Here is a 52,524-nt window from a genome sequence, read left to right as displayed (position 1 = left end):
GCGACGCAGCAACCCGTCAAAGCCTGATGACCATAGCGAGTCGGTCCCACCCCTTCCCATCCCGAACAGGACCGTGAAACGACTCCACGCCGATGATAGTGCGGATTACCCGTGTGAAAGTAGGTCATCGTCAGGCTCCCCCTGCAGTATCAGAAACCCCACCCCCAAAAGGTGGGGTTTCTGCGTTTACGGCGTAGAAAAACTCACTATATAAGTGAGAGCTTTGGGTTTGGAACGGTCAAGCAAGTCTTGACAACAAGCGGTTGTTCCCCCATAATCATCAGTTCTCTGCGGAGGGGTGCCCGAGTGGCTAAAGGGGGCAGACTGTAAATCTGTTGGCTTACGCCTACGTTGGTTCGAATCCAACCTCCTCCACCAGAATGCAAGTTGTAGCAGTTGTTGGGAATCCATGGGTCCTTGCGGGTGTAGCTCAATGGTAGAGCAGAAGCCTTCCAAGCTTACGACGAGGGTTCGATTCCCTTCACCCGCTCCAGCGACATAGAAGTAGCGCCCATGTGGCTCAGTGGTAGAGCACTCCCTTGGTAAGGGAGAGGTCGGCAGTTCGATCCTGCCCATGGGCACCAGAAGTACTCGGTGATTGTTTGCGCCCGGCGCAACGTACGGAAAAATCCTCTTAGGAGTCGAAAATGGCCAAGGGTAAGTTTGAGCGGACCAAGCCGCACGTGAACGTCGGCACGATCGGTCACGTTGACCACGGCAAGACCACGCTGACGGCAGCGATCACGACGGTTCTGACGCAGAAGTTTGGCGGCGAAGCGAAGGCATACGACCAGATCGACGCGGCGCCGGAAGAGAAGGCACGTGGCATTACGATCAACACGGCACACGTCGAGTACGAAACGGCTAACCGCCACTACGCACACGTTGACTGCCCGGGCCACGCTGACTATGTGAAGAACATGATCACGGGCGCAGCGCAGATGGACGGCGCAATCCTGGTGTGCTCGGCCGCCGACGGCCCGATGCCGCAAACGCGTGAGCACATCCTGCTGGCGCGCCAGGTTGGCGTTCCGTACATCATCGTGTTCCTGAACAAGTGCGACATGGTGGACGACGCTGAGCTGCTGGAGCTGGTCGAGATGGAAGTTCGCGAACTTCTGTCGAAGTACGACTTCCCGGGCGACGACACGCCGATCATCAAGGGCTCGGCCAAACTGGCGCTGGAAGGCGACAAGGGCGAGCTGGGCGAAGTGGCGATCATGAACCTGGCCGACGCGCTGGACACGTACATCCCGACGCCGGAGCGCGCAGTTGACGGCGCATTCCTGATGCCGGTGGAAGACGTGTTCTCGATCTCGGGTCGCGGCACGGTGGTGACGGGTCGCGTTGAGCGCGGCGTCGTGAAGGTCGGCGAGGAAATCGAAATCGTCGGTATCAAGCCGACGGTGAAGACGACCTGCACGGGCGTGGAAATGTTCCGCAAGCTGCTCGACCAGGGTCAGGCAGGCGACAACGTGGGTATCCTGCTGCGCGGCACGAAGCGTGAAGACGTGGAGCGTGGCCAGGTTCTGGCGAAGCCGGGTTCGATCAACCCGCACACGCACTTCACGGCTGAAGTGTACGTGCTGAGCAAGGACGAAGGTGGCCGTCACACGCCGTTCTTCAACAACTACCGTCCGCAGTTCTACTTCCGTACGACGGACGTGACGGGCTCGATCGAGTTGCCGAAGGACAAGGAAATGGTCATGCCGGGCGACAACGTGTCGATCACGGTGAAGCTGATCAACCCGATCGCGATGGAAGAAGGTCTGCGCTTCGCAATCCGCGAAGGAGGCCGTACGGTCGGCGCAGGTGTGGTTGCCAAGATCCTCGAGTAACGCCAGATAGTTCTCGTTGATCGGTAGTTTCGGGGTTGGCGGTGTCGTCAACCCCAAATGGTTTAGGGGTATAGCTCAACTGGCAGAGCGTCGGTCTCCAAAACCGAAGGTTGGGGGTTCGATTCCCTCTGCCCCTGCCAACTCTCGCGCCAAATGTGGCGCTTCGTTAAGGTGTTATGGCGAATCCTTCCGTCGAAACTGTAAATACATCCGGCGACAAGCTGATGCTCGTCGCGGGCGTATTGTTGGTCTTGGCCGGGTTCGTGGGGTTCTTCTGGCTCGGTGGCCAGGAATGGTACGTCCGCGGAGCCGCCTTGGCTGTTGGTGCGATCGCGGGTGTTGCAGTCGGTCTTCTCTCCGCGCCTGGCAAGAGTTTCATCGCTTTCGCCAAAGATTCGTACAAGGAAGTCCGTAAGGTTGTCTGGCCCACTCGCAAAGAGGCGACCCAGACAACGCTCGTAGTGTTCGGCTTCGTGTTCGTCATGGCGATCTTTCTCTGGGTTAGTGATAAATCCATCGAATGGGCGATTTTCTCGGTGATTCTGGGTTGGAAATGATATGAGCGATACTCCGGCATCCCCGAGTGGAAAACGTTGGTACGTGGTGCACGCCTACTCCGGTATGGAGAAGAGCGTGCAACGTGCGCTTCAGGAGCGCATCGAACGTGCCGGCATGCAAGATCAGTTTGGTCAAATCCTCGTGCCGACCGAAGAAGTCGTCGAGGTGAAAGGCGGTCACAAATCGGTGACCGAACGTCGTTTCTTCCCGGGCTATGTGCTCGTGGAAATGGAAATGACTGACGAAACGTGGCACCTCGTGAAAAACACGGCAAAGGTGACTGGTTTCGTCGGCGGTGCACGTAATCGTCCGAGCCCGATTTCCCCTCGGGAAGTCGAGAAAATCATGTCGCAGATGCAGGAAGGCGTGGAAAAGCCGCGTCCGAAGACCCTGTTCGAAGTGGGCGAGATGGTGCGGGTGAAGGACGGCCCGTTCACGGATTTCAACGGCAGCGTCGAAGAAGTGAACTACGAAAAGTCGCGTGTCCGAGTTTCCGTTACGATTTTCGGCCGCGCAACGCCGGTCGAACTGGAATTCGGCCAGGTCGAAAAGCTGTAATCCAGAATTCTACGGAGCGCACCAACTGGTGCGTTTCGTATTTCGCGCTTACGGTCCGCGTAATGGCTGTTGAGGAGCGCAAGTAGCCCATTTCGGTGAACGCGCGCTACTACTCACTGAACCCCGCATGTTTTCATGTGGTGTTCCAAAGAGGTTCCAACATGGCAAAGAAAATCATCGGCTTTATCAAGCTGCAGATTCCTGCAGGCAAAGCCAATCCGTCGCCGCCGGTCGGTCCGGCACTGGGTCAGCGCGGCCTGAACATCATGGAGTTCTGCAAGGCGTTTAACGCGCAGACTCAAGCGCTGGAGCCGGGTCTGCCGACTCCGGTCGTGATCACCGCGTTCGCGGACAAGAGCTTCACGTTCGTTCTGAAGACGCCGCCGGCTACGGTTCTGATCAAGAAGGCAGCGAAGATCGATAAGGGTTCGAGCAAGCCGCATACCGACAAGGTTGGCAAGATCACCCGCGCTCAAGCTGAAGACATCGCCAAGACCAAGATGCCCGATCTGACGGCAGCTGATCTGGACGCAGCGGTTCGTACGATCGCTGGTAGCGCCCGCTCGATGGGCATCACCGTGGAGGGCGTGTAAATGGCTAAGCTTTCGAAGCGTCTGCAAGCATTTGCAGCCAAGGTTGATCGTCAGAAGCTGTACGCGATCGACGAAGCTCTGTCGCTCGTGAAGGAATGCGCAAGCGCGAAGTTCGACGAATCGATCGACGTCGCAGTGCAACTCGGCATTGACGCGAAGAAGTCGGATCAAGTGGTCCGTGGCTCGGTCGTTCTGCCGGCTGGTACCGGTAAGTCGGTCCGCGTCGCGGTGTTCGCACAAGGCGAAAAGGCTGAGCAAGCTCGTGCAGCAGGCGCTGAAGTCGTCGGTATGGAAGATCTGGCTGAACAAGTCAAGGCCGGCAAGCTGGACTTTGACATCGTGATCGCTTCGCCGGACACCATGCGCGTTGTCGGTACGCTCGGTCAGATCCTCGGCCCGCGCGGCCTGATGCCGAACCCGAAGGTCGGTACGGTTACGCCGGACGTCGCAACGGCAGTGAAGAACGCCAAGGCTGGTCAGGTGCAATTCCGTGTCGACAAGGCCGGTATCATCCACGCTACTATCGGCCGCGCTTCGTTCGAACCGACGGCACTGCGCACCAACCTGAACGCTCTCGTCGACGCGCTGCAAAAAGCGAAGCCGGCAACGAGCAAGGGTGTTTACCTGCGTAAGGTTGCACTGTCGAGCACGATGGGCGTTGGCGTTCGCGTCGACCAGGCATCGCTGGCAGCACAGTAAGAAAATTCATCGCCTCGACGAAAGTTGGGGCGGTTTTAAGGGCTTTGGGCGGTTGCGGAATGGCAGTTTGCATTGCGCAACCGGTTGTCAAAGACCGTTGGCGGGCACGCAGCAGGTAGGCGAGTCCTTAATGCAAAGCCAACGCAGATGGCGAACCCGAAAAGGTTTTGTAGTGATGAAACCGTCGGATGTCCGCAGCAATGCGGATGTCGGGCGGTCGAAATACTCCTGACTGGTCGGACGCCGTTATTGAACGCGGTACACAAGGCGCACGCTGCGTGTATCGAATCTGGAGGTTAACCGTGCCACTTAACAAAGAAAGCAAGCAGGCCGTGGTCGCTGAGGTTGCCGCGCAAGTCGCGAAAGCCCAGACCGTGGTTCTGGCTGAGTATCGTGGAATCGCGGTTGGCGATCTGACCAAGCTGCGCGCGAAAGCGCGTGAGCAACAGGTTTACCTTCGCGTGTTGAAAAACACGCTGGCGCGTCGCGCTGTCGAAGGTACCCCGTTTGCTCCGCTGGCAGAGCAGATGACTGGTCCCCTGATCTACGGCATCTCGGAAGATGCAATTGCAGCTGCTAAGGTCGTCAACGACTTCGGCAAAACCAATGACAAGTTGATCATCAAGGCCGGTTCCTACGAAGGCAAGGTGATGGACAAGGCTGGCGTGCAAGCGCTGGCAAACATCCCGAGCCGCGAAGAACTGCTCTCCAAGCTGTTGTACGTTATGCAGGCACCTGTTTCCGGCTTTGCGCGCGCTCTGGCCGCGCTGGCAGAAAAGAAACAAGGCGAAGAAACCGCTGCGTAATGCACTTCAGTCGAGCGTGATTGATCGCTGGCTGTATCCGAATTCAATTTAGGAGTATTTCAAATGGCAATCGCAAAAGAAGACATCCTCGAGGCAGTAAGCTCGATGTCGGTTCTGGAACTGAACGAGCTGGTCAAGGCGTTCGAAGAAAAGTTTGGCGTGTCGGCAGCTGCTGTTGCAGTGGCAGGCCCGGCAGGCGGCGGCGCTGCTGCTGCAGCTGAAGAGCAAACCGAGTTCACGGTCAACCTGACGGAAGTCGGCGCGAACAAGGTTTCGGTCATTAAGGCCGTTCGTGAACTGACGGGTCTCGGCCTGAAGGAAGCGAAGGATCTGGTTGACGGTGCACCGAAGCCTGTTAAGGAAGCGGTACCGAAGGCTGCTGCTGAAGAAGCCAAGAAGAAGTTGGAAGAAGCCGGCGCGAAGGCTGAAATCAAGTAAGTTTCAGCGCGTTGTGCGAAGGCTGGCGGTTTTTCACCGCCGGCCTTTTTGTGCTTTGTGGGGGACGCGTTTTCGCACGTTGTTTCGGCAAAAACGTAGCTCCCAGAAGCCAAAGAAAACCGCCATTCGGCAACATTGACCGGCGATTCTCTTTGTCTTCTGAAGCGACTGCAGAAGGCAAGTTTGGTCGGGTAGCGGGCAACATAGGCATCCGCTGCCGTCAGCCAGCGGTTGGTAGCGGCCAACCACCAAGCTTCTAGGCTCGTTCAAGCCATCGGACGGCCATCGGGTCTCAGTCGGTGAACACTCGGGTTGTCTCATCAAGGTATCCTGCCTCGACAACAATGCCCGCCGTGATTCGGAGATCGTATGCAATATTCCTTCACCGAGAAGAAGCGCATTCGCAAGAGTTTTGCGAAGCGCCCCATCGTTCACCAAGTACCTTTCCTGCTGGCTACCCAGCTTGAATCATTCAGCACGTTTCTGCAAGCAGACACGTCGTCCACGCAACGCAAGCCGGAAGGCCTGCAAGCTGCGTTTACCTCTGTTTTCCCGATCGTTTCGCATAACGGGTTCGCTCGTCTGGAGTTCGTCAGCTACATGCTGTCGCCGCCGGCATTCAACATCAAGGAATGTCAGCAGCGCGGTTTGACGTACTGCTCGGCCCTGCGCGCGAAAGTGCGTCTGGTGTTGCTCGACAAGGAATCGCCGAGCAAGCCGGTCGTGAAGGAAGTGAAGGAACAGGAAGTGTACATGGGCGAAATTCCGCTCATGACGCCGACCGGTTCGTTCGTCATCAACGGCACGGAACGTGTGATCGTTTCGCAGCTGCACCGTTCGCCTGGCGTGTTCTTCGAACACGACAAGGGCAAGACGCACAGCTCGGGCAAGCTCCTGTTCTCCGCACGTATCATTCCTTACCGCGGCTCGTGGCTCGACTTCGAGTTCGACCCGAAGGACGTGCTGTACTTCCGCGTCGACCGTCGCCGCAAGATGCCGGTTACGATCCTGCTGAAGGCAATCGGCCTCACGCCGGAACAGATCCTCGCAAACTTCTTCGTGTTCGACAATTTCACGCTGATGCCGGAAGGCGCGCAGATGGAATTCGTGCCGGAGCGCCTGCGTGGTGAAGTCGCACGTTTCGACATCACGGACCGTGATGGCAACGTGATTGTCCAGAAGGACAAGCGGATCAACGCGAAGCATATTCGCGATCTCGACAACGCGAAGACCAAGTTCATCTCGGTCCCGGAAGACTATCTGCTCGGCCGCGTGCTGGCGAAGAACGTTGTCGACGGTGACACCGGTGAAGTTATCGCGAACGCGAACGACGAAATCACGGAAACCGTCCTCGAAAAGCTTCGCGAAGCGAAGATCAAAGACATCCAGACGCTCTACACGAACGATCTGGATCAAGGTCCGTACATCTCGTCGACGCTGCGTATCGACGAAACCGCGGACAAGATGGCCGCTCGCATCGCCATCTACCGCATGATGCGTCCGGGCGAACCGCCGACCGAAGAAGCGGTCGAGGCGCTGTTCAACCGTCTGTTCTACAGCGAAGACGCATACGACCTGTCCAAGGTGGGTCGTATGAAGTTCAATCGTCGCGTGGGTCGCGACGAGATCGTCGGACCGATGACGCTGCAAGACGACGACATCCTCGCAACGATCAAGATCCTGGTCGAGCTGCGTAACGGCAAGGGCGAAGTGGACGACATCGACCACTTGGGCAACCGTCGTGTGCGTTGCGTCGGCGAACTGGCCGAAAACCAGTTCCGCGCAGGTCTCGTGCGTGTCGAACGTGCTGTGAAGGAACGCCTCGGCCAGGCTGAAAGCGAAAACCTGATGCCGCACGACCTGATCAACTCGAAGCCGATTTCGTCGGCGATTCGCGAGTTCTTCGGTTCGTCGCAGCTGTCGCAGTTCATGGACCAAACGAACCCGCTGTCGGAAATCACCCACAAGCGCCGTGTCTCGGCACTTGGCCCGGGCGGTTTGACGCGTGAGCGCGCTGGCTTTGAAGTCCGCGACGTGCACCCGACTCACTACGGTCGCGTGTGCCCGATTGAAACGCCGGAAGGTCCGAACATCGGCCTGATCAACTCGCTCGCTCTGTACGCGCACCTGAACGAATACGGCTTCCTCGAAACGCCGTACCGTAAGGTCGTGGACAGCAAGGTGACCGATCAGATCGACTACCTGTCGGCGATCGAAGAAGGCCGTTACGTGATCGCTCAGGCGAACGCGGCGGTTGCTGCCGACGGCTCGCTGACCGACGAACTGGTATCGTCGCGTGAAGCCGGCGAAACGCTGATGGTCACGCCGGACCGCATCCAGTACATGGACGTGGCGCCGTCGCAGATCGTGTCGGTGGCAGCATCGCTGATTCCGTTCCTCGAGCACGACGACGCGAACCGCGCGTTGATGGGTTCGAACATGCAGCGTCAGGCTGTGCCGTGTCTGCGCCCTGAAAAGGCCGTGGTCGGTACGGGTATTGAACGCACGGTGGCAGTCGACTCGGGTACGACGGTTCAGGCGTTCCGCGGCGGTGTGGTCGATTACGTCGACGCAGGCCGTATCGTGATTCGCGTGAACGACGACGAAGCCGTTGCCGGCGAAGTCGGCGTGGACATCTACAACCTGATCAAGTACACGCGTTCGAACCAGAACACGAACATCAACCAGCGCCCGATCGTAAAGATGGGCGACAAGGTTGCACGCGGCGACGTGCTGGCTGACGGCGCATCGACCGATCTGGGCGAGCTCGCGCTCGGCCAGAACATGCTGATCGCGTTCATGCCGTGGAACGGCTACAACTTCGAAGACTCGATTTTGATCTCGGAGAAGGTGGTTGCCGACGACCGCTACACGTCGATCCACATCGAAGAACTGAATGTCGTCGCTCGCGACACGAAGCTCGGACCGGAAGAAATCACGCGCGACATCTCGAACCTGGCTGAAGTGCAACTCGGCCGTCTCGACGAGTCGGGCATCGTGTACATCGGCGCGGAAGTCGAAGCAGGCGACGTGCTGGTCGGTAAGGTCACCCCGAAGGGCGAAACCCAGCTGACGCCGGAAGAAAAGCTGCTGCGCGCGATCTTCGGTGAAAAGGCTTCGGACGTGAAGGACACGTCGCTGCGCGTGCCGTCGGGCATGAGCGGTACGGTGATCGACGTCCAGGTGTTCACGCGTGAAGGCATTCAGCGCGACAAGCGTGCGCAACAGATCATTGACGATGAACTGAAGCGCTATCGCCTCGACCTGAACGACCAGCTGCGCATCGTGGAAGGCGACGCGTTCCAGCGTCTCGCACGTATGCTCGACGGCAAGGTCGCGAACGGCGGTCCGAAGAAGCTGGCGAAGGGCACGAAGATCGAACAGGCTTACCTGGAAGATCTGGACCACTACCACTGGTTCGACATCCGCCTCGCGGACGAAGAAGCAGCGGCACAGCTCGAAGCGATCAAGAATTCGATCGAAGAAAAGCGCCACCAGTTCGACCTCGCGTTCGAAGAAAAGCGCAAGAAGCTCACGCAAGGCGACGAACTGCCGCCGGGCGTGTTGAAGATGGTCAAGGTGTACCTGGCAGTCAAGCGCCGTCTGCAGCCTGGCGACAAGATGGCAGGCCGTCACGGTAACAAAGGTGTCGTGTCGAAGATCGTCCCGATCGAAGACATGCCGTACATGGCCGACGGCCGTCCGGCTGACGTCGTTCTGAACCCGCTCGGCGTGCCGTCGCGGATGAACGTGGGTCAGGTTCTCGAAGTGCATCTGGGTTGGGCCGCGAAGGGTCTGGGCTGGCGTATTGGCGAAATGCTGCAGCGTCAGGCGAAGATCACTGAACTGCGCGAATTCCTGACCAAGATCTACAACGAGTCGGGCCGTGCCGAAGAGCTGGACAGCTTCACCGACGACGAAATCGTCGAACTGGCGAAGAATCTGCGCGAAGGCGTGCCGTTTGCAACGCCGGTGTTCGACGGTGCGACGGAAGAAGAAATGTCGCGCGCGCTGGATCTGGCGTTCCCGGACGACATCGCGAAGAACCTCGGCATGACGCCGTCGAAGAATCAGGTTCGTCTGTACGACGGTCGCACGGGCGAAATGTTCGAACGTACGGTGACGGTCGGCTACATGCACTACCTGAAACTGCACCACTTGGTCGACGACAAGATGCACGCGCGTTCCACGGGCCCGTACTCGCTCGTGACGCAGCAGCCGTTGGGCGGTAAAGCGCAGTTCGGTGGCCAGCGTTTCGGTGAAATGGAAGTGTGGGCGCTCGAAGCGTACGGCGCATCGTACGTGCTGCAAGAAATGCTGACGGTGAAGTCGGACGACGTGACAGGCCGGACCAAGGTTTATGAAAACCTGGTCAAGGGCGATCACGTGATCGATGCAGGCATGCCGGAATCCTTCAACGTGTTGGTGAAGGAAATCCGCTCGCTCGGTATCGACATCGACCTCGACCGCAACTAATCGGACTACGGAGAGAAAGCAATGAAAGCTCTGCTCGATCTATTCAAGCAAGTCCAACAGCCTGAAGTTTTTGACGCGATCAAGATCGGTCTGGCCTCGCCGGACAAGATCCGTTCGTGGTCGTTCGGTGAAGTGAAGAAGCCGGAAACCATCAACTACCGGACGTTCAAGCCGGAACGCGATGGTCTGTTCTGCGCGAAGATTTTCGGGCCGATCAAGGACTACGAATGCCTTTGCGGCAAGTACAAGCGCCTGAAGCACCGTGGCGTGATCTGCGAGAAGTGCGGCGTCGAAGTGACGCTGGCGAAGGTGCGTCGCGAACGCATGGGCCATATTGAGCTGGCCTCGCCGGTTGCGCACATCTGGTTCCTGAAGTCGCTGCCGTCGCGTCTGGGCATGGTGCTCGACATGACGCTGCGCGACATCGAGCGCGTGCTGTACTTCGAAGCATATGTGGTGATCGATCCGGGCATGACGCCGCTGAAAGCGCGGCAGATCATGACCGAAGAGGATTACTACAACAAGGTCGAAGAGTACGGTGACGAATTCCGTGCCGAAATGGGCGCGGAAGGCGTGCGCGAACTGCTGCGCGCGATCAACATCGACGAACAGGTCGAGTTGCTGCGTACGGAACTCAAGAACACGGGTTCGGAAGCGAAGATCAAGAAGTACGCGAAGCGTCTGAAGGTGCTTGAGGCTTTCCAGCGTTCGGGCATCAAGCCTGACTGGATGGTGCTCGAAGTGCTGCCGGTGCTGCCGCCGGAACTGCGTCCGCTGGTGCCGCTGGACGGCGGCCGTTTCGCGACGTCGGACCTGAACGACCTGTATCGCCGCGTGATCAACCGTAACAACCGGTTGAAGCGTCTGCTCGAACTGAAGGCGCCTGAAATCATCGTCCGCAACGAAAAGCGGATGTTGCAGGAAGCCGTCGATTCGCTGCTCGACAACGGTCGCCGCGGTAAGGCCATGACCGGCGCGAACAAGCGTCCGCTGAAGTCGCTCGCCGACATGATCAAGGGTAAGGGCGGCCGTTTCCGTCAGAACCTGCTTGGTAAGCGCGTTGACTACTCGGGCCGTTCGGTGATCGTGGTCGGTCCGACGCTCAAGCTGCATCAGTGCGGTCTGCCGAAGCTGATGGCGCTCGAACTGTTCAAGCCGTTCATCTTCAACAAGCTCGAAGTGATGGGTGTCGCTACCACCATCAAGGCTGCGAAGAAGGAAGTCGAGAACCAGACGCCGGTGGTGTGGGACATCCTCGAAGAGGTGATCCGCGAACATCCGGTCATGCTGAACCGTGCGCCGACGCTGCACCGTCTTGGCATTCAGGCTTTCGAGCCGGTGCTGATCGAAGGTAAGGCAATCCAGCTGCACCCGCTCGTTTGCGCGGCGTTCAACGCCGACTTCGACGGTGACCAGATGGCTGTTCACGTGCCGCTGTCGCTCGAAGCGCAGATGGAAGCGCGTACGCTGATGCTGGCGTCGAACAACGTCCTGTTCCCGGCCAACGGCGATCCGTCGATCGTGCCGTCGCAGGATATCGTGCTCGGTCTGTACTACGCGACCCGTGAAGCCGTGAACGCGAAGGGCGAAGGCCTGACGTTCACGGGCGTCTCGGAAGCGCTGCGTGCGTACGAGAACAAGGAAGTTGAGCTCGCCTCGCGCGTCAACGTGCGGATCACTGAAATGGTCCATAACGAAGACAAGTCGGAAGGCGCGCCGGCATTCGTGCCGAAGATCACGCTGTATGCGACGACCGTCGGCCGTTCCATCCTGTCGGAAATCCTGCCGCCGGGCCTGCCGTTCTCGGTGCTGAACAAGCCGCTGAAGAAGAAGGAAATCTCGCGTCTGATCAACACCGCATTCCGCAAGTGCGGTCTGCGCGAAACGGTGATTTTCGCCGACCAGTTGATGCAGTCGGGTTTCCGTCTGGCAACGCGCGCTGGTATCTCGATCTGCGTCGACGACATGCTCGTGCCGCCGCAGAAGGAAACCATCGTTGGCGACGCCGCGAAGAAGGTGAAGGAATACGACCGTCAGTACATGTCGGGTCTCGTCACGTCGCAAGAGCGCTACAACAACGTGGTCGACATTTGGTCGGCAACGTCGGAAGCGGTCGGCAAGGCGATGATGGAGCAGCTGTCGACGGAGCCGGTGGTCGATCGCGACGGCAACGAAACGCGTCAGGAATCGTTCAACTCGATTTACATGATGGCGGACTCGGGTGCTCGTGGTTCCGCGGTTCAGATTCGTCAGCTGGCCGGTATGCGTGGCCTGATGGCGAAGCCGGACGGCTCGATCATCGAGACGCCGATTACGGCGAACTTCCGCGAAGGCCTGAACGTGTTGCAGTACTTCATCTCGACCCACGGTGCACGTAAGGGTCTGGCTGATACGGCACTGAAGACGGCAAACTCGGGTTACCTGACGCGTCGTCTGGTCGATGTGACGCAGGATCTGGTCGTCGTCGAAGACGATTGCGGCACGTCGCAAGGCGTGGCGATGAAGGCGTTGGTCGAAGGCGGTGAAGTCGTCGAAGCGCTGCGTGACCGTATTCTGGGTCGCGTGACGGTGGCGGACGTCGTCAATCCGGAATCGCAGGAAACGCTGTACGAAACGGGCACGCTGCTCGACGAAGACGCAGTTGAAGAAATCGAACGCCTCGGTATCGACGAAGTGCGCGTGCGTACGCCGCTGACTTGCGAAACGCGTTACGGTCTGTGCGCAGCCTGCTATGGCCGCGACCTGGGCCGCGGCTCGTCGGTCAACGTCGGTGAGGCAGTCGGCGTGATCGCTGCTCAGTCGATCGGTGAACCGGGCACGCAGCTCACGATGCGTACGTTCCACATCGGTGGTGCGGCATCGCGTGCGGCGGTGGCTTCGTCGGTTGAAGCGAAGTCGAACGGTACGGTGCGTTTCACGGCAACGATGCGTTACGTCACCAACGCGAAGGGCGAGCAGATCGTCATCTCGCGTTCGGGCGAAGCGATGATTACCGACGACCACGGTCGCGAGCGCGAACGTCACAAGGTGCCGTACGGCGCGACGCTGTTGCAACTGGACGGCGCGCAGATCAAGGCCGGCACGCAACTGGCGACGTGGGATCCGATGACGCGTCCGATCATCACCGAATACGGTGGTACGGTGAAGTTCGAAAACGTCGAAGAAGGCGTGACCGTTGCGAAGCAGATCGACGATGTGACGGGTCTGTCCACGCTGGTCGTGATCGACGTGAAGCGTCGTGGTTCGCAAGCGTCGAAGACGGTGCGTCCGCAGGTCAAGCTGCTCGATGCGAACGGCGAAGAAGTCAAGATCCCGAACACCGAGCACTCGGTGCAGATCGGCTTCCAGGTCGGCGCTCTGATAACCGTGAAGGACGGTCAGCAAGTGCAGGTCGGTGAGGTGCTCGCACGTATCCCCACTGAATCGCAGAAGACGCGTGACATTACTGGCGGTCTGCCGCGTGTGGCGGAACTGTTCGAAGCACGTTCGCCGAAGGACGCAGGTATCCTGGCGGAAGTCACGGGTACGACGTCGTTCGGTAAGGACACGAAGGGCAAGCAGCGTCTCGTTATCACGGACCTCGAGGGCAACCAGCACGAGTTCCTGATCGCGAAGGAAAAGCAGGTTCTGGTGCACGATGGTCAGGTCGTCAACAAGGGCGAAATGATCGTGGACGGACCGGCGGATCCGCACGACATCCTGCGTTTGCAGGGCGTCGAAGCGCTGTCGCGTTACATCGTGGACGAAGTGCAGGACGTGTACCGTCTGCAAGGCGTGAAGATCAACGACAAGCACATTGAAGTGATTGTTCGTCAGATGCTGCGCCGCGTGCAGATTACGGACAACGGCGATACGCGTTTCATCCCGGGCGAACAGGTCGAGCGGTCGGATATGCTCGACGAAAACGACCGTATGATCGCGGAAGACAAGCGTCCGGCAACGTACGAAAACGTCCTGCTCGGTATCACGAAGGCCTCGTTGTCGACCGACTCGTTCATCTCCGCGGCGTCGTTCCAGGAAACGACCCGCGTGCTGACCGAAGCGGCGATCATGGGCAAGCGCGACGACCTGCGTGGTCTGAAGGAAAACGTGATCGTCGGCCGTCTGATTCCGGCCGGTACGGGTCTCGCGTTCCACAAGGCGCGCAAGAGCAAGGAACTGTCCGACCGCGAGCGTTTCGATCAGATCGCAGCGGAAGAGTCGTTCGAATTCGGTACGCCGGAAACCCCGGCCGCCGAACAGCAGCACTCAGGCGAGTAAGTCCCGGCGGCGCAAGCCGCCTGGGGCTCCAGCCAGCGAAGCCGCTCAGTTTCGACTGAGCGGCTTTTTTTATTTGCACGGATTTTGCGCCGTTGCTCATCGTAACTAGGCCGGAAGGCTAACGTTGCGGTAAAGCGCGGGCGCAGCACGAATGCGTTGGTAAAATTCGTGTCACCGGCCTTACGCTGCTTTTCTCAAATTCATGTCCCGTCCGCTCGAAATCCTCAACGAAGTCTTTGGTTACCCCGCGTTCAGAGGACAGCAGGACGAAATTGTCGAGCACGTCTCCGCTGGTGGCGACTGTCTCGTGCTGATGCCCACGGGCGGCGGCAAGTCCTTGTGCTATCAGATTCCGTCGCTGGTGCGACGCGAAGGCGGCTTCGGCACGGGCATTGTCGTCTCGCCGCTGATCGCGCTGATGCAGGACCAGGTCGCCGCACTCACCGAGGTTGGCGTGCGCGCCGCGTATCTGAATTCGACCCTGTCGAGCGCAGAGGCAATGGCGACCGAACGAGCGCTGCGCGATGGCGAGATCGATCTGCTCTATGTCGCACCGGAGCGCCTAATGACGCCCCGTTTCCAGGAGTTGCTGGAGCGGACGCGTATCGGCCTGTTCGCGATCGACGAAGCGCATTGCGTATCGCAATGGGGGCACGATTTCCGGCCGGAGTATATCCAGCTGTCGGTGCTGCACGAGCGCTTCCCCAATGTCCCGCGCATTGCCCTGACCGCCACGGCGGACGCCATCACGCGAGACGAGATCATCCACCGTCTCGCGCTGGACGACGCACGCATTTTCGTATCGAGCTTCGATCGGCCGAACATTCGTTACCGCATCGTCGAAAAGGACAACGCGCGCACGCAACTACTGGATTTCATCCGCGCGGAGCATTCGAAGCCGGACGGCACGACCGACGCCGGCGTGGTCTATTGCCTGTCGCGCCGGAAGGTCGAAGAGACGGCGGAGTGGCTGAAAGAGAAGGGCATGCGTGCGCTGCCATATCACGCCGGCATGGAGTTCGAAATTCGCCAGAAGCATCAGGAAATGTTTCAGCGCGAAGAAGGCATCGTGATGTGCGCGACCATTGCGTTCGGCATGGGCATCGACAAACCCGATGTGCGCTTCGTGGCGCATCTCGATTTGCCAAAGAGCGTGGAAGGGTATTACCAGGAAACCGGGCGTGCGGGCCGTGACGGCATGCCCGCGAACGCGTGGATGGCCTACGGCCTCGGCGACGTCGTGCAGCAACGCAAAATGATCGATGAGTCCGACGCCGACGACTCGCACAAGCGCGTTCAGACTGGCAAGCTGGATGCGCTGCTCGGCCTGTGCGAAGCGGCTACCTGCCGGCGAGTACGGTTGCTGGCGTATTTCGGCGAATCGAGCAAGCCATGCGGTAACTGCGACAACTGTCTGGAGCCGCCAGATACGTGGGACGCGACTCGCGAGGCGCAGATGGCGCTGTCTTGTGTGTTTCGGGCACAGCGGGCGAGCGGCTTTCATTTTGGCGCCGGCCACTTGATCGACATCTTGCGCGGCAACCGCAGCGAGAAGATCCTGCAGCGTGGTCATGAAAAACTGACTACGTTCGGAATCGGCGCGGCACTCGGCGAGCCGGAGTGGCGCGCGGTGTTCCGCCAACTCGTCGCGTTCGGCTATCTGACGGTAGACCACGAGGGATTTGGCTCGCTGGTTCTGACCGAAGCCAGCAAGCCGGTGCTCAAGGGCGAGCAGAACGTCACGATGCGCCGCTACGTCAAGCCTACGAGGACCCGCCAGTCGTCCGGTCGCACGACCGAGCGCGCCGACCCGACTATCGGCATGGGACCGCGAGAACGCGCGCGCTGGGACCGGCTGCGCGCCTGGCGGACGGAAACGGCAAAGAGCGATGGCGTGCCGGCGTACGTCATCTTTCACGACGCGACGTTGGCCGAAATTGCCCGCAATGGCCCCGATTCGATTGAGGATTTGCGTGGCATCCCCGGCATGGGAGCGCGCAAACTGGATCGTTTCGGCGACGAATTACTTGAAGTCGTCGCCGCGGACTAAACGCCTTCATCAGCCGGCGGGAGTGCGAAACATCGCAAGCTGTTGACTCCCTTAGTAATTTCGGAATATTATGCTAGGTTCCGGTTCTTGGAATGCCTGCGCGCGGGGTTAATTCGCCCGCTGGCTGACAGGTCCGGAGTTCGATGCGCAGTCGTTTCTGCTTTGCCCGGAAACAGATGCGTCGATTTTGTTCAATTTCAGGAATAAACAATGCCAACCATCAATCAACTGGTTCGCAAAGGCCGCCAGTCGGAAACGACTAAGAGCAAGAGCCCGGCCTTGCAGGACTGCCCCCAGCGTCGCGGCGTGTGCACCCGTGTGTACACCACGACGCCGAAGAAGCCGAACTCGGCACTCCGTAAGGTCGCCAAGGTGCGCCTGACGAACGGCTTCGAAGTCATTTCGTATATCGGTGGTGAAGGCCACAACCTGCAGGAACACTCGGTCGTGCTGATTCGCGGCGGCCGTGTCAAGGACTTGCCGGGTGTGCGTTACCACATGGTTCGCGGCTCGCTGGATACCCAGGGCGTCAAGGATCGTAAGCAGGCTCGCTCGAAGTACGGTGCGAAGCGTGCCAAGGCTGGCAAGTAATTAGCCGGTCAGTCGTTTCAGGTCGCCTGTAAAGGCGGTATTAGCGGTGGTGCCGGATTCGCCGGTGCTGTCGAGTAAGTGGTCACCCGACCAGGCTGGTAAGTCGTAAGAGATGAATCGGGTTAGTTGGTGGCCGCGGGGCTAAATATAGCTCCAACTGAAAAGTTAAAGGAAGAAACATGCCGCGTCGTCGCGAAGTCCCCAAGCGGGAAGTGTTGCCGGATCCGAAGTTCGGTAACGTTGATGTAGCTAAGTTCATGAACGTGCTGATGCTCTCCGGCAAGAAGTCGGTTGCCGAGCGCATTGTGTACGGCGCTTTCGAACAGATCCAGACCAAGGGTGGCAAGGACCCGCTGGAAGTGTTCACGGTAGCGCTCAACAACGTCAAGCCGGTGGTCGAAGTGAAGAGCCGCCGCGTTGGTGGTGCGAACTATCAGGTTCCGGTCGAAGTGCGCCCGTCGCGTCGTATGGCATTGGCGATGCGTTGGCTGCGTGAAGCCGCGAAGAAGCGCAGCGAGAAGTCGATGGCCCTGCGTCTGGCAGGTGAACTCTCCGAAGCGGCCGAAGGCCGTGGCGGCGCAATGAAGAAGCGCGACGAAGTTCACCGGATGGCAGAAGCCAACAAGGCGTTCTCGCACTTCCGTTTCTAAGCCTCCCGAACCCGGGATTAGCGGAAAAACGGAAAGAAATTCCGGGCGGGTGCGCTTACAAAGCGCCTCGCCCGTTTGTGTTACAGCGCGATGGGTATTTCTCGCATCGCGTCATCCCAATAGAGGATCAAAGTGGCTCGCAAGACACCTATCGAGCGCTACCGTAACATCGGTATTAGCGCTCACATCGACGCCGGCAAAACGACGACGACCGAGCGCATCCTGTTCTACACGGGCGTGAACCACAAGATTGGTGAAGTTCACGACGGCGCTGCCACCATGGACTGGATGGAGCAGGAGCAGGAACGCGGCATCACGATCACGTCGGCTGCTACCACGGCGTTCTGGAAAGGCATGGCCGGCGACCGCGCTGAGCACCGCATCAACATCATCGACACTCCGGGCCACGTCGACTTCACGATTGAAGTCGAGCGCTCGATGCGCGTCCTCGACGGCGCGTGCATGGTTTATTGCGCAGTGGGCGGCGTTCAGCCCCAGTCGGAAACCGTGTGGCGTCAAGCTAACAAGTACAAGGTTCCCCGCCTCGCGTTCATCAACAAGATGGACCGTACCGGCGCGAACTTCTTCAAGGTGTACGACCAGCTGAAGCTGCGTCTGAAGGCGAACCCGGTTCCGGTCGTGGTGCCTATCGGCGCGGAAGAAAACTTCACGGGCGTCGTCGATCTGATGAAGATGAAGGCGATCATTTGGGACGACGCGTCCCAAGGCACCAAGTTCTCGTACGAAGAAATCCCGGCGGAACTCGTCGACTCGTGCAATGAGTGGCGCGAGAAGATGATCGAAGCGGCTGCTGAGTCGAGCGAAGAGCTGATGAACAAGTACCTGGAAGAGGGCGAGCTCTCCGAAGCGGAAATCATCAAGGGCCTGCGCGACCGTACGATCGCTTGCGAAATCCAGCCGATGCTGTGCGGCACCGCGTTCAAGAACAAGGGCGTGCAGCGTATGCTCGACGCCGTTCTGGACTTCCTGCCGTCGCCGATCGACATTCCGCCGGTTACGGGCGAACTCGAAAACGGCGAGAAGGGTGAGCGCCGTGCGTCGGACGACGAAAAGTTCTCGTCGCTGGCATTCAAGATCATGACCGACCCGTTCGTCGGTCAGCTGATCTTCTTCCGTGTGTATTCGGGTGTCGTGAACTCGGGTGACACTGTGCTGAATGCGACGAAGGACAAGAAGGAGCGTCTGGGTCGTATTCTGCAGATGCACGCGAACCAGCGCGAAGAAATCAAGGAAGTGCGCGCGGGCGACATCGCCGCAGCAGTTGGCTTGAAAGAAGCGACGACTGGCGACACGCTGTGCGATCCGCAACACCCGATCGTGCTCGAGCGCATGATTTTCCCGGAACCGGTGATTTCGCAGGCTGTTGAGCCGAAGACGAAGCCAGACCAGGAAAAGATGGGCCTGGCGCTGAACCGCCTGGCACAGGAAGATCCGTCGTTCCGCGTTCAAACGGACGAAGAGTCGGGCCAGACCATTATTTCGGGCATGGGCGAGCTCCACCTCGAAATTCTGGTTGACCGTATGAAGCGTGAATTCGGCGTGGAAGCAACGGTCGGCAAGCCGCAGGTTGCTTACCGCGAAACGATTCGCGGCAAGGCGGAAGACGTTGACGGCAAGTTCGTCAAGCAGTCGGGTGGTCGCGGCCAGTACGGTCACGCGGTCATCACGCTCGAGCCGAATGAGCAGGGCAAGGGCTACGAGTTCCTGGACGAGATCAAGGGTGGTGTGATTCCGCGTGAATACATCCCGGCGGTCGACAAGGGTATTCAGGAAACGCTGAAGGCAGGCGTGCTGGCAGGCTTCCCGGTCGTCGACGTCAAGGTTCACCTGACGTTCGGTTCGTACCACGACGTTGACTCGAACGAAAATGCGTTCCGCATGGCCGGCTCGATGGCGTTCAAGGAAGCAATGCGCAAGGCGCAGCCGGTTATCCTCGAACCGATGATGGCCGTCGAAGTCGAAACGCCGGAAGACTACATGGGCAACGTGATGGGCGACCTGTCGGGCCGTCGCGGTATTGTTCAGGGCATGGAAGACATGATTGGCGGCGGCAAGATTGTTCGCGCCGAAGTCCCGTTGTCGGAAATGTTCGGCTACTCGACCTCGCTGCGTTCGCTGAGCCAGGGTCGTGCAACGTACACGATGGAGTTCAAGCACTACTCCGAAGCACCGCGTAACGTGTCGGAAGCGATCATCAACGCCAAGTCGAAGTAATCGCGCGGCAAGTCATTCAACGATTAACTTTTTGAAAGAAGAGAAACATGGCTAAAGGTAAATTCGAACGGACCAAGCCGCACGTGAACGTCGGCACGATCGGTCACGTTGACCACGGCAAGACCACGCTGACGGCAGCGATCACGACGGTTCTGACGCAGAAGTTTGGCGGCGAAGCGAAGGCATACGACCAGATCGACGCGGCGCCGGAAGAGAAGGCACGTGGCATTACGATCAACACGGCACACGTCGAGTACGAAACGGCTAACCGCCACTACGCACACGTTGACTGCCCGGGCCACGCTGACTATGTGAAGAACATGATCACGGGCGCAGCGCAGATGGACGGCGCAATCCTGGTGTGCTCGGCCGCCGACGGCCCGATGCCGCAAACGCGTGAGCACATCCTGCTGGCGCGCCAGGTTGGCGTTCCGTACATCATCGTGTTCCTGAACAAGTGCGACATGGTGGACGACGCTGAGCTGCTGGAGCTGGTCGAGATGGAAGTTCGCGAACTTCTGTCGAAGTACGACTTCCCGGGCGACGACACGCCGATCATCAAGGGCTCGGCCAAACTGGCGCTGGAAGGCGACAAGGGCGAGCTGGGCGAAGTGGCGATCATGAACCTGGCCGACGCGCTGGACACGTACATCCCGACGCCGGAGCGCGCAGTTGACGGCGCATTCCTGATGCCGGTGGAAGACGTGTTCTCGATCTCGGGTCGCGGCACGGTGGTGACGGGTCGCGTTGAGCGCGGCGTCGTGAAGGTCGGCGAGGAAATCGAAATCGTCGGTATCAAGCCGACGGTGAAGACGACCTGCACGGGCGTGGAAATGTTCCGCAAGCTGCTCGACCAGGGTCAGGCAGGCGACAACGTGGGTATCCTGCTGCGCGGCACGAAGCGTGAAGACGTGGAGCGTGGCCAGGTTCTGGCGAAGCCGGGTTCGATCAACCCGCACACGCACTTCACGGCTGAAGTGTACGTGCTGAGCAAGGACGAAGGTGGCCGTCACACGCCGTTCTTCAACAACTACCGTCCGCAGTTCTACTTCCGTACGACGGACGTGACGGGCTCGATCGAGTTGCCGAAGGACAAGGAAATGGTCATGCCGGGCGACAACGTGTCGATCACGGTGAAGCTGATCAACCCGATCGCGATGGAAGAAGGTCTGCGCTTCGCAATCCGCGAAGGAGGCCGTACGGTCGGCGCAGGTGTGGTTGCCAAGATTCTCGAGTAAAATCGCGGATTGACGTATTTGCTGTAAGTGGTGCCCGGAGCCGGGCGCTAGCCCCCAGCGGGCGTCCGGCTCTACGTTCTTTTATTGTCTGGTGGCGCAACGCCGCCTCGCTCTTTTCCAAGGAATTGTCATGCAGAACCAGAAAATCCGTATTCGCCTGAAGGCTTTCGACTATCGCCTGATCGATCAATCGGCTGCTGAAATCGTCGACACGGCAAAGCGGACTGGCGCAATCGTTCGTGGTCCGGTGCCCCTGCCGACCCGCATTCAACGTTTCGACATCCTGCGTTCGCCGCACGTCAACAAGACGTCGCGCGATCAGCTCGAAATCCGTACGCACCAACGTCTGATGGACATCGTCGATCCGACGGACAAGACTGTTGACGCACTGATGAAGCTGGACCTGCCGGCTGGCGTGGACGTGGAAATCAAGCTGCAATAAGGCTTTCAGAGGTTGTCCGGTGTGCAGGGCAACGCTAAGTCTTTGATTGCTTGCGAAAAACGAAAAGCCTCGCTATAATGCAAGGCTTTTCGCGCATTTGCGCAAAAAAGCCGGTGTGCTGCAGCATGCATTCATGCCCGAAACGGCACCGGCATTTTGTAAATTAGCCCCGACCAATCGCAGTCGGGAATGGAGAAAACGATGAGCCTTGGACTCGTAGGTCGCAAGGTTGGCATGACCCGTATCTTCACGGCAGAAGGGGATTCGATTCCCGTTACCGTGCTGGACGTGTCCGACAACCGCGTGACGCAGATCAAGACTGTTGAAACCGACGGCTACACCGCCGTGCAGGTTGCATTCGGTACGCGCCGTGCATCGCGCGTGACGAAGCCGTTGGCCGGTCATCTCGCCAAAGCCGGTGTTCAAGCCGGTGAAATCCTCAAAGAATTCCAGATCGATGCTGCCAAGGTTGCCGAGTTGTCGAACGGCGCCGTGGTCGGTCCCGACCTGTTCGAAGTAGGCCAGAAGGTCGACGTGCAAGGCGTGTCGATCGGTAAGGGCTACGCCGGTACCATCAAGCGTTACAACTTCGCATCCGGCCGTGCATCGCACGGTAACTCGCGCTCGCACAACGTGCCGGGCTCGATCGGTATGGCGCAGGATCCGGGTCGTGTTTTCCCGGGTAAGCGCATGACCGGTCACATGGGTGACGAAACGGTAACGGTGCAAAACCTCGAAATCGCTCGTATCGACGCTGACCGCAAGCTGTTGCTGGTCAAGGGCGCCGTTCCGGGTGCGAAGGGTGGCAAGGTATTCGTTACGCCGGCCGTGAAGACGCGTGCCGTGAAAGGAGCGAAATAATGGAACTTAAGCTCCTGAATGCCAATGGTCAGGAAGGTGCAGGCGTTAGCGCGTCGGACGTAGTGTTCGGTCGCGATTACAACGAAGCCCTGATTCACCAGGTCGTGGTGGCGTATCAAGCGAATGCCCGTAGCGGCAACCGCGCGCAGAAGGACCGTGAGCAAGTCAAGCACACGACCAAGAAGCCGTGGCGCCAGAAGGGTACGGGCCGCGCCCGTGCCGGTATGTCGTCGAGCCCGCTGTGGCGCGGCGGTGGCCGGCTCTTCCCGAATTCGCCGGAAGAAAACTTTTCGCACAAGGTCAACAAGAAGATGCATCGCGCAGGTCTCTGCTCGATCTTCTCGCAGCTGGCCCGCGAAGGCCGCATCTCGGTGGTCGACGAGCTGACGCTCGAAGCGCCGAAGACGAAGCTGTTGGCCGAAAAATTCAAGGCGATGGGTCTCGACTCCGTGCTGGTGATTACCGACACGGTTGACGAAAACCTGTACCTCGCGTCACGCAACCTCGCCCACGTGGCGGTTGTCGAGCCGCGTTACGCCGACCCGCTGTCGCTGATCTACTTCAAGAAGGTCCTGATCACGAAGGCTGCGGTCGCCCAGATCGAGGAGTTGCTGTCATGAGCGAGATTCGCAAGAACGATCATCGTTTGATGCAGGTCCTGCTCGCGCCGGTGATCTCCGAAAAGGCGACGCTGGTGGCCGACAAGAACGAACAGGTTGTGTTCGAAGTCGCGCCCGATGCCACGAAGCAGGAAGTGAAAGCTGCAGTCGAGCTGCTGTTCAAGGTGGAAGTCAATTCCGTCAACGTGCTGGTCTCGAAGGGCAAAGCCAAGCGCTTTGGCCGCTTCATGGGCAAGCGCAAAGACGTGAAGAAAGCGTACGTCTGCCTGAAGCCCGGCCAGGAAATCAACTTTGAAGCGGAGGCCAAGTAATTATGGCAATCGTTAAAGTTAAGCCGACTTCGCCGGGTCGCCGTGCGATGGTCAAGGTGGTCAACAAGGATCTGCATAAGGGCAAGCCGTTCGCACCGCTCGTCGATTCGCAATCCTCGACCGCCGGCCGTAACAACAACGGCCACATCACCACGCGTCATAAGGGCGGTGGTCACAAGCATCATTACCGTGTCGTCGATTTCCGTCGCAACAAGGACGGCATCGCAGCGAAGGTCGAGCGTCTCGAGTACGACCCGAACCGTAGCGCGAACATCGCGCTGGTTCTGTACGCAGACGGCGAACGCCGTTACATCATTGCTCCGAAGGGTGTCACCGTCGGTCAGCAGCTGATGTCGGGTTCGGAAGCGCCGATCCGCGCAGGTAACGCACTGCCGATCCGCAACATTCCGGTCGGTACGACGATTCACTGCATCGAAATGCTGCCGGGCAAGGGCGCGCAAATGGCGCGTTCGGCTGGTACGTCGGCGATGCTGCTGGCTCGTGAAGGCATCTACGCACAGGTCCGCCTGCGCTCGGGTGAAATCCGCCGCGTTCACGTTGAGTGCCGCGCGACGATTGGTGAAGTTGGCAACGAAGAGCATAGCCTCCGTCAAATCGGTAAGGCTGGTGCGAACCGCTGGCGCGGCATCCGCCCGACGGTGCGTGGCGTTGCAATGAACCCGGTCGATCACCCGCACGGTGGTGGTGAAGGCAAGACGGCTGCAGGTCGCGATCCGGTGAGCCCGTGGGGCACGCCTGCTAAGGGTTATCGCACCCGCAGCAACAAGCGCACGACGAGCATGATCGTCCAGCGCCGTCACAAGCGTTAAGGAGTAGGCAATGGCACGTTCTGTAAAAAAAGGTCCGTTCTGCGACGCCCATTTGCTGAAGAAAGTTGAGGCGGCAGCAGCTTCGCGGGATAAGAAGCCGATCAAAACCTGGTCGCGTCGCTCGACAATCCTCCCGGATTTCATCGGTCTGACGATCGCCGTTCACAACGGCCGTCAACACGTTCCGGTGTACATCTCGGAAAACATGGTCGGCCACAAGCTTGGCGAGTTCGCACTGACCCGTACGTTCAAGGGTCATGCAGCCGACAAGAAGGCTAAGAAATAAGGGGCTCATGATGGAAGTCAAAGCAATTCATCGCGGTGCCCGCATCTCGGCGCAGAAAACGCGCCTTGTGGCTGACCAGATCCGCGGTTTGCCGGTCGACAAGGCGTTGAACGTTCTGACGTTCTCGCCGAAGAAGGCTGCGGGAATCGTGAAAAAGGTCGTGCTGTCGGCGATCGCGAATGCGGAGCATAACGAAGGCGCCGATATCGATGAGCTCAAGATCACGAGCATCTACATCGACAAGGCTGCATCGCTCAAGCGTTTTACTGCGCGCGCTAAAGGCCGCGGTAACCGTATCGAGAAGCAATCCTGTCACATCACTGTGACGGTCGGGAATTAAGGGGTCATACGATGGGACAGAAAATTCATCCGACTGGCTTCCGTTTGGCCGTCAGCCGCAATTGGGCTTCGCGTTGGTACGCGAACAACAACAATTTCGCGGCGATGTTGCAGGAAGACATCGGTGTTCGTGAATACCTGAAGAAGAAGCTGAAGAACGCGTCCGTCGGCCGCGTTGTGATCGAGCGTCCTGCAAAGAACGCCCGCATCACGATTTTCAGCTCGCGTCCGGGTGTCGTGATCGGCAAGAAGGGTGAAGACATCGAACTGCTGAAGTCCGAGCTGCAAAAGCGCATGGGCGTTCCGGTTCACGTCAACATCGAAGAAATCCGCAAGCCGGAAACGGATGCGCAACTGATCGCCGATTCGATCACGCAACAGCTCGAGCGCCGGATCATGTTCCGCCGCGCGATGAAGCGTGCGATGCAAAACGCCATGCGTCTGGGTGCTCAAGGCATCAAGATCATGAGCGCTGGCCGCCTGAACGGTATCGAAATCGCTCGTACGGAATGGTATCGCGAAGGTCGCGTACCCCTTCATACGCTGCGTGCCGATATCGACTACGCAACGTCGGAAGCAAAGACGACGTACGGCATCATCGGCGTGAAGGTGTGGGTCTACAAGGGCGACACGCTTGGCCGCAACGACGCACCGGTGGTTGAAGAAGTCGCCGAAGAAAAGCGTCCGCGCCGCAACGCACGTCCGGGTGGCGATCGCCGTCCGCGTCGCGATGGTGAAGGTGGTGGCCCGGCAGGTGCACGCCGTGGCGCTCCTCGTCGTGCTGGCGGTGCCGGCGGCGACGGGAAGACTGGAGAATAACGATGCTGCAACCGAAACGCAGAAAGTATCGCAAAGAGCAGAAGGGTCGTAACACCGGTATCGCTACCCGCGGCAACGCGGTGTCGTTCGGTGAGTTCGGCCTGAAGGCTATCGGTCGTGGTCGCTTGACCGCGCGCCAGATTGAAGCGGCACGTCGTGCAATGACGCGTCACATCAAGCGTGGTGGCCGCATCTGGATCCGCATTTTCCCGGACAAGCCGATTTCGCATAAGCCGGCTGAAGTACGGATGGGTAACGGTAAGGGTAACCCTGAGTACTACGTCGCAGAGATTCAACCGGGCAAGATGCTGTACGAAATGGACGGCGTAACCGAAGAGCTGGCACGCGAAGCGTTCCGTCTGGCTGCAGCGAAGCTGCCGCTCAAGACGACGTTTATCGTGCGTCAGCTCGGCGCCTAAGGAGCAAATGATGAAGGCTTCCGAACTTCACCAGAAAGATCAGGCCGCGCTCAACAAGGAGCTGTCGGACCTGTTGAAGGCGCAATTCGGCCTGCGCATGCAACTCGCGACCCAGCAGCTCACGAACACGAGCCAGCTGAAGAAAGTCCGTCGCGACATCGCACGTGTGCGGACCGTCCTGACTGAGAAGGCGAACCAGAAATGAACGATAGCGTAAAAACCTCGCTCAAGCGGACGCTGGTCGGCAAGGTCGTCAGCAACAAGATGGACAAGACGGTCACCGTGCTGGTTGAGCACCGCGTGAAGCACCCGATCTACGGCAAGTACGTTGTGCGTTCGAAGAAGTACCACGCGCACGACGATGCGAACACGTACAACGAGGGCGACCTCGTTGAAATCCAGGAAACGCGTCCGATTTCGAAGACGAAAGCTTGGGTTGTGGCTCGCCTGGTCGAGGCTGCTCGCGTCATCTGACGCCGCAAAGTTGTAGAAGTAATTGAAATCGCAGTAAGTTTCGCTTGCAAGACCGAGATTATTTGTTATAATCTCGGTCTTCCCTCTTTTATGGGAGCCCCGTCGCGGGCGAAGTTGGTGGGGGAAGCGGTTCAGGCGCCAGTCTGTTCCGAAGGATTCACCGGATTGCGATGGCGGGTTTCGTTTGCCGTCGCTGCTGTTCATACCCAAGCAGCCGATTGGCTGACGGGACCAAGACTGACCGGGTACGCCATGGTGGTGTGACCGGATTAAGTTGGGAAAGATAAACCATGATCCAGACCGAAACTCGGCTTGAAGTGGCCGACAACACGGGTGCGCGTGAAGTCATGTGCATCAAGGTGCTCGGCGGCTCGAAGCGTCGTTATGCCAGCATTGGCGACATCATCAAGGTGACCGTCAAAGAAGCAACGCCGCGCGGGCGCGTAAAGAAAGGCGAAATTTATAACGCCGTGGTGGTTCGCACCGCCAAGGGTGTGCGCCGTCAGGACGGCTCGCTGATCAAGTTCGATGGCAATGCCGCAGTGTTGTTGAATGCCAAGCTCGAACCTATTGGCACCCGTATTTTCGGGCCTGTCACGCGCGAGTTGCGCAGCGAACGATTCATGAAGATCGTTTCGTTGGCACCTGAAGTGCTGTAAGGAGTCGCGATGAACAAGATTCGCAAGGGTGACGAAGTTATCGTCATCACCGGCAAAGATAAAGGCAAGCGCGGCGTCGTGCTGTCCGTTGGCGAAGGCAAAGTGATTGTCGAGGGTATCAACCTCGTCAAGAAGCATGTCAAGCCGAACCCGATGAAGGGTACGACGGGCGGTGTGGAAGCCAAGACGATGCCGCTGCAAATTTCGAACGTCGCATTGGTCGACGCGAATGGCAAGGCATCGCGTGTTGGCATCAAGGTCGAAGGGGACAAGAAGGTTCGTTTCCTTAAGACGACCGGTGCCGAGCTGAGCGCCTGACGCTGCGGAGTATAAAAATGGCTCGTTTGCAAGAGTTTTACAAAGAGAAGGTTGTACCCGGCCTCATCGAGAAGTTCGGTTACAAGTCCGTGATGGAAGTGCCGCGCATCACCAAGATCACCCTGAACATGGGTCTTGGCGAAGCGGTTGCTGACAAGAAGATCATCGAAAACGCCGTTGGCGACCTGACGAAGATCGCAGGCCAGAAGCCGGTGATCACGAAGGCACGCAAGGCAATCGCTGGCTTCAAGATCCGTCAAGGCTATCCGATCGGTGCAATGGTCACGTTGCGTGGTCAGGCAATGTACGAATTTCTGGACCGTTTCGTGACGGTTGCGCTCCCCCGCGTGCGCGACTTCCGTGGCGTGTCGGGTCGTGCGTTCGATGGTCGCGGCAACTACAACATCGGTGTGAAAGAGCAGATCATTTTCCCCGAAATCGACTACGACAAGATCGACGCGCTCCGTGGGCTGAACATCAGCATCACTACGACTGCGAAGACCGACGACGAAGCAAAGGCTCTGCTCGCCAGCTTCAAGTTCCCGTTCAGAAACTGAGGTTACCGTGGCTAAACTGGCACTGATCGAACGTGAAAAGAAGCGTGCTCGCCTCGCTGCTAAGTACGCTCCCAAGCGTGCAGAGTTGAAGGCGATCATTAGCGATATGAGCAAGTCGGACGAGGAGCATTACGCAGCACGTCTCGAACTGCAACAACTGCCGCGCAACTCTAACCCGACCCGTAAGCGCAACCGTTGCGCAATTACCGGTCGTCCGCGCGGTACGTTCCGTAAATTCGGGCTGGCGCGTAACAAGATTCGTGAAATCGCGTTCCGCGGCGAGATCCCTGGCCTGACCAAGGCGAGCTGGTAATAGGAGAAACATAAATGAGCATGAGTGATCCTATCGCCGATATGCTGACTCGCATCCGCAATGCGCAGATGGTTGAGAAAGTTTCGGTGACTATGCCCTCGTCGAAAGTCAAGGTTGCGATTGCGCAGGTCCTGAAGGACGAAGGTTATATCGACGATTTCGCAGTGAAGTCCGAAGGTGCGAAGTCGGAATTGAACATCGTGTTGAAATACTACGCTGGCCGTCCGGTTATCGAGCGCATTGAACGCGTTTCGAAGCCTGGTCTGCGTGTGTATCGCGGCCGTAACGACATCCCCGTGGTCATGAATGGCCTCGGCGTGGCAATCGTGTCGACGCCGAAGGGCGTGATGACGGACCGCAAGGCACGTGCAACGGGCGTTGGCGGCGAAGTCATCTGCTACGTCGCTTAAGGCCGAAAGGAGAGAAACATGTCTCGAGTAGGTAAAAGCCCGATCGCGCTGCAAGGCGCAGAAGTGGCCCTGAGCGACGAACGCATTACCGTCAAGGGCCCGCTGGGTACGATTTCGCAGGCTGCTAACAGCCTCGTGAAGGTGGTGAACGACAACGGCACGCTGAAGTTCGAGCCGGCTGACGAAAGCCGCGAAGCGAATGCGATGTCGGGCACGATGCGCGCACTGGTTGCGAACATGGTGAACGGCGTGACGAAGGGTTTCGAGCGCAAGCTGACGCTGGTTGGCGTCGGTTACCGCGCACAGGCGCAAGGCGACAAGCTGAATCTGTCGCTGGGTTTCTCGCACCCCGTGGTGCACCAGATGCCGGAAGGCGTGAAGGCTGAAACCCCGTCGCAAACCGAAATCGTGATCAAGGGGATCGACAAGCAGAAAGTTGGCCAGGTCGCTGCAGAAGTGCGCGGCTATCGCCCGCCGGAGCCCTACAAGGGCAAGGGTGTGCGCTACGCCAACGAGGTCGTGATCCTCAAAGAAACGAAGAAGAAGTAAGGGTGCGCAATCATGGATAAGACTCAATCTCGCCTGCGCCGCGCTCGTCAGACGCGTATCAAGATCGCTGAGCTGCAGGTCGCGCGTCTCGCCGTGCATCGCACGAACACGCACATCTATGCGCAAGTGTTCTCGCCGTGCGGCACCAAGGTGCTCGCCAGCGCGTCGACGCTCGAGGCCGAAGTGCGTGCGCAACTGGCTGATCAGACGGGCAAGGGCGGCAACGTCGCTGCCGCGACGCTGATCGGTAAGCGCATTGCAGAAAAGGCTAAGGCTGCCGGCATCGAATCCGTCGCCTTCGACCGTTCGGGTTTCCGTTACCACGGCCGCGTGAAAGCGCTGGCTGATGCGGCGCGCGAAGCCGGACTCAAGTTCTAAGGGAAGAATTCGTCATGGCAAAGATGCAAGCGAAAGTTCAGGCTGACGAACGCGACGACGGCCTTCGTGAAAAAATGATTTCGGTCAACCGCGTGACCAAGGTCGTGAAGGGTGGCCGGATTCTCGGCTTCGCCGCACTGACCGTGGTTGGCGATGGTGATGGCCGCGTCGGTATGGGCAAGGGCAAGGCGAAGGAAGTGCCGGTCGCTGTTCAGAAGGCGATGGAACAGGCTCGCCGCAACATGTTCAAGGTGCCGCTGAAGAACGGTACCCTGCAGCACGAAGTGCACGGTAAGCACGGCGCATCGATGGTCCTCCTGGCTCCGGCCAAGGACGGTACCGGTGTGATCGCTGGCGGTCCGATGCGCGCAGTGTTCGACGTGATGGGCGTGCAGAACGTTGTGGCCAAGAGCCACGGCTCGACGAACCCGTACAACCTCGTTCGTGCAACGCTCGACGGCCTGCGCAAGCAGTCCACGCCGGGCGACATCGCGGCGAAGCGCGGCAAGTCCGTCGAAGATATTCTGGGCTAAGGTGGACACCATGTCTGATAAAACTGTCAAGGTCCAGCTCGTCAAGAGCCTGATCGGCACCCGTGAAACGCACCGTGCAACGGTGCGTGGCCTGGGCCTGCGCCGACTCAACTCGGTTAGCGAGTTGCAGGACACGCCGGCTGTGCGCGGCATGATCAACAAGGTTTCGTACCTCGTTAAGGTCATCAGCTAAGCGGCTGACCAGGACTCAAGGAGTTGATAATGGAATTGAATAACCTGAAGCCGGCTGAAGGCGCGAAGCACGCAAAGCGTCGCGTTGGTCGCGGCATCGGCTCCGGCCTCGGCAAGACCGCTGGCCGTGGTCACAAGGGTCAAAAGTCGCGTTCGGGCGGCTTTCACAAGGTTGGCTTCGAAGGCGGTCAAATGCCGCTGCAACGTCGCCTGCCGAAGCGCGGCTTCACCTCGCTGACGAAGGAATTCGTCGGTGAAGTGCGTCTCTCGGATCTGGAAAAGCTGCCGGTCGACGAAATCGATCTGCTGGCTCTGAAGCAAGCCGGCCTGGTCGGCGAGCTGATCAAGAGCGCCAAGATCATCGCGACGGGCGAGCTTAAGCGCAAGGTCGTTGTGAAGGGTCTGGGTGCGACGAAGGGTGCGCGCGCTGCTATTGAAGCAGCCGGCGGCTCTTTTGCCGAGTAACGTGCAAGTTATTTGCCGTCACTAGCATTTGCATCGGAGAAGGTACTTGGCTAACAGCCCGAGTCTCGCAAAACCCGGTCGCAGCGCGGCGAAGTTCGGCGATCTGCGTCGGCGGGCAGTGTTCCTGCTGCTGGCGCTGATCGTCTACCGTATCGGCGCGCACATTCCGGTGCCGGGTATTGACCCGGACCAGCTGGCTAAGTTGTTCCAAAGCCAGTCGGGCGGCATCCTAGGCATGTTCAACATGTTCTCGGGTGGCGCACTTTCGCGGTTCACGATTTTTGCGCTGGGGATCATGCCGTATATTTCGGCGTCGATCATCATGCAGTTGCTGGCAATTGTTTCGCCGCAACTCGAAGCGTTGAAAAAGGAAGGGCAGGCGGGTCAGCGGAAGATTACGCAGTACACGCGTATCTTTACGGTCCTGCTGGCGACGTTCCAGGCATTCGGCATTGCCGTTGCGCTGGAAAATCAGCCGGGCTTGGTGATCGATCCGGGGATGGTTTTTCGGTTGACGACGGTCGTGACGCTGGTGACCGGCACGATGTTCCTGATGTGGCTGGGTGAGCAGATCACGGAACGCGGGCTTGGCAACGGTATCTCGATCATTATTTTCGGCGGGATCGCAGCGGGTTTCCCGAATGCGATTGGTGGCCTTGTTTCGCTGGTGCAAACCGGTTCGATGAGCCCGATCTCGGCGATTATCGTCGTCGCGCTGATTGCTGCTGTGACGTATCTGGTGGTGTTCATCGAACGCGGCCAGCGCAAGATTCTTGTGAACTACGCCAAGCGGCAAGTCGGTAACAAGATTTACGGCGGACAGTCTTCGCATCTGCCGCTGAAGTTGAACATGTCGGGCGTGATTCCGCCGATCTTCGCATCGTCGATCATTCTCTTCCCGGCAACTATCCTGAACTGGTTTAGTTCGGGGTCGCGTAACAGCTGGTTCGCAGACACGTTGCACAATGTGGCCGAAGCCCTCAAGCCTGGCCAACCGGTGTACGTGTTGCTGTACGCGTTGGCGATCGTCTTCTTCTGTTTCTTCTACACCGCGTTGGTGTTCAACAGCAGAGAGACGGCCGACAACCTGAAAAAGAGTGGCGCTTTCGTCCCAGGCATCCGCCCGGGCGATCAAACGGCGCGATACATCGACCGCATCCTGACGCGTTTGACGCTGGCTGGTGCGATCTACATCGTGTTTGTTTGTCTGCTGCCCGAATTTCTGGTGCTGCGCTGGAACGTGCCGTTTTATTTTGGTGGAACGTCGCTGCTGATCATTGTCGTCGTCACAATGGACTTCATGGCGCAGGTGCAGTCGTACGTTATGTCGCAACAGTATGAATCGCTGCTGAAGAAAGCTAATTTCAAAGGCGGCGGCGTCCCGATGCGTTGAAAGGACTTATGGCCAAAGACGATGTTATCCAGATGCAGGGTGAAGTCATCGAAAACCTGCCTAACGCTACCTTCAGGGTGAAGCTGGAAAACGGCCATGTCGTATTGGGACACATATCCGGCAAGATGCGGATGCATTACATCCGAATCTTGCCGGGCGACAAGGTGACGGTTGAATTGACGCCTTACGATCTGTCGCGTGCGCGGATCGTGTTCCGGGCGAAGTGATTTGAAAAAAGGGTAATATCATGAAAGTGATGGCATCGGTTAAGCGCATTTGCCGCAATTGCAAGATCATCAAGCGCAAAGGCGTTGTGCGCGTGATTTGCAGCTCTGATCCGCGCCACAAACAGCGTCAAGGCTGAACGCCGCGCTTTTGCTTGCGCTTTTTGTTTGAGGAAAAACAATGGCTCGTATCGCAGGGGTTAACATCCCGAATCACCAGCATACCGAAATCGGCCTGACGGCTATTTACGGTATCGGCCGCACGCGCTCGCGCGACATTTGCGTCGCTGCTGGTGTGGCATTTTCGAAGAAGGTCAAAGACCTGAACGACGCAGACCTCGAAAAGCTGCGTGAAGAAGTCGGCAAGTTCATCGTTGAAGGCGATCTTCGCCGTGAAACGACGATGAACATCAAGCGCCTGATGGATCTCGGCTGCTACCGTGGCGTTCGGCATCGTAAGGGCTTGCCCCTGCGCGGCCAACGTACGCGTACGAATGCCCGTACGCGCAAGGGTCCGCGTCGTGCAGCGCAATCGCTGAAGAAGTAAGCGGAACTGACAGTTACAGGAAAACGTAATGGCTAAGGCTTCGAACAACTCCGCGGCGCAACGCGTTCGCAAGAAGGTCAAGAAGAACGTCGCCGAGGGCGTGGTTCACGTTCACGCGTCGTTCAACAACACCATCATCACGATCACCGATCGCCAAGGCAATGCACTTGCTTGGGCAACGTCGGGTGGTCAGGGCTTCAAGGGTTCGCGTAAGTCGACCCCGTTTGCGGCCCAGGTGGCAGCCGAATCGGCTGGCCGCGTGGCGATGGAATACGGCGTGAAGAACCTCGAAGTGCGGATCAAGGGCCCCGGTCCTGGCCGTGAGTCGGCGGTGCGCGCGTTGCATGGTCTTGGCATCAAGATCACCGCGATCTCCGACGTGACCCCGGTCCCGCATAACGGCTGCCGTCCGCCGAAGCGTCGTCGTATCTAAGACGCTAGTATTGCTCGCGCCTGTTGCCGCCCTGCGCGGCTGCAGGCTGCGTGCGCTATTGAATTGACTAAGCCCACCGTTCGACCCAAAGGGTTCGGACTAGCGCGAGTGCATGCACTTGCGTGATTAATCATCGAAGGAATCAACGTGGCACGTTATATCGGCCCGAAGGCCAAGCTGTCCCGCCGTGAAGGCACTGACCTCTTCCTGAAGAGCTCCCGTCGTTCGCTCGCTGACAAGTGCAAGCTTGACAGCAAGCCTGGCCAGCACGGCCGCACTTCGGGTGCGCGCACGTCCGACTACGGCACGCAGCTGCGCGAAAAGCAAAAAGTGAAGCGCATCTACGGCGTTCTCGAGCGTCAATTCCGTCGTTACTTCGCTGAAGCCGACCGCCTGAAGGGCAACACGGGTGAAAACCTGCTGCAATTGCTCGAGTCGCGTCTGGACAACGTCGTGTATCGCATGGGCTTCGGCTCGACGCGCGCAGAAGCACGTCAGCTGGTCAGCCACAAGGCGATCGCGGTGAACGGCGTCGTGTCGAACATCCCGTCGATGCAAGTGAAGGCAGGCGACGTGGTTGCCGTGCGCGAACAGTCGAAGAAGCAAGCGCGTATTCTCGAAGCGCTGTCGCTGGCTGAGCAAGGCGGTATGCCGAGCTGGGTCGCTGTCGATTCGAAGAAGTTCGAAGGCACGTTCAAGCAGAAGCCGGAACGCAGCGACATCGCTGGCGACATCAACGAGAGCCTGATCGTCGAATTGTACTCGCGGTAATCGGATTAACGGCCGGGGCACCCCAATTGCGTTGTGCAAGGGGGCGTCTCGGCTGTTTATTTTCAGGTTGTCACCGGTCAGCCTTATCGGTGTAACGAGCCGAGGGTATTGAAAAGGAAAACCTATGCAAACCAGTTTGTTGAAGCCCAAGATCATCGCAGTTGAATCGCTTGGTGAGAGCCATGCGAAAGTGGTCATGGAACCGTTTGAACGCGGTTATGGCCACACCTTGGGTAACGCGCTCCGGCGCGTGCTGTTGTCGTCGATGGTGGGCTATGCGCCGACCGAAGTGACGATCGCAGGGGTCGTGCATGAGTATTCGACGCTCGACGGCGTGCAGGAAGACGTGGTCAACCTGTTGTTGAACCTGAAGGGCGTGGTGTTCAAGCTGCATAACCGTGACGAAGTGACGGTTACGCTGCGCAAGGAAGGCGAAGGCGTTGTCACGGCTGGCGACATCGAACTTGCGCACGATTGCGAAGTGATCAACCCGGATCACGTGATTGCGCACCTGTCGAAGGGCGGCAAGCTCGACGTGCAGATCAAGATCGAGAAGGGCCGTGGCTATGTGCCGGGCAACGTGCGTCGTTATGGCGAAGAGTCGGCCAAGATCATCGGTCGTATCGTGCTGGATGCGTCGTTCTCGCCGGTTCGTCGCGTGAGCTACGCTGTTGAGAGCGCGCGTGTCGAACAGCGTACCGACCTCGACAAGCTCGTGATGAACATCGAAACCAACGGTGTGATCTCGCCGGAAGAAGCGATCCGTCAATCGGCGCGCATTCTGGTCGACCAACTGTCGGTCTTCGCTGCACTGGAAGGCACCGAAGCAACGGCTGAAGCGCCGTCGCGCGCACCGCAGATCGATCCGATCCTGCTGCGTCCGGTTGATGATCTCGAACTGACGGTTCGTTCCGCGAACTGCCTGAAGGCTGAGAACATTTACTACATCGGCGACCTGATTCAGCGCACGGAAAACGAGCTGCTCAAGACGCCGAATCTCGGCCGCAAGTCGCTGAACGAAATCAAGGAAGTACTGGCGTCGCGTGGTTTGACGCTCGGCATGAAGCTCGAAAACTGGCCGCCGGCAGGTTTGGACAAGTAAGTCGATAAGTCATCCCGGGTCAGAACCCGTCGCTGCACTGGCAAAGACGCGGATTTTCCTTTAAAATCCGCGTCTTGGCTTTTTTCACTACCGGCCCGTGCCCTCACTGCCCTTTGGGTAGATCGAGCGCGATAGAAGAGCTGGACCAAAACTTTGAATCGAAGGAATTAACATGCGTCACCGTCATGGTCTGCGGAAACTGAACCGCACGAGCAGCCACCGTCTGGCAATGCTCCGTAATATGTCCAACTCGCTGATCGAGCACGAAGTCATCAAGACCACGCTGCCGAAAGCAAAAGAACTCCGTAAAGTTGTTGAGCCGCTGATCACGCTCGGCAAGAAGCCGTCGCTGGCAAACCGCCGTCTGGCGTTCAACCGCCTGCGCGATCGTGATTCGGTCACGAAGCTGTTCGAAGTTCTGGGCCCGCGCTACGCCACCCGTCCGGGCGGCTACCTGCGCGTCCTGAAGTTCGGCTTCCGCGTCGGCGACAACGCTCCGATGGCACTGGTCGAACTGCTCGACCGTCCGGAAGTTGAAGAAGTCGAAGTGCAAGAAGCTGAGTAAGCTTTTAAGCATTAAAAGAAAGCCAGGCGCCAAGCCTGGCTTTTTTGTTTGTGGTGACGGAACGCGGCAGCGGGCATTCATCGGCGGCCATATGCCGCAGCGCTATAGTGGCGCCGTCAGCGGCATTGCAAGGCTAGGTGATACGATAACGGCACCTGAATCATGCAATGCCGGAGCTTTTCGTGAGCATGAACGTGACCTTGATTCTGACGACGGTGCCGGATGCGTCCGTGGCTCAGAAGCTTGCCGAGGATGCCTTGGCCTCACGGCTATGCGCCTGTGTCACCCAGCTTGGCGCGGTGCAGTCCAGCTACCACTGGCAGGGCACGATCGAAACAGCGCAGGAGATCCAGTTGCTGTTCAAGACGAGCGCCGCACGCGCGCACGAACTCGAGCAGTACATTCAGGCGCACCATCCCTACGACACGCCGGAAATCCTCTCCTGGCAAGCGACGGCATCAGCCCCGTATGGCCAGTGGATCACTGCTGAAACTTATCGTCCTCTTCATGTTTAAAGGTCTCGACTGGCGCACAAGCATGACACTGCGCGCCGTATTCCTCGTCTTCTGCGGCCTGGTTTTCGCGCAGTTCGGCACGCTTGCCCGCGCTGCAGACGATTTCCTGGATCCCGCTGTCGCGTTCAAATTCAGCGCGACGGAGAAGCCCGGCGAAGTCGATGTGACGTACAAGATCGCGGATGGCTACTACATGTACCGCGAACGCTTCGCCTTTGCGACGCGCAATGGCACGTCCACGATCGGCGAGCCGCAATTGCCAGCTGGCCATGTCAAGTTCGATCAGACCTTCAACAAGAACGTCGAAACGTATCGAAACGAGTTGACGATCCGGATTCCCATCAAGCAGGCAAGTGGCGCGTTTGATCTGGCCGTGACGTCGCAAGGTTGTGCCGACGCCGGCATCTGCTATCCGCCGATGGAGCGGGTGTACCACGTGGGCGGCGAGGCGCTGCAGTCGGCCGTGAGCGCGGCGGCCACCGGTACCGCGCAGCAGTCTGCCGCAGCTTCCGGCACCCCTTGGTATGAGCGCGCGACCAGTGCTGAGTATGCGCAGTCGCTGCTGCAAGGCGGCGGATTCTTCGCGGTCATCGGGCTCTATTTTGTCGCCGGCGCGGTTCTCAGCCTGCTGCCCTGCTCGTACCCAATGATTCCGATCCTGTCCGCAATCATTATCGGTGAAGGCGCGCGAGTGACCCGTGCCCGAGGGTTCGCGCTGTCTTTGGCCTATGTGATCGGCATGGCGCTCGTGTACACGGTGCTTGGTATCGCGGCCGCGCTGGTGGGGCAGAGTCTCGGCGCCTGGCTGCAGAACCCGTGGGTGCTTGGCGCTTTCGGTGTGCTGCTGACGCTTTTCGCATTGACCTTGATCGCGGGCTTCGACATCGCGCTGCCGCAGCGCTGGCAAGACGGCGTCTCGCGGGCGTCGGCGGGGCGCTCCGGGGGCAAGTTCGCTGCCGTCGCGGTGATGGGGGCGCTGTCGGCGCTGGTGGTCGGCGCTTGCATGACCGCTCCGCTCTTTGCGGTGCTGGCATTCATTGCACATACCGGCAGCGCTGTGCTCGGTGGTGCGGCGCTGTTTTCGATGGGGCTTGGGCTCGGCGTCCCGCTTCTGATCATCGGCCTCGGTGCCGGTACGTTCTTGCCGCGCGCCGGTGCATGGATGGACGGCGTCAAGGTGTTCTTCGGTGTCGTACTGCTTGCGGCGGCCTTGTGGATCGTCTGGCCGGTGCTCGGCGCCACGACGACCATGCTCTTGAGCGCGCTCTGGCTGTTGATTGCCGCGGCCTCACTGGGGCTGTTCTCCTCGTCGGCGAGGGAGGCGTCCGTGTGGCGCCGGCTCGGCCGAGGCATCGGCGCGGCGCTGGCGATCTGGGCAGCGGTGTTGCTGGTCGGGCTGGCGGCGGGTTCGTCGGACCCTCTGCGCCCGCTTGCTGTGTTGGCGGCGCGCGGCGGAGAGCAGGGTGCCGTCAACGCGTCGACGCCCCCGGGTACGGCAGCTCAGAGCGATCTAACGTTCGCCGCGGTGCGTTCCTCGACTGAACTCGATCAGGCCGTCAAAACGGCTGCACGGCCCGCTATGCTCGATTTTTACGCGGACTGGTGCGTCAGTTGCAAGGAAATGGAGACGCTCACATTCAGCGATCCGCGAGTCCAGGCAAAGTTGAAGCAGATGAACCTGCTGCGCGCCGACGTCACAGCGAACAACGCCGACGATCAAACGCTACTCAAGCGCTTTGGCCTGTTCGGGCCGCCTGGGATCATTTTCTTCGACCAGGGCGGCAGGGAAATTCTGCGCGTTGTCGGATACGAGTCGGCGGATAAGTTCTTGCGCAGTCTGGATCGGGCAAATGCCCCCGGCGTATAACCGGAACAGGCCTCGCACTCAGCGGGCATAAAAAACGGAGGCATGACAAAAAGTCATCCTCCATTTTTTACGCCTGCGGACACGCGTCGCGTGCCGCAGCGGCGCGTCGAACTACTTCTGCGAGCGCAAGATCCGCGCGGCGTCCAGCGCGAAATAGGTCAGCACGCCGTCCGCGCCCGCCCGCTTGAACGCCAGCAGGGATTCCATCATCACCTTGTCGTGATCGAGCCAGCCGTTTTGCGCGGCGGCCTTCAGCATGGCGTACTCGCCGCTGACCTGGTACACGTAGGTCGGGAACTGGAACTCATCCTTCACCCGGCGCACGATATCCAGATACGGCATGCCCGGTTTGACCATCACCATGTCGGCGCCTTCGTTGATGTCCGCTTGCACTTCGCGCAGCGCTTCATTCGAGTTGGCCGGGTCCATCTGGTAGGTCATCTTGTTGCTTTTGCCCAGGTTGGTCGCGGAACCGACGGCGTCGCGGAACGGGCCATAAAACGCCGACGCGAACTTGGCTGCATAAGCCATGATCCGCGTGTGGACATGATCTTCGCTCTCGAGCATCTCGCGGATCGCGCCGATGCGGCCGTCCATCATGTCCGAAGGCGCGACGATATCGACGCCTGCTTCCGCCTGCGCACGTGCCTGTTCGACCAGAATCTCGACCGTCTCGTCGTTGATCACGTAGCCGGTTTCATCGAGCACGCCGTCCTGGCCGTGGCTGGTGTACGGATCGAGCGCCACGTCGGTCAGCACGCCCAGATCCGGGAAATTCTTTTTCAGTTCACGAACCGCGCGCGGAATCAAGCCGGCCGGGTTGGTCGCTTCGCGCCCATCAGGCGTCTTCAGCGAGGGCTCGATCGCCGGAAACAGCGACAGCACAGGCACACCCAGCTCGACACATTGTTCGGCCACGCCCATCAGCAGGTCGACCGACACGCGCTCGACACCCGGCATCGACGGTACGGCTTGCCGCACGTTGGTGCCCTCGACAATAAAGACCGGGTAGATCAGATCGTTGGTGGTGAGAATGTTCTCTCGCATCAGGCGGCGCGAGAAATCGTCACGGCGCATGCGGCGCGGACGGTAGTGCGGATAGAAGCTCATATTGAATCGAAGAAACGTGGATGTGTGGAGTGGGCAATTGACGCCTGCCACCGCTGCCGGAAACTTTTCGAGACAATGGTATATCATACCGATCGAGCAAGGCGCCTTGCGCTGACCTCCCCGCTTCTCCTCCCTGAGCGGGTGCCTGTCGTTTTTCGATTAGGCTGTTTGACCCGCCGTTAATGCGGCGGGTTTTTTTATGGGCGGCTGGAATGGCACTTTTTGCCTGTCGGGCGCCAGCCGTCTCAATTACTCCGCGGCGGTGGTTGTGCCCTCGGCGTCGGGGATCAGCCAGCTTTCGATCAGTTCGTGCGCCTCGTCGATGCCGACGCGCTTGAGCGCCGAGAACAACTGGGCGGTCAGTTCGCCGCGGTAACCTGCGGTGCGATATTCAGCCAGGCCTTTCTGCGTCGCGCGCAATGCATTCACGCTTTCCTGACGAGTCAATTTGTCGCACTTGGTCAGCAGCGTGTGGATCGGCTTGCCGGTCGGGGCAAACCATTCGATCATGCGCCGGTCCAGATCCGTCAGCGGGCGGCGCGAGTCCATCATCAGGATCATGCCGCGCAATTGCGAGCGCGATTGCAGGTAGGTGGACAGCAGCGCTTCCCAGTGCGCTTTGGCCGCGCCCGGCACTTCCGCGTAGCCGTAGCCCGGCAGGTCGACCAGATGCGCGGTCGGCTCGTCCGCCTTGCCCACCGAAAAATAGTTGATGTGCTGCGTGCGTCCCGGTGTCTTACTGGCGAACGCCAGCCGCTTCTGATTGCACAGAATATTGATAGCCGTCGACTTGCCCGCGTTCGAGCGTCCCGCAAAGGCGATCTCGGGTTGCGCGGTGGCCGGCAGATCACGGAGGTGATTGACGGTCGTGAAAAAGCGGGATTGGTGGAGCAGGAAGGACATGAGCGAGGTCAGGATTCGAGACGCCGGGGAACCCGGATTGGGGACGGGTCAAGCCCGACTGGCGTCTTAGCGATTAGCGAGTTATTGTACAATACGACGGTTTACTGAAAACCTGAGGGGGCCAGCCCACGTGCCTTGGCGGCTCCTGGCGGTCACTCGGTCGCCGTCGTATTTTGCAAAGCCTCTAAAAACCCTCCACAAGACGAGACAGGGTATGCGAATGAATCGACTGAGCAAGACTCTGATGGTGCTTCATGTAGCGGCAGGTCTTTCAGGTTTGGCAATTCAGGCACGAGCAGCAGAACCGGCAAAGCCGGACGTCAATCGGGGGCAGGCAATCGCAGTGCAGGTTTGCGCGGCATGTCACGGCGCAGACGGTAACAGTGCCGGTGGCGCGTATCCGAAGCTGGCGGGCCAGCACCCTGAGTATCTCGTCAAACAACTCATGGATTTCAAGACGCAGCCAGGTGCGAAGCAGCCGGCGCGCAATAATGCGATCATGGCGGGCATGGCTGCGGCACTGTCCGATCAGGACATGGTCAACGTCGCGGCATATTTCGCAGCACAGACGCCGAAGCCCGGCTACGCGCACAACAAGGACACCGTTCCGCTCGGCCAGAAGATTTATCGTGGCGGGGTTGCCGACAAGGGCGTGCCGGCCTGCGCGAGCTGCCACGGACCGACCGGCCAAGGCATTCCGGCGCAGTATCCGCGCCTGTCGGGGCAGTGGGCGGAGTACACGGTGGCGCAGTTGACCGCGTTCACGCAAGGTCCTGGCGCACGTAACAACAACGAAGCGATGCATGCCATTGCAACGCGTCTGTCGGACAGTGAGATCAAGGCTGTAGCCGATTACATCGCGGGCTTGCATTAGGAAGTCCGCACGCAAGTGCAACCGGCCCGGCGAGGTCGGTACAAAACAAGAAAAGGGTGAGGGCGTCGCGACTACGACAGCCCTTCACCCTTTTTTGCTGTTCAGTCGGAGTATGAATGAGCGTCACCACGTCGGGTTTGCAGTCGAAGTCGCGCAATCGCATCGTGCGCAACGTCATCGAAGTCTTGAGTTCGATGCGTTTTGCCATTGCGCTGCTCGTGATTCTGTCGATCGCCAGCATCATCGGCACCGTCCTCACGCAGGACGATCCGTATCCCAATTACGTCAATCAGTTCGGCCCGTTCTGGGCGGACATTTTCCGCGCGCTGAGCCTGTACACGGTGTACAGCTCGTGGTGGTTCATGCTGATTCTCGGCTTCCTGATGGTGTCGGTGTCGCTGTGCGTGATCCGCAATGCGCCGAAAATGCTCGCCGACGCGAAGAGCTGGAAAGACAAGGTCCGCGAAGGCAGCCTGCGCGCGTTCCATCATAAGGGCGAGTTCGCGGTGCACGGCACGCGCGCCCAGACCGCGGCGGTGCTCGCAAAACTCTCCGCAAAGCTTGGCTACAAGTTCGTGACGCGTGAATCCGACGGCGCGACTTTGATTGCCGCCAAGCGCGGCGCGCTGACCAAGTTCGGCTATATCTCCGCGCACCTTGCCATCGTGGTGATCTGTGTGGGCGGCCTGCTCGACAGCAATTTGCCGATCAAGCTGCAGATGTGGCTGTTCGACAAATCGCCGATCCGCGCGAACACGGTGATCAACGAGATTCCGCCCGAGCACCGGCTCTCGCAGTCCAACCCGACGTTTCGCGGCTACGCCTGGGTGCCGGAAGGGCAGCACGTCTCGACAGCGATCCTGAACCAGCCGGATGGCTCGCTCATCCAGGACCTGCCGTTCTCGATCGAGCTGAACAAATTCATCGTCGACTATTACTCGACCGGCATGCCGAAGCTCTTCGCGAGCGACATCGTCGTGGTCGACCATAAGACCGGCGCGCGCGTGCCGGCTCGGGTCGAGGTGAACAAGCCGTTCGAATACGACGGCGTGTCGATCTATCAGTCAAGCTTCCAGGACGGCGGCTCGCAGATGCAGATGACGGCCTACCCGATGAGCGGCGCCAGCGCGAAGACTGCGCCGTTTGGCGGCACGATCGGCGGCAATGCGCCGTTGAGCCCGGCTACGCCGCTCGCCGACGGCCAGACGGTGGAATTCACCGATTTCCGCGCCATCAACGTCGAAAATATCTCGAACGGCAACGGTCAGGCGGACGCCCGCGGTGTCGCCGAGCATCGCACGCTGAAAGAGGCGTTCGACGAGCGCCTCGGCTCCGGTGCGAAGACCTCGAAGCCGCTGGACCTTCATAACGTCGGCCCCTCGGTGCAGTACAAGGTGCGCGACAAGGAGGGCCAGGCGCGCGAGTACAACAACTACATGCTGCCGGTGGATGTGGGCGGCGAAAAGATGTTCCTCGCCGGCATGCGCGTGAATCCGGACGACCCGTTCCGCTACCTGCGCATTCCCGCCGACAGCGGCGGCACGGTCAAGGAATGGATGAACCTGCGCGCCACGCTTGAAAATCCGGCCATGCGCGCCGCGGCGGCTCACCGTTTCGCGCTGCGCTCGGTGCCCGGCTCGAATACCGAACTGCAGCAGCACCTTGAAGAAAGTGCATTGCGCGTATTGACCCTTTTCGCCGGATCGGACAATAGCGCCAAGATGCCGAATGGTCAGACGGTTGGCGGTTTCCAGGCCATTGCTGCCTTTATCGACCATTCGGTGCCCAAGGGTGAGCAGGAAAAGGCGGCGGGCCTGCTTCTGCGCATGCTGGAAGGCTCGACCTGGGACTTGTGGCAATTGTCCCGCGAGCAGCTCGGCGAGCCCGACGCGGTGGCCAATACGGACACGAGCCGCTTCATCCAGAGCTCGATCAACGCGATATCCGACAGCTTTTTGTATGGTTCGCCGGTCTATTTACAGCTTGACTCATTCAAGCAGGTGCAAGCTTCGGTATTTCAGTTGACGCGCGCACCGGGCAAAAAAGTCGTGTATCTTGGCAGCCTGCTCCTCGTATTGGGCATCTTTTCGATGTTCTACGTTCGCGAACGGCGCCTCTGGTTCTGGCTTAAAGATACCGATCACGGCACCAACGTCGTGATGGCAATGTCGAGCGCGCGCAAAACGCTCGACTTCGAAAAAGAATTTGTCCAAACACGCGATGCAGTAGGCGCCGCCTTGGGCGCCAAACTCATTGAAGCACCCGACGCCTCCGGCAAGCCCGGCGCGCCGTCTGCAGGCTCACAAGATTCGACCCGGTAAGATCATGGACTTGACTCAGGTTTCCTCACCCTCATCCCCCTCGCGGCCCAAGAAGGCGCACGTGGGAGAGGCATTCGGCGCGCTCAACGTCGCGCAATTCGACGAGCGGCCGTTCCTGAAACGCCTCGGCATCGTCGACTGGCTGTTTGCCGTCGCCATGGTGGCGGGCGCGGGGTTCGCGCTGTCGCGCTACTACCCGTTCATGAATTACTACGACAAGCTGGTGCTGGTTTGCGCCGTGCCGGTGTTCGTAGTGCTCGGCTGGCGCTGGAAGCCGGTGCGTCCGCTGATGGTGGGGATCGCCGCGCTGTCGCTGCTCGCCATCCAGATCTATCACGGCGATCTCAGCCGCGCGGACAACGCGTTCTTCCTCAAGTACTTCCTGTCGAGCCAGTCCGCGATTCTGTGGATGAGCGCGCTCTTCGTGTTCGCCACTGTGTTCTACTGGATCGGTTTGTTGTCGCGCTCGCCGACCGGCGCCGCGATCGGCTCGAAGATGACGTGGGCCGCGGTCGTGATGGGCTTTGTCGGCCTGATGGTGCGCTGGTACGAGTCGTACCTGATCGGCGCGGACGTCGGCCATATTCCCATTTCGAACCTGTATGAAGTGTTCGTCCTGTTCAGCCTGATCACCGCGCTGTTCTACCTGTACTACGAGCAGCACTACAACACCCGCGCGCTCGGCGCGTTCGTGCTGCTGGTGATCAGCGCCGCCGTCGGCTTCCTGATGTGGTACTCGGTGGCACGCGACGCGCAGCAGATCCAGCCGCTCGTGCCGGCGCTGCAGAGCTGGTGGATGAAGATTCACGTGCCGGCGAACTTCATCGGTTACGGCAGCTTCGCGCTGTCGGCGATGGTGGGGGTCGCGTATCTGATGAAAGAGCGCGGCGTGCTGGCCGACCGCCTGCCGGCGCTCGACGTGCTCGACGACGTGATGTACAAGTCGATCGCCGTCGGCTTCGCATTCTTCACGATCGCCACGATTCTCGGCGCGCTGTGGGCCGCGGAAGCCTGGGGCGGCTACTGGAGCTGGGACCCGAAGGAAACGTGGGCGCTGATCGTGTGGCTGAACTATGCGGCCTGGCTGCACATGCGGCTCATGAAGGGGTTGCGCGGCGCGGTGGCGGCATGGTGGGCGCTGACCGGCCTGCTGGTGACGACCTTTGCGTTCCTGGGCGTCAACATGTTCCTGTCGGGCTTGCATAGCTACGGCAAGCTGTAAGAACTGTCGCGCTGAATCGACTAAGAACCGCCGTGTGCGTCGCACCGGCGGTTTTTTTATGGTTTGGCGGAATATCGGCGGCATCCGGTGTGTTTGTCAGTTGCGTACATGAAAGCGGCTGGGCGCACGCCCTGAGGAGCAACCGTCAATTTGACCCCGTAAGATGCACAGACTGAGGGGCCGGCAAGGAGCAGCACGATGTGGATCAAACGTAGCGAACGAATTCAAATCATCGGCGATGACATCGCACGCAGCGACATCACGCCGCAGCGGGTCTTTCAGAACCGGCGGCGCGTCTTGCAGGCGGCCGGCGCGGCGGCGCTCGGCAGTCTGATCGGGGTGAGCGGTGAAGCGCTGGCGGCTTACACGTCGCCAGACCCGAAGGCGCAGAAGCTGGCGGCGAAGACGAATGCGAAGTTCGTCGCGCTGGACAAGATCACGCCGTACAAGGACATCACCACGTACAACAACTTCTACGAGTTCGGCACCGACAAGGCCGACCCCGCGCATAACGCCGGGACACTTCGGCCGCATCCGTGGAAGGTGAGCGTCGAGGGTGAAATCAAGAACCCGAAGGTGTACGACATCGACGAATTGCTCAAGCTCGCACCGCTCGAGGAGCGCGTTTACCGGCATCGCTGCGTTGAGGGATGGTCGATGGTGATTCCGTGGATGGGCGTGCCGCTGTCGGAGCTGATCAAACGCGTGCAGCCCACTGGCAACGCCAAATATGTGCAGTTCATCACGCTGGCCGATCCGTCGCAAATGCCGGGACTTTCAGAGCCGGTGCTCGATTGGCCGTACTCTGAAGGTCTGCGCATGGACGAGGCCATGAATCCGCTCACGCTGCTGACGATGGGCCTCTACGGTCAGGTGCTGCCGAATCAGAACGGCGCGCCGGTTCGTATCGTGGTGCCGTGGAAATATGGCTTCAAGAGTGCCAAATCGCTCGTGAAGATCCGCTTTCTCGACAAGCAGCCGCCGACGAGCTGGAACACGTACGCGTCGAACGAATATGGTTTTTATTCCAACGTGAATCCGAACGTCGATCATCCGCGCTGGAGTCAGGCAACCGAACGGCGAATCGGTGAGGACGGATTTTTCACGCCCAAGCGCAAGACGCTGATGTTCAACGGCTATGGCGATCAGGTCGCGTCGCTTTATCAGGGCATGGATCTGAAGAAGAACTTCTGAGCGGCTCGATCATGGCTTTCGACACCCAACCTGTCACCGAGACCGAGCGCAAGGCGCCGAGCGTGCACGCGCGCACGCCCACCGCCTCGAAGCGGCCCGCGGCCGGTGCGAGCTGGCTCGTGCCGGCCAAAGTCGCCGTGTTCATCGCGGCGTTGTATCCGCTTGCACGCATTGTGTTGTTCGGCGTGACCGATCAGCTGGGTGCCAATCCGATCGAGTTCATCACGCGCTCGACGGGCCTCTGGACGCTCGTGTTCCTCTGCATCACCTTGGCCGTGACACCGTTGCGCAAGCTCACCGGCGTTGCGGCAATCTTGCGCTTTCGCCGGATGCTCGGGCTGTACGCGTTCTTCTATGCGGCGCTCCATTTCACCACTTACTTCTGGTTCGACAAGTGGTTCGACCTCGCGGAGATCGTCAAAGACATCGGGAAGCGGCCGTTCATCACGGTGGGCTTCGCGGCCTTCGTCTTGCTGTTTGGGCTGGCCGTGACCTCACCGCGCGCGATGGTGCGCAAACTCGGCCGCCGGTGGCAAGCATTGCATCGGTTCATCTACGCGATCGGCGTGCTCGCGATCCTGCATTTCTGGTGGATGAAGGCGGGCAAGCACGACCTGGTCTTGCCGAAGATTTATGGCGCGATCATGGTGGCGTTGCTCGGCTGGCGTTTGATCGTGTGGGTGCGCGACAAGCGGCTGAAGCCGCGTTGACGGCACGTGATGCGCTTCGCGAATAGATAGCGTGCAAACGAAAAAGGCGATGCCGGTAACGGCATCGCCTTTTTTGTGCAGCACGGCTTCTGATGTTTACGCCGGCAGGACTGTTTCGCCCGCAAACAGCTGGCTCACCTCTTCGCGCGCGCGAACCACATGCACTTGTGTACCATCCACCATCACCTCGGCGGCACGTGGACGGGTGTTGTAGTTGGAGCTCATGACGAAGCCGTACGCGCCTGCCGAGCGAATCGCCAACAGATCGCCTGGCTCGACAGCCAGCAGGCGTTCGCGGCCCAGCCAGTCGCCGCTTTCGCAAACCGGGCCGACCACGTCGTACACGTGAGCCGGCACGTTGCGCTTCTCGACAGCGTCGATGGCGTGATACGCCTCGTACATGGCGGGGCGCGCGAGATCGGTCATGGCCGCGTCGACGATGGCGAAATTCTTCTCGGCGCCCGGCTTCAGAAACTCGACGCGCGTGAGCAGCAGGCCCGCATTCCCAACCAGCGAGCGGCCCGGCTCGAAATACACTTCACGATCGCCGTGACCGCGCGCTTCGATTCGATCGAGCACGGTGCGCACGAACTCGCCGATTTCCGGCGGCGTTTCTTCGTCGTACGTAATGCCAAGCCCGCCACCCACGTCGATGTGGCGAATCTTCACGCCGTCCTGCTCGATCTGCTCGACCAGTTCCAGCACCTTGTCGACCGCGTCCAGATAGGGCGCGACTTCGGTGATCTGCGAGCCGATATGGCAGTCGATGCCGACCACCTCGAGATTGGCCATGGCGGCCGCGGCCTGATAGGTGGCGCGCGCGTCTTCGAACGCGACGCCGAACTTGTTCGACTTCAGGCCGGTGGAAATATACGGATGGGTCTTCGCGTCCACGTCCGGATTCACGCGCAGCGAAACGGGCGCCTTCTTGCCCATTTCCGCCGCAACCGCATTCAGACGATCCAGCTCGGGAATCGATTCGACGTTGAAGCATTTGACGCCGGCGGCCAGCGCCTCGCGCATTTCACCGGCGTTCTTGCCGACGCCGGAAAACACGGTGTTTTCGGCTTTACCGCCGGCGGCGAGCACGCGCGCCAGTTCGCCGCCCGACACGATGTCGAAGCCCGCGCCAAGACGCGCGAACACGTTCAGCACCGCGAGGTTGCTATTGGCCTTCACGGCAACATGGACGCTTGCTCGCCGGCCGGCGCAGGCGCCTGCATACGCGTTCCATGCTGCAGTGAGCGCGGCGCGTGAATAGACGTACAGCGGTGTGCCGAATTGCTCGGCAAGGGAGACGGCGGACACGCCTTCGGCGTGCAGCACGCCGTCGACATAGTCAAAAGCGGATCGAGTCATGCGAAAGTCTTATTGAGCGGGAGTGACGGCGGAAGCAGGCAGCGGGGCCGCCGTACCAGATGCCGCGGAGGCCGGCGGCGTGGCGAGCTCGGTTTCCGGCGCCAATGAAAGCGGCGTGCCCGAGGTATCCGGCACGGTGCTCATGTTGGCGGCGCTATCCGAGGCCGGGTGCGCATCGTTCGGCGGCAATTGCGTGTGATCGACCGGCTTGGCAGGCATGGGTGGCACGACGGGCAAATAGAGCGTGCCGCGCTGACCGCAGCCGGAGAGTGCACAACCTGCGAGAATGGCTAAAACCGCTACAATCGCGCGGCCGGGCGCCGCCGCGCGCATCCGAGTTACGACTCGCATGACCGTCCCTGAATAAATAATCGATGGAGTTTAGCATGTCCGATAGTGAATACCTGACCCGTGCGGAAGCCGCGCTAGCCGCCATCGAACGCGCGCTGGACGGCATCGACGCCGACATCGAGCTCGAGCGCAGCGGCAATGTCCTGACCCTCGAATTCGAGAACCGCTCGAAGATTATCGTCAACCTTCAGCCGCCCATGAGCGAGATCTGGATCGCGGCGAAAGCGGGCGGCTTCCACTTCCGCTTCGTCGATGGCGAATGGCGCGACACGCGCAACGGCACCGAGTTTTTCGCCGCGCTGTCGGAGTACGCAACGCAGCAGGCGGGCGAGCCGGTTCACTTCGAGGCGTAAAAGCCGCTCGAGCGCCGCGCCGCAAACGCGGCTGAATCGTTCACGCGAAGCATCCAAAACAGAACGGCCACGCATTGTCAGCGTGGCCGTTCTGTCTTTCTGAAAGACGCCGCCGGTGCCTCAGTGTCCGCGGAACAGATTCATGATGTCCTGCTTTTCCTGTTCTCCGACCTGCTGAGGCGCGGCTGCCGCTGCCGCCGCGTTGCTCGCCTCGGCGTCGAGCGTTGCCTGACTGACCCCGACGGTGGCGACGAAGCCATGCCCCGGCGTGAAGTCGTCGAAATATAGCTCCGAGCCGAGTTCAGTCACGTCGTCGGGCATCGGCATCTTGTAGTCCGGCACGCCCTTGAGCGCGCGTGCCATGTATTCGATCCACACCGGCAACGCGAGGCCGCCGCCGGTTTCCTTGTCGCCGAGACTGCGCGGATTGTCGTAGCCGATCCACGCGATGGCGGTTAGCGTGTGCTGATAACCCGCGAACCATGCGTCACGTGAATCGTTGGTCGTACCCGTCTTGCCGCCCAGATCGGTACGCTTGAGCACGTTGCTCTTGGCGCCCGTGCCGCGCTGCGCGACGCTTTGCAGCAGGCTGTTCATCACGTAGGCGTTGCGCGGCTCAATGGCGTGCGGCGCGCTTTGCTCGGCCACCAGCGGCTGCGCGTGCGCCACCACCATGCCGCGCTGATCCGTGACTTCGGCGATCAGATACGGATTGATCCGATAGCCGCCGTTGGCGAACACCGAGAAGGCGCCCGCCATCTGCAACGGCGTGACGAGACCCGCGCCGAGTGCCATTGGCAGATAAGCCGGGTGGCGATCCGCGTCGAAGCCGAAACGCGTGATGTATTGCTGCGCGTATTTCGTGCCGATCTGGTTCAGGATGCGAATCGACACCAGGTTCTTCGACTTCTGCAGCGCGGTGCGCATGGTCATGGGACCGTCGAAGCCGCCGCCGTAGTTCTTCGGTTCCCACGCCTGGCCGCCCGTCTCAGCCGCGCTGAAAAAGAGGGGGGCGTCGTTGATCACCGTTGCCGGCCCGAGTCCCTTTTCGAGCGACGCCGAATAGATGAACGGCTTGAAGCTCGAACCCGGCTGGCGCCACGCCTGCGTAACGTGATTGAACTTGTTCTTGTTGAAGTCGAAGCCACCGATCAGCGCGCGAATCGCGCCATCTTGCGGCACCACGGAAACGAACGCGCCTTCCACTTGCGGCAACTGAGTGATTGACCAGTTACCGTCGTCATCCTTGACGACCCGGATGATCGCGCCCGGACGCACACGTTGATTCGGCTGCGCGCGCGGGCCGAGCGCGAACTGCGCGAAGCGCAGGCCGTCGCTCTGAATGGTCGCGACATTGCCGTCGATAAAGGTGGCCTGCACCTGCTTCGGACTCGCCGCGGTGACCACGGCGGCAATGATCTCGCCGTTGTCCGGATGTTCGAGCAGCGCGTCGTCAATGGCCTGTTCGCGCTCGTCCGCATCGGACGGCAGATCGATGAACGCTTCCGGGCCGCGATAGCCGTGACGCCGCTCGTAGTCCATCAGACCCTTGCGCAGCGCCCGGTAGGCGACGTCCTGATCCGCCGAGTCGATCGTGGTCACCACGTTCAGACCGCGCGTATAGGCCTCCTCGCGATACTGCGCGTACATCATCTGACGCACCATTTCCGCGACGTACTCCGCGTGCACGCTGAACTCCTTGCCCGCGCCCTTGACCACGAGCGGCTGCCTGCTCGCGTCGTCGTATTGCTGCTGGCTGATGTAGTGCAGCTCGTACATGCGCTGCAGAATGTATTCCTGACGCACTTTCGCGCGCTTCGGATTGACCACCGGGTTATAGGCGGACGGTGCCTTCGGCAAGCCGGCCAGCATGGCCGATTCCGCCAGCGTCAGATCCTTCAGGTCTTTGCCGAAGTAGACGCGCGCCGCGCTCGCGAAGCCATAGGCGCGCTGACCGAGATAGATCTGATTCATGTACACCTCAAGAATCTGATCCTTCGAGAGCTTCGACTCGATCTTGTAGGCAAGCAGCATCTCATAGATCTTGCGCGTGTAGGTCTTCTCGCTCGAGAGGAAGAAGTTGCGCGCCACCTGCATGGTGATCGTGCTCGCACCCTGCGTGGCGTGGCCATTGGTCAGCGCGACAATGCCGGCGCGCGCGATACCGGTGAGGTCGACGCCGCCGTGATCGTAGAAGCGCGCGTCCTCGATCGCGAGGACGGCCTTTTTCAGGCTGTCGGGCACGTCCTGAATATGAACGATGTCGCGCCGTTCTTCGCCGAACTCGCCAATCAGCACGTGATCAGCCGTATAGATGCGCAGCGGTACCTTGGGCCGGTAGTCGGTCAATGCGTCGAGCGAAGGCAGATTGGGCGTTGCCACGACGAGCGCATAACCGAGCACCAGCAGCACGCACAGGATGCCTGCGACGATCAGACCCACAAAGCCGAGGATGAGCGTCAGCCACAACGGACGCTTGCGCTTCTGCGGCGGGGGCGGTGGGGACGTAGGAGACGTGGATTGCATAGGGGCACCAAAAAACAGTCCCGCGATTATAGCTGCCTCGGTTTTCAGCTTTCGGCATGCTTACTGACACTTCTTGACAAGTCTGCGCGCCACACGGGAATGACTTCACTGTAGACGCTTTGAAGGCGTGCAGGGCACGTGCCACGCAACGTTAGCCATCTGGCCGAGTGTCGCGCGACGGCGCGGGTCCGCACAATTCTTCCTCATTACTCGCGTTCGAATGGTTCGTCGCGTGAGTCAGAGGAGGGCGTGATGGCGTTCAACAGATCTTGGCTTCAGGCAGTGCAACCCGGTACGCAGCGTTTTGCTGCGGGGATCGACGTCGGTTCGCAGACCGTGCGTCTGGTCGTGCTCAGTCAGCGTTCGCGGCCGCCCGCCGCGCTGCGTATCGAATACGCGCGCTCCGTGCCGCTTGCCGTCGGCGCAATGGCCGGCACAGGAATCACCGATCGGCATGCGGTGGCGCGTGCGTTGCGCGACGCGTTTGCCGAACTGCCGCACGAGTGCGCGGCGCACGCGTTGCGATGCGCGATGGCGTTGCCCGGAACGGCTACTTTGACTACGACGGTGCCGCTTGCGCACCTCGCGGCGCAAAGCGGTGGCGCGTGCGACGGCGGCGATCAACTGGCTGAACTTGAGCCGGCGGTGATGGACGAGGTCGAGCGCATTGCGGGACTCGAGCGGCATGCTCTTGCGGTCGACTGGTATCTGGACGACAAGCCTTCGAAGGTCCGTTCGGTGACGATCGCCGCCACCGCGCGGCAACATCTCGAAGCGCGCATCGAATGCGCGGCGCGCGCCGGTATCTCGCTGACCGCGATCGACGGTGAGCCGCATGCGGCGTTGCGCGCCATGCGTTACGCGGCGAATTGCGAACTCGATCCGCACGAGCCTTATGTCGCGTTGTGGATTGGCACGGACGGCGTGTATGGCTGGCGTATCGTGGATGAGAGCATCGCCGGCGAAATGCGCTATCCCGCCCCCGAATACAGCGATCTCGCCGACGCGTTGCGCGATTTGGGCAACGGTCTAGAGCCCGGCTGCGCGCTGTTGAGCGGTGAGGTCGATCTGCTCGACGGCGTGGGTTTTTCGGTCGCGGATATCGCCGATGTGCTCGGCTGCACGGTGTTGCCGTTCGAATGCGAAGCACTTGGCGGACTCGTGCGGCCTTCGAGCGAGTCTTTGCTGCACGCGCCGGCTGGCGCGGTGGCGTTCGGGCTCGCGTTGCGCGGGATGCTCGAATGACGGGCGGCCTCCTGCATCCGGCGGGCTCGAACCTGCCACATCCATTGCGCAGCGCACGCCCCGCCCGGCCCTGGCTTGGCGGCTTCAATCTGCTGCCGTACCGGCAACGCAACGCGCGGCTCGCACGGCGCCGCGTCCTGCTCGAATGGGCGGCCGCGGCGTGCGGCGGTTGTG

Annotated in this window: 58 protein-coding genes, 4 tRNA genes and 1 rRNA gene (1 of these 63 running past the window's edge); 58 read left to right on the top strand and 5 right to left on the bottom strand. The window is 59.9% G+C overall.

Going from position 1 to position 52,524, the window contains the following annotated elements:
- Positions 1-22: 22 nt before the first annotated feature.
- From rrf to dsbD, 50 genes are all read left to right on the top strand, one after another.
- A 5S ribosomal RNA gene (gene rrf, locus A6V37_RS05230) occupies positions 23-136 on the top strand.
- A 156-nt stretch (positions 137-292) separates the two neighbouring features.
- Positions 293-378 (top strand) — tRNA-Tyr (locus A6V37_RS05225).
- Between the two features lie 41 nt (positions 379-419).
- A tRNA-Gly gene (locus A6V37_RS05220) sits at positions 420-493 on the top strand.
- Between the two features lie 16 nt (positions 494-509).
- Positions 510-584, top strand: a tRNA-Thr gene (locus A6V37_RS05215).
- Positions 585-647: 63 nt separating this feature from the next.
- Positions 648-1,838, top strand: coding sequence for an elongation factor Tu (tuf, locus tag A6V37_RS05210; protein ID WP_012434572.1), 1,191 nt, complete (start codon positions 648-650; stop codon positions 1,836-1,838).
- A 64-nt stretch (positions 1,839-1,902) separates the two neighbouring features.
- Positions 1,903-1,978 (top strand) — tRNA-Trp (locus A6V37_RS05205).
- 36 nt (positions 1,979-2,014) lie between these two features.
- Entirely contained in the window at positions 2,015-2,395 is a 381-nt protein-coding gene (gene secE, locus A6V37_RS05200; RefSeq protein WP_064271308.1) for a preprotein translocase subunit SecE, read from the top strand.
- A 1-nt stretch (position 2,396) separates the two neighbouring features.
- Positions 2,397-2,954, top strand: coding sequence for a transcription termination/antitermination protein NusG (nusG, locus tag A6V37_RS05195; protein WP_007180147.1), 558 nt, complete (start codon positions 2,397-2,399; stop codon positions 2,952-2,954).
- 161 nt (positions 2,955-3,115) lie between these two features.
- A complete protein-coding gene (rplK, locus tag A6V37_RS05190) occupies positions 3,116-3,547 on the top strand; it encodes a 50S ribosomal protein L11 (RefSeq protein WP_012434578.1) in 432 nt (143 codons plus the stop codon).
- Positions 3,548-4,246 (top strand): 50S ribosomal protein L1, encoded by a 699-nt coding sequence (gene rplA, locus A6V37_RS05185; protein ID WP_064271309.1) that lies wholly within the window; start codon positions 3,548-3,550, stop codon positions 4,244-4,246. It begins immediately after the preceding gene.
- Between the two features lie 302 nt (positions 4,247-4,548).
- The gene (gene rplJ, locus A6V37_RS05180) at positions 4,549-5,052 is read left to right on the top strand and encodes a 50S ribosomal protein L10 (RefSeq protein WP_007180144.1); all 504 of its coding nucleotides are present in this window, start codon (positions 4,549-4,551) and stop codon (positions 5,050-5,052) included.
- A 63-nt stretch (positions 5,053-5,115) separates the two neighbouring features.
- The gene (gene rplL / locus A6V37_RS05175) at positions 5,116-5,490 is read left to right on the top strand and encodes a 50S ribosomal protein L7/L12 (RefSeq protein WP_062129471.1); all 375 of its coding nucleotides are present in this window, start codon (positions 5,116-5,118) and stop codon (positions 5,488-5,490) included.
- A 369-nt stretch (positions 5,491-5,859) separates the two neighbouring features.
- Positions 5,860-9,966 (top strand): DNA-directed RNA polymerase subunit beta, encoded by a 4,107-nt coding sequence (gene rpoB, locus A6V37_RS05170; RefSeq protein ID WP_064271310.1) that lies wholly within the window; start codon positions 5,860-5,862, stop codon positions 9,964-9,966.
- Between the two features lie 21 nt (positions 9,967-9,987).
- Positions 9,988-14,226: a DNA-directed RNA polymerase subunit beta' gene (gene rpoC, locus A6V37_RS05165; protein ID WP_064271311.1), complete on the top strand. Its 4,239-nt coding sequence runs from the start codon at positions 9,988-9,990 to the stop codon at positions 14,224-14,226.
- A gap of 202 nt (positions 14,227-14,428) precedes the next feature.
- Positions 14,429-16,276 (top strand): DNA helicase RecQ, encoded by a 1,848-nt coding sequence (recQ, locus tag A6V37_RS05160; RefSeq protein WP_064271312.1) that lies wholly within the window; start codon positions 14,429-14,431, stop codon positions 16,274-16,276.
- 210 nt (positions 16,277-16,486) lie between these two features.
- Positions 16,487-16,867 (top strand): 30S ribosomal protein S12, encoded by a 381-nt coding sequence (gene rpsL / locus A6V37_RS05155; RefSeq protein WP_012434574.1) that lies wholly within the window; start codon positions 16,487-16,489, stop codon positions 16,865-16,867.
- Positions 16,868-17,046: 179 nt separating this feature from the next.
- The gene (gene rpsG / locus A6V37_RS05150) at positions 17,047-17,517 is read left to right on the top strand and encodes a 30S ribosomal protein S7 (protein ID WP_006053291.1); all 471 of its coding nucleotides are present in this window, start codon (positions 17,047-17,049) and stop codon (positions 17,515-17,517) included.
- 132 nt (positions 17,518-17,649) lie between these two features.
- Positions 17,650-19,752 (top strand): elongation factor G, encoded by a 2,103-nt coding sequence (gene fusA / locus A6V37_RS05145; protein ID WP_064271313.1) that lies wholly within the window; start codon positions 17,650-17,652, stop codon positions 19,750-19,752.
- Between the two features lie 47 nt (positions 19,753-19,799).
- Entirely contained in the window at positions 19,800-20,990 is a 1,191-nt protein-coding gene (gene tuf / locus A6V37_RS05140) for an elongation factor Tu (protein WP_012434572.1), read from the top strand.
- 130 nt (positions 20,991-21,120) lie between these two features.
- Positions 21,121-21,432, top strand: coding sequence for a 30S ribosomal protein S10 (gene rpsJ / locus A6V37_RS05135; RefSeq protein WP_006998489.1), 312 nt, complete (start codon positions 21,121-21,123; stop codon positions 21,430-21,432).
- Positions 21,433-21,633: 201 nt separating this feature from the next.
- The gene (gene rplC / locus A6V37_RS05130; RefSeq protein ID WP_064267466.1) at positions 21,634-22,293 is read left to right on the top strand and encodes a 50S ribosomal protein L3; all 660 of its coding nucleotides are present in this window, start codon (positions 21,634-21,636) and stop codon (positions 22,291-22,293) included.
- A complete protein-coding gene (rplD, locus tag A6V37_RS05125) occupies positions 22,293-22,913 on the top strand; it encodes a 50S ribosomal protein L4 (RefSeq protein ID WP_064285825.1) in 621 nt (206 codons plus the stop codon). Before rplC ends, rplD begins: the two co-directional genes overlap by 1 nt.
- Positions 22,910-23,224: a 50S ribosomal protein L23 gene (gene rplW / locus A6V37_RS05120; protein WP_007180135.1), complete on the top strand. Its 315-nt coding sequence runs from the start codon at positions 22,910-22,912 to the stop codon at positions 23,222-23,224. The genes rplD and rplW overlap by 4 nt, the downstream gene beginning before the upstream one ends.
- Before the next feature lie 2 nt (positions 23,225-23,226).
- On the top strand, positions 23,227-24,054 hold the full coding sequence (gene rplB, locus A6V37_RS05115; RefSeq protein ID WP_064267467.1) for a 50S ribosomal protein L2: 828 nt from the start codon (positions 23,227-23,229) through the stop codon (positions 24,052-24,054).
- 10 nt (positions 24,055-24,064) lie between these two features.
- On the top strand, positions 24,065-24,340 hold the full coding sequence (rpsS, locus tag A6V37_RS05110; RefSeq protein ID WP_004199273.1) for a 30S ribosomal protein S19: 276 nt from the start codon (positions 24,065-24,067) through the stop codon (positions 24,338-24,340).
- 7 nt (positions 24,341-24,347) lie between these two features.
- Positions 24,348-24,680 carry a 50S ribosomal protein L22 gene (rplV, locus tag A6V37_RS05105; protein ID WP_007180133.1) on the top strand — a complete coding sequence of 111 codons (333 nt, stop codon included), beginning with the start codon at positions 24,348-24,350 and terminating at the stop codon, positions 24,678-24,680.
- Positions 24,681-24,691: 11 nt separating this feature from the next.
- Entirely contained in the window at positions 24,692-25,498 is an 807-nt protein-coding gene (gene rpsC / locus A6V37_RS05100) for a 30S ribosomal protein S3 (RefSeq protein ID WP_012434570.1), read from the top strand.
- Between the two features lie 2 nt (positions 25,499-25,500).
- Positions 25,501-25,917, top strand: coding sequence for a 50S ribosomal protein L16 (rplP, locus tag A6V37_RS05095; RefSeq protein ID WP_007180131.1), 417 nt, complete (start codon positions 25,501-25,503; stop codon positions 25,915-25,917).
- Between the two features lie 10 nt (positions 25,918-25,927).
- Positions 25,928-26,122 carry a 50S ribosomal protein L29 gene (gene rpmC / locus A6V37_RS05090; protein ID WP_007180130.1) on the top strand — a complete coding sequence of 65 codons (195 nt, stop codon included), beginning with the start codon at positions 25,928-25,930 and terminating at the stop codon, positions 26,120-26,122.
- Positions 26,119-26,391 (top strand): 30S ribosomal protein S17, encoded by a 273-nt coding sequence (gene rpsQ / locus A6V37_RS05085; RefSeq protein WP_007180129.1) that lies wholly within the window; start codon positions 26,119-26,121, stop codon positions 26,389-26,391. The genes rpmC and rpsQ overlap by 4 nt, the downstream gene beginning before the upstream one ends.
- Positions 26,392-26,681: 290 nt before the next feature.
- On the top strand, positions 26,682-27,050 hold the full coding sequence (gene rplN, locus A6V37_RS05080; protein WP_006052212.1) for a 50S ribosomal protein L14: 369 nt from the start codon (positions 26,682-26,684) through the stop codon (positions 27,048-27,050).
- Positions 27,051-27,059: 9 nt separating this feature from the next.
- Positions 27,060-27,368, top strand: coding sequence for a 50S ribosomal protein L24 (rplX, locus tag A6V37_RS05075; protein ID WP_006052213.1), 309 nt, complete (start codon positions 27,060-27,062; stop codon positions 27,366-27,368).
- Positions 27,369-27,385: 17 nt separating this feature from the next.
- The gene (gene rplE, locus A6V37_RS05070; RefSeq protein ID WP_006052214.1) at positions 27,386-27,925 is read left to right on the top strand and encodes a 50S ribosomal protein L5; all 540 of its coding nucleotides are present in this window, start codon (positions 27,386-27,388) and stop codon (positions 27,923-27,925) included.
- Positions 27,926-27,932: 7 nt separating this feature from the next.
- The gene (rpsN, locus tag A6V37_RS05065; RefSeq protein ID WP_013340737.1) at positions 27,933-28,238 is read left to right on the top strand and encodes a 30S ribosomal protein S14; all 306 of its coding nucleotides are present in this window, start codon (positions 27,933-27,935) and stop codon (positions 28,236-28,238) included.
- A gap of 14 nt (positions 28,239-28,252) precedes the next feature.
- Positions 28,253-28,648 carry a 30S ribosomal protein S8 gene (gene rpsH, locus A6V37_RS05060; protein WP_006052216.1) on the top strand — a complete coding sequence of 132 codons (396 nt, stop codon included), beginning with the start codon at positions 28,253-28,255 and terminating at the stop codon, positions 28,646-28,648.
- 18 nt (positions 28,649-28,666) lie between these two features.
- The gene (rplF, locus tag A6V37_RS05055) at positions 28,667-29,197 is read left to right on the top strand and encodes a 50S ribosomal protein L6 (RefSeq protein ID WP_064267468.1); all 531 of its coding nucleotides are present in this window, start codon (positions 28,667-28,669) and stop codon (positions 29,195-29,197) included.
- A 12-nt stretch (positions 29,198-29,209) separates the two neighbouring features.
- Positions 29,210-29,575: a 50S ribosomal protein L18 gene (rplR, locus tag A6V37_RS05050; RefSeq protein ID WP_006052218.1), complete on the top strand. Its 366-nt coding sequence runs from the start codon at positions 29,210-29,212 to the stop codon at positions 29,573-29,575.
- Between the two features lie 14 nt (positions 29,576-29,589).
- Complete coding sequence (gene rpsE, locus A6V37_RS05045) at positions 29,590-30,108, top strand: 30S ribosomal protein S5 (RefSeq protein WP_006052219.1); 519 nt, start codon at positions 29,590-29,592, stop codon at positions 30,106-30,108.
- A 10-nt stretch (positions 30,109-30,118) separates the two neighbouring features.
- On the top strand, positions 30,119-30,301 hold the full coding sequence (rpmD, locus tag A6V37_RS05040; protein WP_007180126.1) for a 50S ribosomal protein L30: 183 nt from the start codon (positions 30,119-30,121) through the stop codon (positions 30,299-30,301).
- 29 nt (positions 30,302-30,330) lie between these two features.
- Positions 30,331-30,765 (top strand): 50S ribosomal protein L15, encoded by a 435-nt coding sequence (gene rplO, locus A6V37_RS05035; RefSeq protein ID WP_011490050.1) that lies wholly within the window; start codon positions 30,331-30,333, stop codon positions 30,763-30,765.
- Between the two features lie 46 nt (positions 30,766-30,811).
- Positions 30,812-32,158: a preprotein translocase subunit SecY gene (gene secY / locus A6V37_RS05030; protein ID WP_064267469.1), complete on the top strand. Its 1,347-nt coding sequence runs from the start codon at positions 30,812-30,814 to the stop codon at positions 32,156-32,158.
- A gap of 8 nt (positions 32,159-32,166) precedes the next feature.
- Complete coding sequence (infA, locus tag A6V37_RS05025; RefSeq protein ID WP_004521905.1) at positions 32,167-32,385, top strand: translation initiation factor IF-1; 219 nt, start codon at positions 32,167-32,169, stop codon at positions 32,383-32,385.
- A gap of 20 nt (positions 32,386-32,405) precedes the next feature.
- The gene (gene rpmJ, locus A6V37_RS05020; RefSeq protein ID WP_004199844.1) at positions 32,406-32,522 is read left to right on the top strand and encodes a 50S ribosomal protein L36; all 117 of its coding nucleotides are present in this window, start codon (positions 32,406-32,408) and stop codon (positions 32,520-32,522) included.
- Positions 32,523-32,563: 41 nt separating this feature from the next.
- Positions 32,564-32,929, top strand: coding sequence for a 30S ribosomal protein S13 (gene rpsM / locus A6V37_RS05015; protein ID WP_006052223.1), 366 nt, complete (start codon positions 32,564-32,566; stop codon positions 32,927-32,929).
- Positions 32,930-32,957: 28 nt separating this feature from the next.
- Positions 32,958-33,362 (top strand): 30S ribosomal protein S11, encoded by a 405-nt coding sequence (gene rpsK, locus A6V37_RS05010; RefSeq protein WP_006052224.1) that lies wholly within the window; start codon positions 32,958-32,960, stop codon positions 33,360-33,362.
- A gap of 147 nt (positions 33,363-33,509) precedes the next feature.
- The gene (gene rpsD, locus A6V37_RS05005; RefSeq protein ID WP_064267470.1) at positions 33,510-34,133 is read left to right on the top strand and encodes a 30S ribosomal protein S4; all 624 of its coding nucleotides are present in this window, start codon (positions 33,510-33,512) and stop codon (positions 34,131-34,133) included.
- Positions 34,134-34,257: 124 nt separating this feature from the next.
- Entirely contained in the window at positions 34,258-35,235 is a 978-nt protein-coding gene (locus A6V37_RS05000) for a DNA-directed RNA polymerase subunit alpha (RefSeq protein WP_064267471.1), read from the top strand.
- A 172-nt stretch (positions 35,236-35,407) separates the two neighbouring features.
- The gene (gene rplQ / locus A6V37_RS04995) at positions 35,408-35,800 is read left to right on the top strand and encodes a 50S ribosomal protein L17 (RefSeq protein ID WP_006052227.1); all 393 of its coding nucleotides are present in this window, start codon (positions 35,408-35,410) and stop codon (positions 35,798-35,800) included.
- A gap of 188 nt (positions 35,801-35,988) precedes the next feature.
- Positions 35,989-36,315, top strand: a complete 327-nt coding sequence (cutA, locus tag A6V37_RS04990; RefSeq protein ID WP_082902676.1) for a divalent-cation tolerance protein CutA — start codon at positions 35,989-35,991, stop codon at positions 36,313-36,315.
- On the top strand, positions 36,308-38,182 hold the full coding sequence (gene dsbD, locus A6V37_RS04985) for a protein-disulfide reductase DsbD (protein ID WP_064267472.1): 1,875 nt from the start codon (positions 36,308-36,310) through the stop codon (positions 38,180-38,182). Before cutA ends, dsbD begins: the two co-directional genes overlap by 8 nt.
- 111 nt (positions 38,183-38,293) lie before the next feature.
- Here the strand turns inward: dsbD and hemB are convergent, their stop codons facing one another.
- Together hemB and yihA are read right to left on the bottom strand one after the other, a co-directional pair.
- The gene (hemB, locus tag A6V37_RS04980; RefSeq protein WP_064267473.1) at positions 38,294-39,292 is read right to left on the bottom strand and encodes a porphobilinogen synthase; all 999 of its coding nucleotides are present in this window, start codon (positions 39,290-39,292) and stop codon (positions 38,294-38,296) included.
- A 249-nt stretch (positions 39,293-39,541) separates the two neighbouring features.
- Complete coding sequence (yihA, locus tag A6V37_RS04975; RefSeq protein ID WP_064267474.1) at positions 39,542-40,195, bottom strand: ribosome biogenesis GTP-binding protein YihA/YsxC; 654 nt, start codon at positions 40,193-40,195, stop codon at positions 39,542-39,544.
- 220 nt (positions 40,196-40,415) lie between these two features.
- Between yihA and A6V37_RS04970 the strand changes: the two genes are divergently transcribed.
- The 5 genes from A6V37_RS04970 to msrQ all read left to right on the top strand — a co-directional run bounded on the left by A6V37_RS04970 (position 40,416) and on the right by msrQ (position 46,516).
- On the top strand, positions 40,416-41,069 hold the full coding sequence (locus A6V37_RS04970) for a c-type cytochrome (RefSeq protein WP_064267584.1): 654 nt from the start codon (positions 40,416-40,418) through the stop codon (positions 41,067-41,069).
- A gap of 116 nt (positions 41,070-41,185) precedes the next feature.
- A complete protein-coding gene (locus A6V37_RS04965) occupies positions 41,186-43,390 on the top strand; it encodes a cytochrome c biogenesis protein ResB (protein WP_064267475.1) in 2,205 nt (734 codons plus the stop codon).
- Positions 43,391-43,394: 4 nt separating this feature from the next.
- Positions 43,395-44,612 (top strand): c-type cytochrome biogenesis protein CcsB, encoded by a 1,218-nt coding sequence (ccsB, locus tag A6V37_RS04960; protein ID WP_064267476.1) that lies wholly within the window; start codon positions 43,395-43,397, stop codon positions 44,610-44,612.
- Between the two features lie 198 nt (positions 44,613-44,810).
- Positions 44,811-45,806 (top strand): protein-methionine-sulfoxide reductase catalytic subunit MsrP, encoded by a 996-nt coding sequence (gene msrP, locus A6V37_RS04955; protein WP_064267477.1) that lies wholly within the window; start codon positions 44,811-44,813, stop codon positions 45,804-45,806.
- 11 nt (positions 45,807-45,817) lie between these two features.
- Entirely contained in the window at positions 45,818-46,516 is a 699-nt protein-coding gene (gene msrQ / locus A6V37_RS04950) for a protein-methionine-sulfoxide reductase heme-binding subunit MsrQ (RefSeq protein ID WP_064267478.1), read from the top strand.
- 96 nt (positions 46,517-46,612) lie between these two features.
- On the opposite strand, the gene lysA is transcribed toward msrQ, so the two are convergent.
- Positions 46,613-47,875 carry a diaminopimelate decarboxylase gene (gene lysA / locus A6V37_RS04945; protein WP_064267479.1) on the bottom strand — a complete coding sequence of 421 codons (1,263 nt, stop codon included), beginning with the start codon at positions 47,873-47,875 and terminating at the stop codon, positions 46,613-46,615.
- A 9-nt stretch (positions 47,876-47,884) separates the two neighbouring features.
- The gene (locus A6V37_RS04940; RefSeq protein WP_064267480.1) at positions 47,885-48,226 is read right to left on the bottom strand and encodes a lipoprotein; all 342 of its coding nucleotides are present in this window, start codon (positions 48,224-48,226) and stop codon (positions 47,885-47,887) included.
- 35 nt (positions 48,227-48,261) lie between these two features.
- Between A6V37_RS04940 and cyaY the strand changes: the two genes are divergently transcribed.
- A complete protein-coding gene (cyaY, locus tag A6V37_RS04935; protein WP_064267481.1) occupies positions 48,262-48,579 on the top strand; it encodes an iron donor protein CyaY in 318 nt (105 codons plus the stop codon).
- Positions 48,580-48,699: 120 nt separating this feature from the next.
- Here the strand turns inward: cyaY and A6V37_RS04930 are convergent, their stop codons facing one another.
- Complete coding sequence (locus tag A6V37_RS04930) at positions 48,700-51,105, bottom strand: penicillin-binding protein 1A (RefSeq protein WP_064285824.1); 2,406 nt, start codon at positions 51,103-51,105, stop codon at positions 48,700-48,702.
- 252 nt (positions 51,106-51,357) lie between these two features.
- Here A6V37_RS04930 and pilM point away from each other — a divergent pair, with 252 nt between their 5' ends.
- A complete protein-coding gene (gene pilM / locus A6V37_RS04925) occupies positions 51,358-52,350 on the top strand; it encodes a type IV pilus biogenesis protein PilM (RefSeq protein WP_064285823.1) in 993 nt (330 codons plus the stop codon).
- Positions 52,347-52,524 carry the 5' portion of a hypothetical protein gene (locus tag A6V37_RS04920; protein WP_064267484.1) on the top strand. It continues 542 nt past the right edge of the window, so the window shows 178 of its 720 coding nt (coding positions 1-178); the start codon lies at positions 52,347-52,349; its stop codon lies off the right edge, out of view. Before pilM ends, A6V37_RS04920 begins: the two co-directional genes overlap by 4 nt.

The sequence above is a fragment of the Paraburkholderia ginsengiterrae genome (assembly GCF_001645125.1).
Classification (GTDB): domain Bacteria; phylum Pseudomonadota; class Gammaproteobacteria; order Burkholderiales; family Burkholderiaceae; genus Paraburkholderia; species Paraburkholderia ginsengiterrae.
The sequence above is the reverse complement of the archived record's forward strand: the minus strand, read 5'-3'. Positions and strand labels throughout refer to the sequence as shown.

Bases quoted from the DNA above. Each gene is read 5' to 3' on its own strand.
- rplQ (WP_006052227.1), top strand. From the start codon at position 35,408: ATGCGTCACCGTCATGGTCTGCGGAAACTGAACCGCACGAGCAGCCAC.
- rpmJ (WP_004199844.1), top strand. From the start codon at position 32,406: ATGAAAGTGATGGCATCGGTTAAGCGCATTTGCCGCAATTGCAAGATC.
- rpsL (WP_012434574.1), top strand. From the start codon at position 16,487: ATGCCAACCATCAATCAACTGGTTCGCAAAGGCCGCCAGTCGGAAACG.
- rplE (WP_006052214.1), top strand. From the start codon at position 27,386: ATGGCTCGTTTGCAAGAGTTTTACAAAGAGAAGGTTGTACCCGGCCTC.
- rpsM (WP_006052223.1), top strand. From the start codon at position 32,564: ATGGCTCGTATCGCAGGGGTTAACATCCCGAATCACCAGCATACCGAA.
- rpsC (WP_012434570.1), top strand. From the start codon at position 24,692: ATGGGACAGAAAATTCATCCGACTGGCTTCCGTTTGGCCGTCAGCCGC.
- pilM (WP_064285823.1), top strand. From the start codon at position 51,358: ATGGCGTTCAACAGATCTTGGCTTCAGGCAGTGCAACCCGGTACGCAG.
- ccsB (WP_064267476.1), top strand. From the start codon at position 43,395: ATGGACTTGACTCAGGTTTCCTCACCCTCATCCCCCTCGCGGCCCAAG.
- cyaY (WP_064267481.1), top strand. From the start codon at position 48,262: ATGTCCGATAGTGAATACCTGACCCGTGCGGAAGCCGCGCTAGCCGCC.
- hemB (WP_064267473.1), bottom strand. From the start codon at position 39,292: ATGAGCTTCTATCCGCACTACCGTCCGCGCCGCATGCGCCGTGACGAT.
- rpsJ (WP_006998489.1), top strand. From the start codon at position 21,121: ATGCAGAACCAGAAAATCCGTATTCGCCTGAAGGCTTTCGACTATCGC.
- tuf (WP_012434572.1), top strand. From the start codon at position 648: ATGGCCAAGGGTAAGTTTGAGCGGACCAAGCCGCACGTGAACGTCGGC.
- yihA (WP_064267474.1), bottom strand. From the start codon at position 40,195: ATGTCCTTCCTGCTCCACCAATCCCGCTTTTTCACGACCGTCAATCAC.
- rplB (WP_064267467.1), top strand. From the start codon at position 23,227: ATGGCAATCGTTAAAGTTAAGCCGACTTCGCCGGGTCGCCGTGCGATG.
- rpsG (WP_006053291.1), top strand. From the start codon at position 17,047: ATGCCGCGTCGTCGCGAAGTCCCCAAGCGGGAAGTGTTGCCGGATCCG.
- A6V37_RS05000 (WP_064267471.1), top strand. From the start codon at position 34,258: ATGCAAACCAGTTTGTTGAAGCCCAAGATCATCGCAGTTGAATCGCTT.
- rplL (WP_062129471.1), top strand. From the start codon at position 5,116: ATGGCAATCGCAAAAGAAGACATCCTCGAGGCAGTAAGCTCGATGTCG.
- rpsH (WP_006052216.1), top strand. From the start codon at position 28,253: ATGAGCATGAGTGATCCTATCGCCGATATGCTGACTCGCATCCGCAAT.
- rpsE (WP_006052219.1), top strand. From the start codon at position 29,590: ATGGCAAAGATGCAAGCGAAAGTTCAGGCTGACGAACGCGACGACGGC.
- rplC (WP_064267466.1), top strand. From the start codon at position 21,634: ATGAGCCTTGGACTCGTAGGTCGCAAGGTTGGCATGACCCGTATCTTC.
- rpoB (WP_064271310.1), top strand. From the start codon at position 5,860: ATGCAATATTCCTTCACCGAGAAGAAGCGCATTCGCAAGAGTTTTGCG.
- rpsK (WP_006052224.1), top strand. From the start codon at position 32,958: ATGGCTAAGGCTTCGAACAACTCCGCGGCGCAACGCGTTCGCAAGAAG.
- A6V37_RS04940 (WP_064267480.1), bottom strand. From the start codon at position 48,226: ATGCGAGTCGTAACTCGGATGCGCGCGGCGGCGCCCGGCCGCGCGATT.
- tuf (WP_012434572.1), top strand. From the start codon at position 19,800: ATGGCTAAAGGTAAATTCGAACGGACCAAGCCGCACGTGAACGTCGGC.
- A6V37_RS04965 (WP_064267475.1), top strand. From the start codon at position 41,186: ATGAGCGTCACCACGTCGGGTTTGCAGTCGAAGTCGCGCAATCGCATC.
- rplW (WP_007180135.1), top strand. From the start codon at position 22,910: ATGAGCGAGATTCGCAAGAACGATCATCGTTTGATGCAGGTCCTGCTC.
- cutA (WP_082902676.1), top strand. From the start codon at position 35,989: ATGAACGTGACCTTGATTCTGACGACGGTGCCGGATGCGTCCGTGGCT.
- rplF (WP_064267468.1), top strand. From the start codon at position 28,667: ATGTCTCGAGTAGGTAAAAGCCCGATCGCGCTGCAAGGCGCAGAAGTG.
- nusG (WP_007180147.1), top strand. From the start codon at position 2,397: ATGAGCGATACTCCGGCATCCCCGAGTGGAAAACGTTGGTACGTGGTG.
- msrQ (WP_064267478.1), top strand. From the start codon at position 45,818: ATGGCTTTCGACACCCAACCTGTCACCGAGACCGAGCGCAAGGCGCCG.
- rpsS (WP_004199273.1), top strand. From the start codon at position 24,065: ATGGCACGTTCTGTAAAAAAAGGTCCGTTCTGCGACGCCCATTTGCTG.
- rplN (WP_006052212.1), top strand. From the start codon at position 26,682: ATGATCCAGACCGAAACTCGGCTTGAAGTGGCCGACAACACGGGTGCG.
- rplR (WP_006052218.1), top strand. From the start codon at position 29,210: ATGGATAAGACTCAATCTCGCCTGCGCCGCGCTCGTCAGACGCGTATC.
- rpmC (WP_007180130.1), top strand. From the start codon at position 25,928: ATGAAGGCTTCCGAACTTCACCAGAAAGATCAGGCCGCGCTCAACAAG.
- msrP (WP_064267477.1), top strand. From the start codon at position 44,811: ATGTGGATCAAACGTAGCGAACGAATTCAAATCATCGGCGATGACATC.
- dsbD (WP_064267472.1), top strand. From the start codon at position 36,308: ATGTTTAAAGGTCTCGACTGGCGCACAAGCATGACACTGCGCGCCGTA.
- secE (WP_064271308.1), top strand. From the start codon at position 2,015: ATGGCGAATCCTTCCGTCGAAACTGTAAATACATCCGGCGACAAGCTG.
- A6V37_RS04930 (WP_064285824.1), bottom strand. From the start codon at position 51,105: ATGCAATCCACGTCTCCTACGTCCCCACCGCCCCCGCCGCAGAAGCGC.
- rpoC (WP_064271311.1), top strand. From the start codon at position 9,988: ATGAAAGCTCTGCTCGATCTATTCAAGCAAGTCCAACAGCCTGAAGTT.
- rplP (WP_007180131.1), top strand. From the start codon at position 25,501: ATGCTGCAACCGAAACGCAGAAAGTATCGCAAAGAGCAGAAGGGTCGT.
- A6V37_RS04970 (WP_064267584.1), top strand. From the start codon at position 40,416: ATGAATCGACTGAGCAAGACTCTGATGGTGCTTCATGTAGCGGCAGGT.
- infA (WP_004521905.1), top strand. From the start codon at position 32,167: ATGGCCAAAGACGATGTTATCCAGATGCAGGGTGAAGTCATCGAAAAC.
- rpmD (WP_007180126.1), top strand. From the start codon at position 30,119: ATGTCTGATAAAACTGTCAAGGTCCAGCTCGTCAAGAGCCTGATCGGC.
- rplA (WP_064271309.1), top strand. From the start codon at position 3,548: ATGGCTAAGCTTTCGAAGCGTCTGCAAGCATTTGCAGCCAAGGTTGAT.
- rplV (WP_007180133.1), top strand. From the start codon at position 24,348: ATGATGGAAGTCAAAGCAATTCATCGCGGTGCCCGCATCTCGGCGCAG.
- recQ (WP_064271312.1), top strand. From the start codon at position 14,429: ATGTCCCGTCCGCTCGAAATCCTCAACGAAGTCTTTGGTTACCCCGCG.
- rplD (WP_064285825.1), top strand. From the start codon at position 22,293: ATGGAACTTAAGCTCCTGAATGCCAATGGTCAGGAAGGTGCAGGCGTT.
- rplO (WP_011490050.1), top strand. From the start codon at position 30,331: ATGGAATTGAATAACCTGAAGCCGGCTGAAGGCGCGAAGCACGCAAAG.
- rplX (WP_006052213.1), top strand. From the start codon at position 27,060: ATGAACAAGATTCGCAAGGGTGACGAAGTTATCGTCATCACCGGCAAA.
- lysA (WP_064267479.1), bottom strand. From the start codon at position 47,875: ATGACTCGATCCGCTTTTGACTATGTCGACGGCGTGCTGCACGCCGAA.
- rplK (WP_012434578.1), top strand. From the start codon at position 3,116: ATGGCAAAGAAAATCATCGGCTTTATCAAGCTGCAGATTCCTGCAGGC.
- rpsQ (WP_007180129.1), top strand. From the start codon at position 26,119: ATGAACGATAGCGTAAAAACCTCGCTCAAGCGGACGCTGGTCGGCAAG.